The following is a 56,669-nucleotide window of genomic DNA, read 5'->3' as shown; positions in this document are numbered from 1 at the left end:
CTGAAGGACGAGCGCGGGCTCGCGGTGTTCAAGCGCCTCGCCGTCAAGGCCGACGTCGTGGTCGAGAATTTCCGGCCCGACGTGAAGAAGAAGCTCGGCATCGACTACGACAGCCTCGCCGCGATCAACCCGCGCATCGTCTATGGCAGCATCTCCGGCTTCGGCCAGGACGGCCCCTACCACAAGCGGCCGGGCTTCGATCAGATCGCGCAAGGCATGGGCGGGCTGATGTCGATCACCGGCGCGCCGGGCGAAGGCCCGATGCGGGTCGGCATCCCCGTCGCCGACCTCAGTGCCGGTCTGTTTTGCGCGATGGGCATCCTCACCGCCCTGCTCGAGCGCGAGGTCTCGGGCGAGGGCCAGTGGGTGCAGACCTCGCTGCTGCAGGCCCAGATCTTCATGCTCGACTTCCAGGCCGCGCGCTGGCTGATGGAGAAGGAGGTCGCCAAACAGGCCGGCAACAACCATCCGACCAGCATTCCGACCGGCGTGTTCAAGACCTCCGACGGCTACATCAACATTGCCACCACGGGCGGGCGGATCTGGGAGCGCTGCGCGCAAGCGATCGGCGCGCCCGAGCTCTACACTCATCCCGACTATGCGACGGCTCCCGCCCGCTCCAGGAATCGCGATGCGCTCAACGCCGAGATCGAGAAGCGCACCGCGACGAAGTCGACCGAGACGTGGGTCCGCGAACTCAACGAGGCCGGCGTGCCTTGCGGGCCGATCTACGCCATCGACCAGATGTTCGAGGACGCGCAGGTCAAGCATCTCGGCATTGCGCAGGACGTGCCGAACGATGAAGGCCGGCATATCCGCCTGGTCGGCCAGCCCGTGACGCTGTCGCGCACGCCGAGCAGGATGGTGGCGCGACCGCCGGAATTCGGCGAGCAGACCGACGAGGTGCTGAAAGAGTTCGGGTTCGGCGCGGACGAGATCGCAGGCTTGAGAGAAGCCCACATCGTCTGATTTGCTCGAGTGGTTGAGCTGTGAATATGACCCGCGGCCCGAAGCGCCCGGCCTATGTATGCCTTCGAGGGACTATGGAAACCCAGTTTAGTTCATCTACCGCAGACACGAAACAGTACATCTGGGCTAAACATTTACGGCGCTGTCTGACCCTCTCAAGCTCGATCGCCATGAGCGATCTACTCGCTGTGATCATGGTCGCATCGCTGCCATGGTCCACAACCATCACTTCTATCTTCAGCGCCCTTTTTGTTCTTAGTGTGTGTCCAAGGATACGGATCGAAGAACTTATCGACTTGGTACGCCGCTCCAGAAGCGGGTTTGCTGTGGGCCTGTTTGCGCTAGCGTTGCTAGGCACTTTGTGGGCGACCGACGTACCTTTGGCCGATCGGCTGCGGGGGGTAAATCCTACCCTAAAGTTCCTTATGATGCCTCTCTTACTATATCACTTCCGCAAGTCGTCGCGTACGGTATGGATACTATGGGCATTCCTCGGATCTTGTACTGCTCTCCTGGTTCTGTCTTGGGTCACAGTCCTCGTGCCAACTCTCACCCCGACTGCAAGTCTACAGCCTGGCGTTCCTGTAAAGAATTATATTGATCAAAGCCAATCGTTTGCTTTGTGCGCCGTTGTTTTGGCGTGGCCGATCCTTGAGTTGATCAGATCTCAAAGAGTCAGTCTGGCGATCCTTCTGCTGGCACTGTCGATCGCATTTCTTCTAAATCTATCTTTCGTTGTACTTGCCCGGACAGCTCTAGTGTATGTTCCTATAATGCTCTTCTTTTTTGCAGTTTTCTATCTACCACGCTCGATATTCTATGGAGCAATTGTCTGCTTTCTTTTCTTAGTTGGGTCCGCTTGGCTTGGCTCTTCTACACTTCGAGACAGGACGAACAGCATCCTGCTCGAATATTCAAAATACAGCGTAAGCAATGAGATAACGTCGGCCGGAATGCGGTTAGAGTTTTGGCGCAAGTCTCTCGCTTCTTTTCGAGAGGCTCCAGTTCTTGGACATGGCACAGGATCAGTGCAGATGGTGTTCGATCGCGCCGCTCAAGGCCAAACTGGACTTGCAGCACAATCCATCAGTAACCCGCACAATCAGACTCTTAGTGTCGCCGTACAATGGGGGCTTATCGGCTGTACAATGTTGTTCACAATGTGGCTTGGCCAGCTGGCCCTCTTTCGGGGGCCAGGATTTTATCCATGGCTTGGCTTCATCGTCATCGTACAAAACATAGTTAGCTCTTTGTTCAATTCGCATCTATTCGATTTTGTGCCAGGCTGGATATACGTTATTGGCGTTAGTCTCGCAGCAGGCATGATTTTGCAGCGAGCCGATAGGACCTTTCAGATCTGATAGGCGCCGATCGCGCAGGACACCACGATCATCGGCGCCACCGCCGCGAACGGCACGCGCAGGATCGAGGAAGATCTGCACCGTCGTCAGCGCCAGCACGAGAACGACGACACTGCCGAGATACATCGAAGCGATCAGGCCCCAGACGAAGTCCTCGTGCTCGACGAACAGCAGCGGCTCCGGATTGAGGCCCCATACATTGAGGCCGCCGAGCAGGATCGCCCCAGCCGAAAACGCTAAAGCCCGGCGCGAGGCCGGGCTTTGCTGCAGGTTGCCGCCTTATGATTTCAGTACTTCGCGACCACCGGGGCCGGGTTGAAAGCGTAGTTAAATCCAGCACGCAGCACGTGATCGTGGAAGCTGACATCCGCCTGGTTGGCTGTTCCCGCGAAGTAGGTCTTGCTGCCGAAATCCATGTAGAGATATTCGAGCTTGGCCGACCAATTGCGGGTGAACTTGCGTTCGACGCCGGCGCCCACCGTCCAGCCGACCCGGGTATCGGTGCTGCTCGTCCCCGCCCCGATCGGAAAGCTGAACGCGCCGAGCGGAGTCGTACCGCCGAGACCCGGTCCGAAGACTTGGATTCCAAGGGTGGTCGCGGACGAATATTTGAACTCGCCGACAGCGAGACCACCGGTCGCGTACCAGAGCGTCTGCGGATCCGACAGGACGCCGACGCGCCAGCGGAACGTCGCGAACCATTGCAGATCATAGGAGAGATTTGCGGTGAGCGTCGCAATGGAATTGAAATCGGTGCCGATTGGCAGGCCGATGATGTTCGAGCCGTAACGCGCGCTCGTGGTGGTCACCGTCCGCGACGACCGCTCGCCGGTCGCCTGAATGTCGCCCTCGAGGCCGACGACCCATTTCGGGTCGACCTGCCAGTTATAGCCCAGCTGTCCGCCGGCCAGCCAACCGTCGACATTCTGGCCGAACGAGCTGAATTGTGTGGCCGGGAATGGCAATGCGATCGGCGCCACAGTGGTCTCCGCCCTGCCCCAACTGTATCCGGCGTTCAATCCGGCGTAGAAGCCCGTCCAACTCCAGACCGGATCGACGACGGCCGCGGCCTTCACGTAGGGCTTCGAAGCCAGATCCGCGGCCAGTGCGCTGCTCGCGACCAGTGATGCCGCCAGAATTCCCATCACAACCTGCTTCATTGCAATGCCCCGTGAAAAGAAGAAAATCTACGGGAAGCATACGCAACAAGCCCGGCCCAGGCTGTCGCGCAACTGCAACATCTGGAAACAACCACAGGCGTCAGCGACCGGACGGTGACGACACGATCATGCTAAAGCAGTGATAGAATTCAACTTTTATCTGCGTCGCCCGTTTTGCCCCGCCGCCTTCCTGCCGATACGGCTGATCAGGCGGTCGATCACCGGCCAGAACAGCAGCAGAAGCGCCAAGGTCGTGATCGAGCCGACCAGGCCGTTCGACCAGAACACCTTCAACGTCCCGCCCGAGCCGATCATCGACAGGCGGAAGGCATCCTCGGCGCGGTTGCCGAGCACGAGCGCCAAGGTGAACGGGGCCAGCGGAATGCCGATCTTCTTGAAGACGTAGCCCACCACGCCGAAACCCAGCATCAGCCAGATGTCGAACATCGCGTTCTGGATGGCATAGGCGCCGATCGCGCAGGACACCACGATCATCGGCGCCACCGCCGCGAACGGCACGCGCAGGATCGAGGCGAAGATCGGCACCGTCGTCAGCACCAGCACGAGGCCGACGACGTTGCCGAGATACATCGAGGCTATCAGGCCCCAGACGAAGTCCTTGTGCTCGACGAACAGCAGCGGCCCCGGATTGAGGCCCCACACCATCAGGCCGCCGAGCAGGATCGCGGCCGTGCCCGAGCCGGGAATGCCGAGCGCCAGCATCGGCAGCAGCGCCGAGGTGCCGGAGGCATGTGCCGCCGTCTCCGGCGCGAACACGCCCTCGATGCGGCCCTTGCCGAAGCCCTCGGGCTCCTTGGCGAAACGTTTTGCCAGATTGTAGCCCATGAAGGAGGCCGCGATCGCACCGCCCGGGGTGATGCCGAGCCAGCAACCGATGAAAGAGGAGCGCAGCAGCGTCACCCAGTATTTCGGCAGATCCTTCCAGACGCCGAGCACGACGCGCAGCGAGATGCTAGCCGCATGCCCGCGCAGCGCAAGGCGCTCCTCCATCGTCAGCAGGATCTCGCTGATGCCGAACAGGCCGATGACGGCGACCAGGAAGTTGATGCCGCGCAAGAGCTCCGGCGAGCCGAAGGTCATGCGCAGACTGCCGGACACCGTATCCATGCCGATGCCGGCCAGCAGCAGGCCCAGCGACATCGAGATGACGGTCTTGTGCTTGGCTTCGCGCCCGAGGCCGACGAAGGAGCAGAAGGTGAGGAGATACACCGCAAAGAACTCGGGCGGGCCGAATTTCAGCGCAAAGGACGAGATCATCGGCGCGAGGAAGGTGATCAGGAGCACCGCGACCAGCGAGCCGATGAAGGAAGAGGTGAACGCCGCAGTCAGCGCCTCCGCCGCCCTGCCCTGCTGCGCCATCGGATAGCCGTCGAAAGTGGTCGCGACCGACCAGGCTTCGCCCGGGATGTTGAACAGGATCGAGGTGATGGCACCGCCGAACAACGCGCCCCAATAGATGCAGGACAGCATCACGATGGCCGAGGTCGGGTCCATCGTGAAGGTCAGCGGCAACAGGATCGCAACGCCGTTGGGGCCGCCGAGCCCGGGCAGCACGCCGACGAAGATGCCGAGCACCAGCCCGACCATCATGAGCACGAGCGTCTTCCACGTCAGCAGGACGGCAAAGCCGTGGAGCAGGAGACCGAGAGCTTCCATCGCGCGGGGGCTCCGCCTAGCGGCCGAGGGCCGCTTCGAGCGGTCCCTTCGGCATGATGACGTCGAAGGCGAGGTCGAAGGTGACGAACATGATGGCCGTGAACGCAAACGCGGTGAGCAGCGACTTCCACAGCGCGATCCGGCCGACGAGGCGCATGAAGCCCGCGATCAGGAGAAAGCTCGCGACATAGAGGCCAAGGAACTGCGTCGCCAGGCAGAACAGCAGCGTCGGCACGAACACCGCGAGCACGCGGCGGCCTTGCGCGCGCGTGACGAAGGTTGCGGGCGAGACGCGCCGCGCCAGCAGCGCGGCGATCAGACCGTAGAGGCTGCCGCCGGCGAGAATGACGCACAGATAGAACGGGAAATAGCCGGGCTCCGGCCCGGTCGCATCCCAGGACGCGCCGGTGCGCCAATTGTCGTAGCCGAGCGTGACCGCGAGCGCGAGCAGCAGCAGGCAGACGACGATCTCGATCGTGCCGGAAGAGACGACGGAGGGGGAATCGTCTTCGGGCGCGGTAGGATCCTCGACGACGATTTCGATATCGGTTTGGGACATGGGCTCAGATGCGAGGCTGGGGATTGTGCATCTCTTCCCGTGCTGACGGGGAGAGGCAGAGGCCGGATCCGCGGCCGTTCTCTAGAACGCCGAAGCGAAGCTCTGGCTATGGCAAAGCGCCGGGTGAGATGCTCTCTCCACGAGCTCAACTCGTCGAGAGAGCCCCTCACCCTGCCCTCTCCCCGTAAGAACAGGGCGAGAGGGAAGAGAGCTACTTCGCGACGAAGCCGGCTTCCGTCATCAGCTGCTTGTTCAGCGCATCGTCCTCTTCGAGGAACTGCACCATGTCCTTGCCGGAGAGGAAGATCGGCTTCAAGGCCTGCTTCTCCATGTAGTCCTTGTACTCCGCGGTCTGCGTCACCTTGTGGAACAGATCGACGTAGAACGCCTGCTGCTCCGGCGTGACCTTGCCGGGCAGGAACATCGCGCGCAGCATCAGATATTGCACGTCGACGCCCTCCTCCTTGCAGGTCGGGATGTCGGCCCAGGACTGGGTGTCGGTCACCTTGGTCGTGTAGGCAATGCGCTCCCTGTCGAACACGCAGAGCGGACGCACTTGGCCGGCGCGCCAGACCTCGAGATTTTCGGATGGGTTGTTGACGTTGGCTTCGGTGTGGTTGCCGACCAGCTGGGTCGCGGCCTCGCCGCCGGATTTGTAGGGCAGATAGGAGAATTTCGCGCCGGTCTTCTGCTCCAGGAACACGGTGAGCACGTGGTCCTCGCGCTTGGAGCCGGTGCCGCCCATCTTGAACGGCGCGCTCGCAGCCTTGGCGGCCGCGACGAAGTCCTTCAACGTCTTGGGGCCCGCGCTGTTGTCCCACAGCACGAACTGGTCGAGCGCCACCACGGAGACCGGCGTCAGCTCGCGCCAGTTGAACGGGATCTTCGCCGACAGCGGCAGCATGTAGATCAGCGAATAGGCGATCAGCACCTTGTTGGGATCGCCCTCGCTGGACTTCATGTACATCAGCGCTTCCGCGCCGGAGGCGCCGCCCTTGAGCGAGACCACCATCGGCTGCTTCATCAGATTGTTCTTCTGGATCGCGGCCTGCATCATCCGGGCCATCTGGTCGGAGGCGCCACCCGCGCCCGCCGCCACTACGATCTCCACCGGTTTCGTCGGCTCCCAGCCCGCAACAGCCGGCGCGCCACAAAGCGCGGTTGCAAGCGCGATTGCGGCCTTCATTCCATGTCCCACGTGCGTCTTCCCTATCTTCTTGTTTACATTGGAAATTCAGCGATGAACTCGGCCCATTGTGCTGGCGAATCCGGCCGAGTTCAAGCCATCCCGCATCATCCCGGCTATGACTTTGGAATAAGACAAGTCACGCGCTATACGAGCTGCAAGGGAGCTGGTCCTATCGGAGGCGAAGGTAGATTAATGATCTTCTTGGGCCTAAAGATCTTGGGCCCTCAGCCGTTCGGCCTTTCTGAGTTTGCGAAATGTACTTGAAGTGCTGAAGTGATGCCGCGCCTCCTCTACATCAATGAGAAATTTGGCCATGACGCAACGATCATCCTGGACAGCGGGGACGCCTGTTGGGTCTCTGTTGGCAGCAGGGGCGTCTTGGTACGCTCTCACAAGCACAGCTTCTGGGGTGGATTGTTGGGAAGCCTGCTTGGTCTGAAGCTCTATCAGGAGCGGGATGTCTACCGCGCACTCAGTGTGGCTCAAGCTCTCGCCGCGACGTTTCGGCCGGTTCCACAAATTCAATGCAGAGACGTGATCCTCAAGGCATTCTGCACAGCGGTCTGGCACAGCTCTTCACCCGCACGTGTTAAGGACGTTTTGAATGACCCGGGTCTGCTCGAAGGGTAACATTACTAGCCGCAAGCACGGCTCCTAACAGGCATTCTGTTTCGTCTGTGCTTGCAATTTCGTTTTCCAACTATATTCCTGAAAATATGAGTACCAGTAGAAAACTGAGTTTGAACCACGGCCACGAGCGGAAGAGAACGCGGTGGAAAGTGAAGTGGGGAGTTCCCGCCCGAGCCGCTGGCGGCACAGCCAGAGCAGCCGCGCTATCCGGTGACGAGCGACGCGAAATTGCGCGGAAGGCCGCCAAGGCCCGTTGGGCGAGACACTTGCCGCGGGCGACGCATGAAGGCGTCATCCGGTTTGGAGGCATCGAGATTGAGGTTGCCGTTCTCGATGACGGACAGCGCCTAGTGACTCAGAGTGGCTTCATGGTGGGCCTAGGTCGCATTCGCCCCCCCAAGGGACGTCAGTATTACAGGAGCGGCGCCAATCTCCCTGCTTTTTTGACAGTGCAGAACCTAAAGCCCTTTATCGGCGAAGAGTTGGTTATGATGGCTAACCAGATCGAATTTCGTACCAAGCAGGGCTTTAAGGCATTCGGGTACGCGGCGAACTTCCTGCCGGAGGTCTGCGATGTCTTTGCGCGCGCCCAACGAGCCGGAGTCCTAAAGGCCGTTCAGCGCAACGTTGCTCACCGCGCCGGAATTATCGCCGAGCGGCTTCAACGCTCATGCACTATGCGCCTCATAGATGAAGCTACCGGTTACCAAGAAAGTCGCGAGACGTAGACGGGCCGGGATGGTTGTCGGGCGCGAGGAATGAATCTCCGCCACATATTCCGGCTCTACAGCATCAATCTAGGACGAGGATTTGCCTGGTCAAAGACATTGCTTGATCCTGTTGGAGAACCGCTCAACTCGATTGCGAGCACAACAAACGACCAAAGCAGATCGGTTCATAAGCGAAAACCGTTTGCGCTGGTCCTGATGGGACGCCAGCCATGCTGCATTGCGGCGGTGATTTAGAGCGCATGCACCATGGCATGCAATTGGCTTGCGGTTCTCAGGTCACTCGTTGACGGATGTCGCCCAGCATCTTCGGCAATCGTTCGAGGAGTTGTACGCATGTGCTTCCTTCAAGGTGTCCTGGTGTTCCTGCTAGCCAGCATTGGTACAACCGTGTTCGCCAAGGGCGTGCCGCAGGATCCAAAACCTAGACCGCAATGCGTTGTGAAGGCCTCCGAACTACCGCCGGAAACACCAGAGGTCATGTGTCCAACTCGCAGCTCACCGGGCGGCTTTTGCGTCTGTCCCAGATTCACTAAGGACGGTGACGCAGACGGATATTTTGTTGGGACAGCAAGATAGGCAACCGCACCCCCTAAGCGGCGACGGTCTTCATTGGTGCTTGGAGGGCCCGAGGTGAAGATGCACTGCAAGCGGCTGTCTTAGCTGGAGGCCGTTCAGCCAGGCCACTACGCACCTCGAATGCGCTGGCCGCGCCTCGCCACGATCTCCAGTGACCCACAACCGGTATATTCACGCCTGCGCAACGTGCAGGCACGGGCATTGTTGAGATCGTGCTTGCCGGCGGCTGTCGGGGGGCGCTTTGGGTGGGACTGGATACGGAGGCGCTGCAGCGGGTATTGAAGATGCGCGCTACTTGCCCTTCCAGACCGGCGTCCGCTTGTTGAGGAAGGCATCCATGCCCTCGCGGAAATCCTCGCTCATATAGGCTTTCAGGATCAGGTCCTCGCCTTCCTCGCGCGAGAGCGTGCGGCGGATGCGGCGCACCGCTTCCTTGGTCGCTTCCAGCGTCAGCGGCGCGTGGCTGGCGACGAGCTTTGCAGTCTCGTCGGCACGGCGCTGCAGCGTCTCGACGTCAGGCACGACCTCGTTGAGCAGGCCGAGCGCCAGCGCCTCCGGCGCCTCGACCAGGCGCGCCTTGAAGATCATGTCCTTGGTGCGGGCGGGACCGACCAGCGCGACGACGCGGCTGATGTTGGACATCGACAGGCAGTTGCCGAGCGTGCGCGCAATCGGAAAGCCCATCCGCGTCGTCTCGGTGCCGATGCGAAGATCGCAGCAGGCCGCGATCCCCGCGCCGCCGCCGGTGCAGGCGCCGGCGATCGCCGCGATCACCGGCACGCGGCACTGCTCGAGCGTGCCGAGCACGCGATCGATGCGCGCCTCGTAGTCGAGCGCATCCTGCGCGGTCTTGAAGGCACGGAATTGCGAGATGTCCGTGCCGGAGGCGAACGCCTTGTCGCCCGCGCCGGTCAGGATCAGCGCCTTGATCGAACGGTCGACGTTGATCTCCTGGCATATCTCCGCCATGCGGTCATACATGGCGAAGGTCATGGCGTTGCGCGCCTGCGGGCGGTTGAAGGTGATCCGCGCGATGCCGTCCGTGACGGAGTAGAGCAGGTCTTCGTTGGCAGTCGTCGGTGCGTTCATCGCGCGCTCACTTTCTTCACTACAGTTCAGTCAGGCCGCCCCGGCAACCTGAGCCTTAGGCGACTTGAGCCTTGGTCATCGGCACCACGTCGCGTCCCTTCAGCACATCCATCGCCGCGAGCACGCCGCCGCTCCGGTGCGGGATCTTTGCGAGGTCGAGGCCCATCTCGACGCCTGCAAGCGTGCCCATCAGCATCAGATCGTTGAAGTGGCCGATATGACCGATGCGGAACACCTTGCCCTTGACCTTGTTCAGGCCGGTGCCGAGCGACATGTCGAAGTTTTCCAGCACGACCTTGCGGAAGGCGTCGGCATCAAAGCCCTCGGGCACGCGAACGCCGGTCAGCGCCGGAGAATGAGCGGCCGGGTCGGCACATTGCGTCTCCAGGCCCCAGACCTTGACCGCAGCCCGCGTCGCGGCGCTGTGGCGCTTGTGGCGGGTCCAGACGTTCTCCAGCCCCTCCTCCTCCAGCATCTTCACCGCCTCGCGCAGGCCGTAGAGCAGGTTCGTTGCGGGCGTGTAGGGGAAGGTGCCGAGCTTGTTGAAGCTGATGACCTCCTGCCAGTCCCAGTATGAGCGCATGCCGGGGTTGGCCTTGGCGGCCGCGAGCGCTTTCTCCGAGACCGCGTTGAAGCCGAGGCCCGGCGGCAGCATCAGGCCCTTCTGCGAGCCGGCGACCGAAACGTCGATGCCCCAGGCGTCGTGCTCATATTCCATCGAGCCGAGGCCGGAGATGGTGTCGACCATCAGCAGCGCCGGATGTTTGGTGCGGTCGAGGATCTTGCGCACCTCCAGCGGCGGCGTCACGCAGCCGGTCGAGGTCTCGTTGTGCACGACGCAGACCGCCTTGATGGCGTGCTGCTTGTCGGCGGCAAGACGCTTCTCGATCTCGGCAAGATCGGCGCCATGGCGCCAGTCGCTCGGGATGAAGTCGACATCGAGCTTGAACTTGTCGGCGATGCCGCGCCACAGCACGGCGAACTGGCCGGTCTCGCACATCAAGACCTTGTCGCCGGGCGCGAACACGTTGACCATCGCCGCTTCCCAGGCGCCGGTACCGGACGAGGGGAAGATGATCACGGGCTGCTTGGTGCGGAATACGCGCTGCATTGCGGCAAGCACGGCAAAACCGAGCTCGGCGAACTCCGGACCGCGATGGTCCAAAGTCGGCATATCCATCGCCCGCAGCACCCGATCGGGCACGTTGGTCGGTCCTGGAATCTGTAGGAAATGCCTTCCAGTATGCACGGTCATCGGCGTCCTTCCCGGTCTTGCCTTGGTTTGGTGGGCGCCGAATAGCACCATTTGACCGGCTTGTCCTCTCCTCCAAAGGGCCCCTCGGGCATAGCGGGCCGGCCTGCCCTCGGCCGCTCCGTCGCGACCGTCTTCGCGGGCCGACCTTTACGTGCCGACGATCTTCAGATGCGGCGCGGCATTGCCCTGAGGGCGCTGCTCCAGCAGCTTCATCGCGACGTCCACGCCGCCGGCGCGGTGCGGCACGCCGGCCACCGACAGGCCCATCTCGATGCCGGTGAGCGCGCCGAGCAGCGTCAGCGCGTTGCATTCGCCGAGATGGCCAATGCGGAAGACCTTTCCGGCGACCTTCGACAGGCCCGAGCCGAGCGACATGTTGTAATTGTCGAGCACGACTTTCCGGAACTGATCGGCATCATGGCCCGGAGGCATCAGCACGGCCGTGAGCACCGGCGAGAACTCCGAAGGCTCCTGGCACAGCACTTCGAGACCCCAATGGTTGACCGCGGCCCGCGTCGCTGCCGCCAAGCGCTGATGCCGCGCAAAAACATTGTCGAGCCCCTCCTCGAGCAGCATCGCGATCGCCTCGCGCAGGCCGTAGAGCAGATTGGTCGCGGGCGTATAGGGGAAGAAACCCTTGGCGTTGGGCTTGAGCATCTCCTCCCAGTCGAAATAGGAGCGCGGCATCTTGTTGGTCCTGGACGCAGCCAGCGCCTTGTCCGAGATCGCGTTGAAGCCGAGACCGGGCGGCAGCATGAAACCCTTCTGCGAGCAGCTGACGCTGACATCGACCTTCCACGCGTCGTGACGATAGTCGACCGAGCCGAGCGAGGAGATGGTGTCGACCATCAAGAGTGCCGGATGCGAGGCGCGGTCGATCGCGGCGCGGATCTCGGCGATGCGGCTGGTCGCGCCGGTCGAGGTCTCGTTGTGCACGACCATCACCGCCTTGATGGTGCGCGCGGCGTCTTCGGAGAGCCTGGCCTCAATCACCGTGGGATCGGCGCCGCGGCGCCAGTCGCCCGGGACGAAATCGACCTCGATGCCGAAGCGCCCCGCCATCTGCCGCCACATCGTGGCGAAGTGGCCGGTTTCGACCATCAGCACCTTGTCGCCCGGCGACAGCGTGTTGACGATCGCGGCTTCCCAGGCGCCGGTCCCCGACGAGGGGAAGATTACGACCGGCCCCCTGGTCTGGAAGATCTGCTGGCTGCCTTCGAGCACGGTGCGGCCGAGCTCGCCGAATTCGGCGCTGCGGTGGTCGATGACAGGCATGTCCATCGCGCGCAGGACGCGCTCGGGGACCGGGCTCGGGCCCGGAATCTGTAGGAAATGGCGTCCCTGAGGCATGCAAAGCTCCCTTTCGGCGGGTTATGGCCGGCTCTGCCGGCTATTTTGCATTCATTTTTTGTCCCTTCAATCGAAATCTGGTATTCGATTGCGAGCGTCGACGCGATCAACCGGGCAAACTACTGTGCTGCAAATGAAATCCACGATTCCCGACACCGGGGTTCCGATCACCCCGTCCCCCGGCAATGGCGATCGCCAGGAAAACCGTCACGAGGCCTCGCTGCATGGCGAGATCCTGCTGCGGCTGCGCGACTACGTGGTCGAAGGCAACATTCCCGGAGGCGCGCGCGTTCCCGAGCGGCAACTCTGCGAGATGCTCGGCATCTCCCGCACGCCGTTGCGCGAGGCGCTCAAGGTGCTCGCCGCCGAGGGCCTGATCGAGCTATTGCCCAACCGCGGCGCACGGGTGCGCCAGCTCAGCCAGCGCGACCTCGAAGAACTGTTCGACGTCATGGCAGGCCTGGAAAGCCTGGCGGGGCGCCTCGCCTGCGAAGCCATAACGGATGCGGAAATCACGGCGATCGAGCAGCTGCACTACGAGATGTACGGCCATTACCTGCATCGCGACATGCACGGCTATTTCCAGGCCAACCAGCGCATCCACGAGAGCATCGTCGATGCCGCGCGCAACGATACGCTGAAGATTGCCTACGCCAATTTCGCCGGCCGGATCCGACGCGTCCGCTACTCCGCCAATTTCGCCCGCAAGCGGCAGCGCTGGGCGGAAGCCATGCGCGAGCATGAGGCCATCCTGGATGCGCTACGCCGCCGCGCCGGCAGCGAGCTCAGCGACGTCCTGTTCCAGCATCTGCGCAACAAGCGCACGGCCGCGATCGAGCACCTGACCGAGCCCCAAGAGGGCGCGCCGGCATCGCCTTGAAGGCGCCCGGCTTGCCCATTTTGCATTCACAATATGGTCGATCAGGAACCACAATGAATATCCCAGCAAGGCTGAGCCTCGCCGGGCCAGTCCGGGATCAGGGATGACGAACGCCTCCTCGCTCGAACGGCGCCTGCGGTCGGAATTGACTGGCGACGTGCTGTTCGACGGCTTCAGCCGCGGCCGCTACGCCACCGACGCCTCGTTCTACCAGATCATGCCGGCTGGCGTGGTGGCCCCCAAGACCATGGACGAGGCCTTGCGGGCGCTGGCGATCGCGCGCGACGAGGGGCTGAAGGTCACCCCGCGCGGCGGCGGCACCTCGCAATGCGGCCAGACCGTCAATGACGGTCTCGTGGTCGATCTCTCCAAGCACCTCAACCGGATCCTGTCGCTTGATGTCGAAGGCCGCACCTGCGTGGTGGAGCCCGGCATCGTGCTGGACGACCTCAACCGCCAGCTCAAAAAGCACGGCCTGTGGTTTCCGGTCGACGTCTCCACGGCCTCCCGCGCCACCATCGGCGGCATGGCCGGCAACAATTCCTGTGGCGGCCGCTCGCTGCGCTACGGCACCATGCGGGACAACACGCTGTCGATGGAGGCATCGCTCGCCGACGGCACGCTGAGCCGTTTCGGTGAGGTCGCGCGCGATCTCTCCGACCTCGAGGCCGGCGACAGCACCCGCGCCCTGTTCCGCGACATGCTCGACCTTGGCACCCGCGAGGCCGACGAGATCGCCGCGCGCTTCCCAAAGGTGCAGCGGCGCGTCGGCGGCTATAATCTTGATGCGCTGGTGCCGCGCAATGCACCGAACAACATGGCGCATCTGTTGGTCGGCTCCGAAGGCACCCTCGCCTTCACCACCAAGGTCGAGCTGAAGCTTTGGCCCGTGATCCGCAACAAGGCGCTCGGCGTCTGCCATTTCGGCAGCTTCTACGAGGCGATGGATGCGGCCCAGCACCTCGTCAAGCTCAAGCCGATTGCGGTCGAGCTGGTCGACCGCACCATGATCGCGCTCGGCCGCGACATTGCGATGTTCGCACCCGTCATCTCCGCGGCGATCAAAGGCGATCCGGATGCCGTGCTGGTGGTCGAATTCGCCGAAGAGGACCAAGCCGACAACCTCGTGCGCCTCAAGCAGCTCGGTGAGCTGATGGCGGATCTCGGCTTTGGCTGGAACAACGACACGCGCAAATGGGGCGGCGTGGTCGAGATCACCGAGCCCGCGCTGCAGAGCGGCATCGCCGATTTCCGCGCGGCCGGCCTCAACGTGATGATGTCGATGAAGCAGGAGGGCAAGCCGGTCTCCTTCGTCGAAGACTGCGCGGTGCCGCTGCCGCACCTCGCCGACTACACCGCGCGGCTGAACGAAGTCTTCGCCAAGCACGGCACCAGCGGCACGATGTACGCGCACGCCTCCGAAGGCTGCCTGCATGTGCGCCCCGTTCTGAACCTGAAGCTGGAGAAGGACGTCAAGGCGATGCGCGCCATCGCCGAAGAGGCCTTCGCCCTGGTGCGCGAGTACAAGGGCTCGCATTCCGGCGAGCACGGCGACGGGCTGGTGCGCTCCGAATTCCACGAGGCCATGTTCGGCGAGCGCCTCGTCGCCGACTTCAGGGAGGTGAAGCAGCGCTTCGATCCTGCCGGCCTGCTCAATCCCGGCAAGATCGTCGATGCGCCCAGGATGGACGACCGCTCGCTGTTCCGCTTCAAGCCCGACTATCGGGTCGGCGAGCTGAAGACGAAGCTCGACTGGTCGGCTTATCCTGGCGCCGGCGGCGGTCTCCAGGGCGCGGTCGAGATGTGCAACAACAACGGCGCCTGCCGCAGACTCGAGGGCGGTGTGATGTGCCCGTCCTATCGCGCCACGCGCGACGAGAAGGACGTTACCCGCGGCCGCGCCAATACGCTGCGGCTTGCGATCTCCGGCCAGCTCGGCCCGGATGCGCTCTCTTCCGACGAGATGATGGAGACGCTCAAACTCTGCGTCTCCTGCAAGGCCTGCCGCCATGAATGCCCGACCGGCGTCGACATGGCCAAGATGAAGATCGAGGTGCTCGCGGCGCGCGCCGCCAGCCGCGGCCTGACGCTGCGCGACCGGCTGGTTGCATATCTGCCGCGCTATGCCGGCCTTGCTTCGCGCTTGGCACCGCTGGCTAATTTGCGCAACGGCAGCCCGCTGCTGCGAAAGCTGTTCGAGCGCTTCGCCGGCATCAGCGCGCGCCGGGCCCTCCCCGCCTTTCGCCGCGATGTGTTCGTGCCGCCGTCCGAAAGCGTCGGGCCTACGGACGGTCGCGAGGTCGTGCTGTTCACTGATACCTTCAACCGCATCTATGAGCGCGAGAATCTCGACGCCGCGCTGCGCGTGCTCACGGCCGGCGGCTATCGCGTGCATCTGCCAAAACTTGCGAGCGGCAACCGTCCGCTGTGCTGCGGCCGCACATTCCTGTCAGCCGGGCTCGTCGACGAAGCCAAGGTCGAGCTCGACCGGCTGGTCTCGGCTTTCGCGCCATACGCGGCGCGCGGCGTGCCGATCGTCGGCCTCGAGCCGAGCTGCCTCCTGACGCTGCGCGACGAGCTCGCTTCACTGCGCAAGGACGACGAAGCCAAGGCGGTGGGCGCCCACGCGCTGACCTTCGAGGAGTTTCTGGCGCGCGAGGCAGAGGCCGGAAGGCTGCAACTGCCGCTCGGCATCGTCGCGGACAAGGCCGTGGTGCACGGCCATTGCCATCAAAAATCCTTCGGCGCCTTCAAGCCTGTCGAGCAGGTGCTGAGCCTCATCCCAGGCCTTGAGGTTAAGACCATCGAGTCGAGCTGCTGCGGCATGGCCGGCGCCTTCGGCTATGGCGCGGACACGTATGATGCCTCGATCGAGATGGCCGAGCTGTCACTGCTGCCGGCCGTGCGGAAGGCTGACCGGAATACGCTCGTCGTCGCCGACGGCACCTCATGCCGGCACCAGATCCACGACGGCGCCCAGCGCGAAGCACTTCACGTCGCCCGCGTGCTGGCCATGAGCCTCGATCGCGCCAAATCCAACGCCACCTCTCCAGCTGCAAAGGAAACCAGCCATGGCTGATCTCACCCTCGACACCGCCCGAAAAATCCTCGAAGCCGCCTTCGCGAAAGCCGGCGAGCTCAAGCTGAAGCCGCTGGTCGTCACCATCCTGGACGCGCGCGGCGTGCTCAAGCTCGCGGCGGCGCAGGACGGAACCAGCCTGATGCGCGCCGAGATCGCGCATGGCAAGGCCTATGGCGCGCTCGCCATGGGCATGGGCTCGCGTGCTCTGTTCCAGCGCGCGCAGGAGCAGGCCTATTTCGTCGATGCCGTGAACACGATCGCGAAGGGCGCGCTGGTACCGGTCCCCGGCGGCGTGCTGATCATGGATGGCACCACCCTGCTCGGCGCGGTCGGCGTCTCCGGCGATACGTCCGACAATGACGAAGCCTGCGCGGTGGCGGGGATTCAGGCGGCGGGACTGAAGGCGAACGCGGGGTGAGATTGTCATTCCGGGGCGCGCCCCTTGGCGCGAGCCCGGAATCCATTTCTCCGCATCACTTGCTGCACGATGGATTCCGGGCTCGCGCTACGCGCGCCCCGGAATGACGGCGGAGGATGCGGCTACATTCTCGTTCGTGCCGCCCTGGGTCCCGGCTCTGCGCAGCGACGCCGACGCGTTGCGGCGCGTCCGGGATGCGAGAGCGGATCCCCTCACCTCCCCGTCCAGACCGGCTTCCGCTTCTCGCTGAACGCTTTCAACCCTTCCTTGGCGTCCTCGGTCATCGCGAGCAGTGCGATCTGGCTTTCGGTATAGGCGATGCTCTCGTCGAACGACATCGAGGCGATCGCGCGCATGGCGTATTTGCCGCGGCGGATCGCGGTCGGGGATTTGTCGACGATGCGGGCGATCAGCCAGTCAACCTTGGCATCTAACTCGGCGGCCGGCACGATGTAGTTGAGCAGGCCAGCGGCCTGCGCGGCCCTGGCGTCGAACGGCTCGCCCGTGAGCGCCCATTCGTTGACGAGACGGGGCGGAGCGATGCGCTGCAGCAGGCTCAGCACCTGCATCGGGAACACGCCGACCTTCACCTCCGGCAGGCCGAAGACGACGTGATCGGCCGCAACCGCCATGTCGGTCATGCACAGAAGGCCCATGCCGCCGGCCATGCAGACACCACTGAGGCGCGCAATCGCGGGCTTGGTGGCGTTCTGTGACAAACGTAACAGATCGGCATAGTCGACATTTGGTTTGGAATGATCCATCGCGAAAGCCGCGCCGGAATTCTGCAAGTCGGCGCCCGCGCAGAACGCCTTGTCGCCCGCGCCCGTCAGCACGATGACGCGGACGTCCTTGTCCTCATGCGCGTCGCGATAGGCTCTTGTGATCCCGGCGATGACCTCGCCGTTCAGCGCGTTGCGTTTCTCCGGCCGGTTGATGGTGATCCAGAACGCCTGCCCGCGCTTCTCGGTGATGACGGCTGTGGTGTCGGTCATGACATGCTCGCTCGCTTGGTCCCGTTTTGCAGCCATTTGCGGCAGGACCGGCGGCGCGCGCAAGGGCAATCTGCAGGGTCGCCTCACCATAGCGTGTGGGCGCAACTTCCGCTTCGCGATTGAACTGGGGCTTGCGCGCGCTATCCTGACCGGAGATTTGATCACCGATGAGCCATTTCATGCGCGCCGCATTGATGTTGTTGCTGGCAGGATTGGTCGTGCTGAGCGGCGGCGCCGCATGCCATGCGGCCGACGCCGCGAAGATCGCGCTGGTGATCGGCAACGCGAAATATCCCGACAATGAGTTCGTCCTGAGCGAGGTCGCCAACGATGCCCAGGACGTCGCTGAGGAATTGAAGCGCGGCGGCTTCGTCGTCGACAGGCAGAGCAATCTCACCGGGTATGCCATGCGGCAGGTGCTGGGCCGCTTCTACGACCGCATCGAGCGCGGCGCGGTGGCGCTGATCTTCTTCGACGGCTTTGCCATCCAGTCCAACCGTCAGACCTATCTGCTGCCGGTCGACGCCCAGATCTGGACCGAGCCGGACGTCTCGCGCGACGGCTTCAGCCTCGACACCATCCTCGCCGAGATGAACACGCGCGGTGCCGCCATCAAGATCGCGCTGATCGACGCCTCCCGCCGCAATCCGTTCGAGCGGCGCTTCCGCCGCCATTCGGCCGGTCTGGCGCCGGCGATCGCACCGAGCAATACGCTGGTGCTCTACTCCGCCGCGCTCGGCACGGTCACGGCGACCGGCAAGACCGATCGCAGCCTCTTTGTCGCCGAGCTGCTGCGCGAAATGCGCGCGCCGAACATCAGCGCCGAGCAGGCCCTGACCAACACCAAGAACGGCGTGGTTGCCGCCACCAACCGCGAACAGGTGCCCTGGCTGTCCTCCTCGCTGACGACGGAGTTCTCGTTCGAAGGCCCGGCGACGCGGCCGCGGGATGACGCGGCCAAGCCACAGGTGCAGACACCCGAGCCGCAAAAGCCGGTCTGCGAGGTACCGCAGGCGGAGCCCGCCCCGAATGCGGACGAGTTGGCACGAGATCCCGTCCTCGCCGATCTCAGCCGCAGGATCACCGTCAACGCCAACGATGTCACCTCGCGCTACAAACGCGGCCAGGTCTACGCGATCAAGCGCGCCTATGCGCTCGCGATACAGGATTTCGACGCGGTGCTCCGCCGCGCGCCCAAGGACGCGGAAGCCCTAAACAACCGCTGCTGGAGCCGGGCTGCGACGGGCGACCCGCAAGGCGCGCTCGCCGACTGCAATCTGGCGCTCCAGATCAACCCGGGCTTGAGCGATGCACTCGACAGCCGCGGGCTCGTCAACCTCAAGCTCGGGCGCAATGCCGAGGCGATCAAGGATTATACCGACGCGATCCAGCGCAACCCGCGCTCCTCGTCCTCGCTGTTCGGCCGCGGCATCGCTGCGCGCAGAAGCGGCGGCGACGGCGCCACCGATATCGCGCAGGCGAAGTCGATGAACCCGAACATTGCAAAGGAATTCGCGGGCTACGGCGTCACGGAGTGCACGCCTTGAGCTGAGGCCGCCTTCCTGATCCAGACTTTATTATCGTGGAACGCCGCGCCGCCGATCGGCGCGATCGTATCTGCGCCCGTCAACGTGTTGATGCCGCGGCCGCCGATATGGTTGCTGTTGGGATGAACGGATTCGGCGATCAGGACACCGCGCCGCACGCCCTCGAACAGCGTCGCGATCAGCGTGGTCTCGCCGCGGCCGTTGCCGAGCGTCACCGCATCGCCATCGGCGATGCCGAGCGCGGCGGCGTCGAGCGGGTGGATCATCACGCTGGCCCGGCCCTCACGCGCCTGCGAGGACGGCGTCTCGTTGAAAGTGGTGTTGAGGAAGCTGCGCGAGGGGCTGGTCGCAAGCCGGAACGGATGGGCCCGGTCGGCGTGCTCGATCACTGCCCAATGATCCGGCAGACCAGGCATCTTGTCGTAGTCGCCCATGGTGACGCCGAACGGCGGATGCGCCCAATCGGCTTTGAAATGGAACTTGCCGTCGGCGTGGGCGAAGCCGTCGAGATAATGCGAGGTGCGGAAATCCGGCTGCAGGTCGCGCCAGATGTCGGCTTCAAGGCCGGCGATGTCGCCGTGATTGCTCAGCCTCAAGGTCGCGTCGATCAATTCGCGCGGGCTCATCTCGAAGCCCGGATGCCTGGCGCCCAGCCGCGGCGCCAGCGCCTGCAACACCTCGTGGTTGGAGCGGCATTCGCCCGGCGGGTCGATCAGCTTCGGCCCGACCGAGATGTGCTGATGGCCGCCGCCATAATAGAGGTCGTCATGCTCCATGAACATGGTCGCCGGCAGCACGATGTCGGCCATCTGCGCCGTCTCGGTCATGAACTGCTCGTGCACCGCCACGAACAGATCCTCGCGCGCAAAGCCCTGCCGGACCAGCGCCTGCTCCGGCGCCACCGTCATCGGATTGGTGTTCTGGATCAGCAACGCCTTGACCGGGCCCTTGCCCTGCAGAGCTTCGGCATCGCCGGTGAGGATACGTCCGATCTGCGACTGGTCGAGCGCGCGGGTGGTCTTGTCGATCGCGTCGTGGCCTTCGATGATGGATTCGTTGAAGTGCCACAGCGCGTAATTGTTGAAGAAGGCGCCGCCGCCTTCATACTGCCAAGCGCCGGTCACCGCGGGAATGCACAGCGCCGCATGCATCTGCGTCGCGCCGTTGCGCGAGCGGGTGAAGCCATAGCCGAGACGGAAGAAGGTCCGCTTGGTCTCGCCGACGGCCTTGGCGAAAGCCTCGATCTCCGACACCGGAACGCCGCAAATCGCCGAGGCCCATTCCGGCGTGCGCGACTTCAGATGCGCCTCGAGCTCGGCGGGGCAATCGGTATACTTGTCCATGTAGGCGCGGTCGGCGTAGCCGTCGCGGAACAGGACATGCATGACGCCGCAGGCGAAGGCGCCGTCGGTGCCGGGCCGCAGGATGATCCTGATGTCGGCCTGCTTCATGGTCTCGTTGTCGTAGATGTCGACCGCCGCGATCTTCGCGCCGCGCTCCTTGCGGGCGCGCGAGGCGTGCGTCATCACGTTGACCTGAGTGTTGACGGGATTGGTGCCCCAGATCACGACGAGATCGGACAGCGCCATCTCGCGCGGGTCGACGCCGGCGATCTTGCCGGTGCCGATTGCAAAGCCGATGCGCGCAACATTGGCACAGATGGTCTGGTAGAAGCGCGAATATTTCTTCACATGCGTGAGACGGTTGAGCCCGTCGCGCATCACGAGCCCCATCGTCCCCGCGTAGTAATAGGGCCAGATCGATTCCGCACCGAAGTCGCGCTCGGCCGCATTGAATCGGTGCCCGATCTCGTCCAGCGCCTCGTCCCAGGAGATCCGCGCGAACTGACCTGAACCCTTGGGGCCGGTGCGGCGCAGCGGATAGATCAGCCGCTCGGGATGATGGATGCGCTCGGCATAGCGGGCGACCTTGGCGCAGACGACGCCGGCGGTGTAGGTCTGCTTCTTCGAACCGCGGACGCGGCCGATGCTGCGGCCTTCGACCACCTCGACATCGAGGGCGCAGGCCGAGGGGCAATCATGCGGACAGGTCGAATGGCGGATCTCGATCTTCGCGTTGATCTTGGCGTGCTGGTTCATGTCCCAGTTCGTAACACCAAAATACCGGCCAGCCGAGCGCATTTATCCGGCAAGCCCCATGCGATTTGCTCAAGCCGCGCGCGCCGGAGCTTCCTGCTGCGGTTGCGAAGGAGGCCTGCCAGTGAGCCGCGCGACGTGCAAGCGCAACCCGAGCTACATCCTTTGCTATTTGTGCAACTGGGTGAGACCGCTCGGCGGGCCGTCGACGGCGGTCCAGCCGCCGTCGACGAACAGCGTGCTGCCGCTGACATAGCTTGCGGCATCCGAGGCGAGATAGGCGACGGCGGTCGCGACCTCGTCGGCGCTGCTCCAGCGGTTGAACACGGTGTGGCCGGCGTAGAGATTGTAGATGTCGGGGCGCTGCTTGAAAGGGCCGGTCAGCGCGGTCTCGGCGATGCTCGGGGCGATCGCATTGACGCGCACGCCGGCGTGCCCGACCTCGGAGGCAAAGCCCTTCACCAGCAGGCCGATCGCCGCCTTGGTCGAGCCGTAGATGCCGAGGCCGGGCTCGATGGTCACCGCGCGAACCGAGGAGCAGGCGATGATGCTGCCGCCCTTCTGCGCGACCATGATGCGGCCGAAGGCCTGGAAGAAAAAGACCGTGCCCTTGACGTTGAGGTTGAGGACGCGGTCGAGATCCTCCTCGGTGTAGTCGAGGATGGTCTTGCGGATGTTGAGGCCGGGCGTCGTCACGGCGATGTCGAGCCGCGGAAACTTCTGCATCACGGTTTTCGCGAGTGCATTGACATCCGCGGCGCTTGCGGCGTCGCAGCCAGCTGCTTCCGCCCAGCCGCCCTTGTCGCGAATGCCGGCGGCAGTCGCCTCCGCTGCGTCGAGCGCGCGATCGGCGCAGACGACACGGGCGCCGAGATCCGCAAGCGCTTCGGCCGACGACTTGCCGATGCCGGACGCGGCGCCGAGCACGAGCGCGGTCTTGCCGGTGAGATCGAAGAGCTTGCGATAGTCCGTCACTGACAATGTCTCCCTGGTGCTGCTAGCCCTTGTAGCCCATCAGGAGGCGCGGCAGCCACAGCGAGAATGCAGGGACATAGGTCACGAACATCAGTGCTGCGATGAGCGCAGCATAGAACGGCAGGATGGTGCGCATCACCGCGCCGACCGAGATGCCGCCGATGGCGCAGCCGACGAATTGCGTCGTTCCGACCGGCGGCGTGTTGAGCCCGAGGGCGCAATTGATCAGCATCAGCATGCCGAACTGCACCGGGTCCATGCCCGCCTTCATCGCGATCGGCAGGAAGATCGGGGTGCAGATCAGGATCGTTGCCGCCATGTCCATGAACGTGCCGAGCACGAACAGGATGATATTGATGAGCAGGAAGATCACCCAGGGCTGCGTCGACAACTTGTTCATCATCGCGCCGGCGAGATCCGCCACCTCGTAAAGTCCCATCAGGTACTGGAACATGGTGGAGACGCCGATCAGCAGCAGCACCACGCCGGTCGTCTTCACCGCCTTGGCGGCGGCGCGCAGGAAGTTGCCCCAAGTCATGGTGCGATAGATGAAGAACGTCAGCAGGATCGAGTAGGTGACGGCGATGGCCGCCGATTCGGTTGCCGTGAAGACGCCGGACAGGATGCCGGCCAGGATGATGCCGACGATCAGAAGCCCCGGCAGCGCGGCCGCCAGCGAGCGGACCACCTCGGCCCAGCCCGGGAACTTGCCGGCGGGATAACCGCGCCTCACCGCGACCGCGTAGGCGGCAACCAGCATACAGACCATCAGCACCAGCGCCGGCAGGAGACCGGCGGCAATCAGCGCGCCGATCGAGACCTTGCCGCCGGCCGCCAGCGCATAGATGATCATGTTGTGGCTGGTCGGCATCAGGGCTCCGACCAGCGAGGCATGGGTGGTGACGTTGACGGCGTAGTCGGTGTCGTATCCCTCCTTCTTCATCATCGGGATCATCACCGCGCCCATCGCCGACACGTCGGCCACGGGTGAGCCGGAGACGCCGCCGAACAGCGTGCACGCGACCACGTTCGACATGCCGAGCCCGCCGCGGATGTGCCCGACGAGATTCTTGGCGAGTTGCACGATCTTGTCGGCCACGCCGCCATGCAGCATCAACTCACCGCTGAAGACGAAGAACGGAATGGCGAGGAAGGAGAAGATGTTCATCCCCGACATCATCTGCTGGAAGATGACGGCGACCGGCAGGCCTTCGTAGAGGATGGTGCAGATGGCCGACAGGCCGATCGCGAAGGCGACCGGTACGCCGAGGATCAGAAAGCCGAAGAAGGTGGCGCCGAGGATGATCAGTTCCATGAGGGGACGACCTCTTCGCCGCGCAGGAGAGCAATGATGTGCTCGATGGAAAACGAAACGATCAGGACGCCGGAGGCGAACAGCGGCACGTAGCGGATCACCTCGGGCAGGCCGAGATTGGGGATCTTCACGGTGCCGACCGACGCGCCGAGGATCCAGCCGTTATAGGCCATTGCGAGGCCGAACCCGGCGACCAGAACGTGGATCACGATCTCGATCTTCTCCCGCGCGTGATCGGGGAGCATGACCAGCAGGCTGTCCATGCCGATATGCCCGGCATCGCGTACGCCGACGGCGGCGCCGATCAGCGTGACGTAGAGGATCAGGACCAGCGCCAGGTTCTCCGTCCAGGTCGGGCTGGAGTTGAGCACGTAACGTCCGAACACCTGGTAGAAGACGATGGCGACGATGACGAGCAGGCCTGTCACCGACAGGTACATGCCAAGGCGCGCGATGGGGGCATTGACCCGCGACAGCAAGCCGGTGGACGGGCGTGTTGCTACGGCCCCCTGCTCGTGACTTGCGACGTGTGGGTCTGTCATCCCGCGCCTCCTTACGGGATCCGGTGCCGCCTGGCGGCGACGCCGGACCCGGTTCCCGAATTGTCTTACTTCGTGTCCTGGATGCGCTTGACGAGGCTCTGCAGCTTCTCGTTCCCGGCGAACTTCTGGTAGACCGGCTTCATTGCATCGACGAACTCCGCCTTGTTGCCGATCGTGACCACCTGAACGCCAGCGGCTTCGACGGTCTTGCGGGCGGCCTGCTCGCGCGCGTCCCAGAGCTTGCGCATGACGGGCACCGATTCCTTGGCTGCCTTGCGGACCATCGCCTGGTCCTCCTTGCTCAGCGCGTCCCAGACCTTTTTCGAGATCACGAGAACTTCGGGCGCGAGGGAGTGCTCGGTGATGTTGTAGAACTTGGCGGCTTCGAAGTGCCGGGAGGATTCGTAGGACGGCCAGTTGTTCTCGGCAGCGTCGACGAGGCCGGTCTTGAGCGCGGTGTAGACCTCGCCATAGGGCATCGGCGTCGGGTTGGCCCCCAAGCTCTGGATCATGCCGACCCACAGGTCGGATTGCTGGACGCGGATCTTCAGGCCCTTCAGATCGGCCAGCGATTTGACCGGTCCCTTGACGGTATAGACCGAGCGCGCGCCGCTGTCGTAATAGGCAAGGCCGACCAGGCCCGCGGGCTCCATGGCTGCCAGGATCTCATCGCCGATCGGACCATCGAGGACGGTGCGCATGTGCTGCGTGTCCCTGAAGACGAAGGGCAGACACAACGCGATAGTCTCGGGCACGAAATTGTTCAGCGGCGATGCGTTGATCCGCATCATGTCGAGCGCGCCGATCTTGAGTTGCTCGATCGTGTCCTTCTCCGAGCCCAGGGCGCCGTTCGGAAACACCTTCACGCCAAGCTTGCCGCCGCTCGCCGCCGCGAGCTGCTGGCCCATGAACTTGACCGCCTCGACGGTCGGATAATCGGCGGGGTGAACGTCGGCGGAGCGGAAATCGCGTGCAGTGGCCAGGGGTGCTGAGACCGCCAGTGCAACGGCTGTGATGATACCGGTGAGCGTCTTCATGTGGGCTTCCTCCTGGGTTGATTGAGATCGATTATATCGTTGTCGGCCCGGCTGCAGGCCGCCTTGGGTCGCTCCGCTTCAGGTGTGAAGTCAAGCGCCAATGTCGTCCCTAGGGCGGGCGGCATTCTCTGTCCAAGCCAAATCCGGCATCGATCGATGCAAGACTTGCATCAATCGATTCCTGGCGCAATTCGCCACTATGGTGGGTATGGCGGCCTGGCTCGACGTCGCTAGCCCGTGACTTGACGCCTCCAATCGAGGCCCCGCGCGGTCGCCAGCATCGACGGTTAGGCCGACGGCGTCACTCGCCGCCGAGGCCACTCTCGGCAAGCTCGCGCAGCGCGTCCGTATCGAGCACGACGATGGCGCCGTGCTCGAGGCGGACCCAGTTGCGGCCGGCCCAGGCGCGCAATTGCTTGTTGATGCTCTCGCGCGTCATCCCGACCATCTCGCTGATCTCTTGCTGCGTGATGGCGAGCGTGCCGCTGCCGGAATCCAGCTTGCGCTCTTCGGTGAGACCGAGCAGTGCACTGGCAAGCCGGCCCGGCAGATTCTGCAGGATCACCTGCTCGACCTGCTGACTGGTCCAGCGCAGACGCGCGCACAGCAGCTCGATGAACTTCATCGCCAGCGCCGGCTGGCTCTTCACGAACGGCAGGAAGTCCCGGCGATCGATGACGTAGAGCTCGCAATTGGTATTGGCGGTCGCATCCGCCGACCTGGGCGCGCCGTCGAGCACGGCGATCTCGCCGAAGATTTCTCCGGGGCCGATCAGATTGAGAATAGCGTTCCGCCCATCAGGCGATGAGGAGGAAATCTTGACTGTCCCCGCGATCACCGCGAACAGACTGTTGCCGGGATCGCCCTTGGCGGCGATCGTCGCGCCACGCTTGACGGTGGTGTGCTTGGCGTAGCGGCAGAGTTGATCGAGCGCTTCCGGCTCCAGATCCGCGAAGATCGGGTGCTTGCGCAGGACCGATAGTTTGTTGCCCGCCGGTTGTCGGGGATCGCCGGTCTTGTCCTGAGGCACGCCGCGGGGCTCCTAAGACTACGAGGCACTGAGTTCCTGCGTAGTCAACGTTACCAGGCATTTCAACCGGAAAGCACGCGCGCGATTTGAGGCAAATGCCACGAAAAGGCCCGTAACGAGGAAGTCAGCAGCCAAAAGCTGCGGCGATGCTTCCTTTTCGACGCAGAGTTGCGGATTACGCAAACCGCGATTGCGTCGAGACGCTGCCGAGGGCCAGCGCCCGCCCAGGCGAGCATCGACCCTGGCGCGCCGGACTCGGACCTAAACCTAGACTTGGACTTGGACTTGGACTTGGACTTGGACCTGGACCTGGACTTGGACCTGGACCTGGACCTGCAGAAGGCTTCAGTGCCTGGAATCCGGATCAAGCCGGCCCGCCCTGGTTTGCCGGTCAGCCCAGGCCAGAACTGCGGCGAACACCACAAAGATCGCGACGACGACAACGGTCACCAGCAACGCGTCAGCAGGCATCATCCCCTCCCGGATTTGTGTCCGGCAGTATTTTGCGGAGCATGGCCAGCGTCATTGATCGGGATCAAATTCTGCCGAAGACGCCGTGGACGGGAGGTCAGGCTGCGGCCATGGCCTCGACACGGGCCGGGTCGAGCATGCTGATGCCGCCGTGAATGATCTCGATCACGCCGAGACGCTCAAGCTTGGTAAAAGTGCGGCTGACGGTTTCGATGGTCAGGCCGAGATAATCGGCGATGTCCTGACGGCTCATCGGAAGCGCGACCATGTCGGACGGACCGTTGAGCGCGACCAGCCGCTCACGCCAGCCGAGCAGAAAGGTCGCGACCTTCTCGTCGGCCGAGCGGCGTCCGAGCAGAACCATGTGGTCGCGCGCCTGGCTCAACTCGCGAATGGCCAGCTCGTTGATGCGCCTGAGCAATTGCGGCCGGTCTTCGATGAAACGGCCGAAAGGCCCTTTTGGGAATTGGCACACTTTCACCACGCCGATCGAATCGGCCGAAAAATTGTGCCGGCCGGACAGATTCATCCCGAGGAAGTCACCGGGCAAGGCAAAGCCGACGATCTGCCGCCGGCCGTCAGGCAGCAGCTTGTACAGCCGCATGACGCCTTCGAGGACGTTGTAGAACGAGGTCGTGATGTCCTCCTCGGAAAACACGGTCTCGCCCGAAACGAAATGGACGCGGCGGCCGAGATGCTCGAACTCCCGGAGTTCGGCTGCATCGAGCGACGAGCAGACCGCCGCTCCACGCACGGCACAATCGTCGCAATGATGTCCGTTCGGCTCACTCGTGACCACGGAAGGCTTCATCCATCGCTCCCCACGCCGGCCGCTCCCGACGTTAGGCCGAGTCCACCGCGCGGCTGCATTTTACTGCACCGTGCCGCAGCCGATTGACCCAGATCAAATTTGGCTGGCATCCCGCTCTTATTCTGCGTCCACGGTTCGACGGGATGATTCCATGCTGCAAAGCGCACTGCGTCACGGCCTGATTGGGCTGCTTCTGATCACGCCTGCGCTCGCGGCCCCGGCCGCCGAACAACGCGGCAAGGCTTTCGCCCGAGCCAATTGCGCACGCTGTCACGCGATCGACCGCGCCTCCAAGAGCCCGCTGGAGATCGCGCCTCCGCTACGCACCCTGCATCGGCGCTATCCGATCAACAGCCTTGGCGAGGCGCTGGCCGAGGGGATCTCCACCGGACATGCCGACATGCCAGCCTTCGCGCTCAGCCCGGACCAGATCCACGACCTGCTGTCCTATCTGAAGACGCTGGAATAGTCGCCCCTTACACCGCCTGCACGGTCCATCCGATCAGCTCCTTGGCGATGCGCGCGAAGGCGGCATCGAAGGCGGCGACTGAAGCGGCCGGCTCGACCTTGTCGAGCTTTTCGCTGGCCTCGATGAGGCGCGATGCGATCACCTTGCCATTCTTGTCGACGATCCGAGCCGACAGTCCGATCTCGGCCCGCGCCTCCCCATCCGTCGCGATCCGAAAGCGCCGGATGTCGAGCAGGAGTTGGTAGTCCGCCGGCCCGAGATCCGTCGTGCGCAGCGGGGCGTGGGCGATGTCGTAGTTCTCGAAACTGTCGATCAGGCGCGCCTGCACCAGTTTCGGAATGCTGTCAGCCCAGAGGAAGTCCGCAAAGCCCGGCCTGTCGCCGCTAGGCGCGAACAGCATGCGCTGGGTCTGCAGCATCGCCACCGCCGTCGGCTCGGGAATGGCCAGTGAGGCCGATAGCGTCTTGCCGGCCGGCCCGAGATTCTGCGGCGTGCGCAGGTCGTAGGTGACCTTCTGCGCGGGCGTGCCGCCGCCGGTCATCTTGTCGAGGCCTGCCAGGATGCCGTCGATCTTGCCGGTGTTGCGCGCGAGCCCGTCGGAGAAGGTCTTGAAATTGGCAATGGTGTCCTTCAGCGGGCCGGAATTGTCCTGAAGCACCGTGTCGACCCGCCGCAGCGCATCGCGCGCCGCCTGCGTCATGCTCTGGCCAGCGCCGGCCTCCGCGATCAAGGTCGGCAGCTCGCCGGACTTGGCGACGATCACGCCCCCCTCCAATGTCACCACGGGAACGCCGGTCAGGCCCTGGAATTCGAGGCCGACCTTGGTGTCGGCACGCACCGGCGTCGCGGTGGCAACCGAGATCGTCGCATTGACGAAGCGCGGGTTATCAGGCGCGAGTCCGAGCTGGGTCACCTCTCCGACGCGAATGCCGTTGAACAGCACGCCGGCGCCGACCAGCAGGCCGGGCACCGGCCCCTGGAATTGCACGTGGTAGCTAGTGCGCGGCCCGATGCCGCCGGTGTTGTTCAGCCAATAGACGAAGCCGAACACTGCGACGATCGCGGCCAGCACGAAACTGCCGATCAGCACATAGGGAGCGCGGGTTTCCATCTCTCATCTCATCTCGTGTTGCAGCATCTGCGAGCGCTTGCCGTGGAAGTAAGCGCGCACCCAGGGATGCTCGGATTGCAGCAATTCGCGCATCGGGCCGATCGCCACGATCTTGCCGTCGGCGAGCGCGGCGACGCGGTCGCAGACCGTGGTCAGGCTCGCAAGGTCATGGGTCACCATGAACACGGTGAGCTCCAGGGTCTTTTGCAGCGTCTTGATCAGCGCGTCGAACTCGCCGGCGGCGATGGGGTCGAGGCCCGAGGTCGGCTCGTCCAGGAACAGGATCGGCGGATCGAGCGCGAGCGCGCGCGCCAGCGCCACGCGCTTGGTCATGCCGCCGGACAGCTCCGCCGGATATTTGTCGGCGTCCTCCGCACGCAGGCCGACCATCTCGAGCTTGGCGATCGCGATCTCGTCCATCAGCTCCTGCGACAGGACGAGATTTTCGCGCAAGGGAAACTGGACGTTCTGGCGCACCGTCAGCGAGGAGAACAGCGCGCCCTGCTGGAACAGGATGCCCCAGGCCATCGCTGCGCCGCGGCCGTGGCCGCCGGCGGGTTGTCCCATGACCTCGATGGTCCCGCTCCGGCGCGGGATGAGGCCGATGATGGTCCGCATCAAGACCGATTTGCCGCCGCCGGAGGCACCCACCAGCCCGAGGATCTCGCCGCGGCGGACGTCGAGCGACAGATGGTCGAGCACGGTTTGACGGCCGAAGCCGACCACGAGGTCACGGACGCGGATGGCGAACTCGTCTTGTGGTCCGTCCATCGTCACATTCCGATCGAGGCAAAGAACACGGCGAACAGGCCGTCGAGCACGATCACCAGGAAGATCGATTTCACCACCGACGTCGTGGTCTGCCGCCCCAGCGACTCCGCGCTGCCCTTGACGCGCAATCCCTCGCTGCAGGCCACGATCCCGATCACCAGCGCCATGAACGGCGCCTTCAGGATGCCCACTTCGAAATGTGCGACGGAAATGGCCTCGTGCAGGCGCGCGATGTAGATCGCCGGCCCCATGTCGCCATAGAACTGCGCGACCAGCCCGCCGCCATAGAGCGCGGCGATCGATCCGATGAAGGTGAGGATGGGCAGCGCAACGACCAGGGCCGCAACGCGCGGCAGGATCAGGACGTCGACCGGATCGAGCCCCATGGTCGAGAGCGCGTCGATCTCCTCGCGCATCTTCATCGAGCCGAGCTCGGCCGTGTAGGCGCTCCCCGACCGTCCCGCGACCATGATGGCGACGATCAGCACGCCGAGCTCGCGCAGCACCAGGATGCCGACCATGTCGACCGTGTATGATTCCGCGCCGAATCTACGGAAGTGGAAGAAGCCCTGCTGCGCGATGATGGCGCCGATCAGGAAGGTGATCAGCGTGACGATGGGGATCGCCTGCCATCCGATGCGGTAGAGCTGATACACCAGAGAGGTCAGCCGCAGCGAACGCGGCCGGCGCAGCACGCCGATGACGGCCATGAACAACGCGCCGAGCATCTGGAGGAAGATCGTGATGTCCTCCCGCGCCCCGACCGTGGACTTGCCGAGATCACCCAGCCGCGCCAGAACCGGATTGGGCGCGGCCGCCGGAGCCGGCGTGCGGCGGTTGACCTGGCGCACCTCGTCCATCAGCCCGCTGAAATGATCGGCGACGCCGACGAATTCGGCTGGCCTGCCTGACGAGGCGGCCCTGCGCGACAGCTTCTCCAGGACCCAGGCGCCGAGCGTATCGAGCGCGCTGATCCCCGACATGTCCAAGGATACGGCGCGCGAACGATCGACGTCGGCCCCGACCGAGCGGGACAAGGTCTCGAGCGTCACCACGTTCGCGGCGGTCCAGGGCCCCTCGGGGCGCAATTTCAGCACGTCGCCGGACGGCGTCGCGTGCAGCAGCGGTTCGTGGTTCACGCTTTCCACCTCATCGGGACAATCGGTCCCCATTCAGCCGGCATTTCTAGGCCAGCATGTGGCGGCCGGATTGACCTGTCTCAAGACCCCGAACGGGCTCCGCCTCTTGACGCAAATCAAGCGCGATCGCACAGGCTGGTCTTAGGCTCCTTTGAATTTAATGAGGACACCAAATCCATGTTCGACAGTGACAGGATGAGCGAGGAATTGCGCACGCTGAAGGTCGACGTCACGCACTTGTTGAGCACCGCCGGCGAGGAGATGTTCGAGAGCTCGAAAGCTCGCACTGATGCGCTCGCCGATCAGATCAGGGCCGCACTCGCCGAGCTCGGCGAGACCGTCGAACAGGAGGGGGAGACGCTCCAGGGCCTCGTTGCGGAGCGTCCGATCACATCGCTCGCCTCTGCCTTCGCGCTGGGCGTGGTTGTCGGCTTCATGCTGAGGAGACACTAGGTGAATACCGAGAATGTCGTCAAACATCTGCGCGTGCTGTGGCGCACCGACAGGATCATCGCCGACATCAGGCTGCGCCATTTGCTGATCGGCCTCGGCCTGCGTGCCTTCGCGGCGCTGATCGCCGCGTTCGGGCTGCTGATGCTGGAGCTGTCGGCCTATTTCGCACTGGTGCAGCTCTGGAGCGCGATTACCGCGGCTGCCATCCTCGGCGCCGTCAATTTCGTCATCGCGGCCGCTCTCTTCCTGATCGCCGGCCGCGCTCCGTCGGGGCGTGACATCGAACTCGCCAACGAAATTCACGACACCTCCATCGAAGCCCTCCAGCTCGAGGCCCGTGCGCTCCAGGCCCAGGTGTCGGGCGCGGTGCATCATCCGCTCAGCACGATCGTGCCGGTGCTGCTGCCGCTGATCGCGGTCATCATCAAGACTCTGCGGGCGACGACCAGGACGTCCGATGATGCAAATTCGGCCGAGGCGCGCTCGTAAAGCGCGATGCGATTAGGATGAATCATCGCGCTTTAGGTTGTTGTTTGAGCATGATCTTTTCGGAAAACCGCTACACACTTTTCCGGATCATGCTCTAGCTGACGCGATCAGAGCTTGAGCCTGACGTCGCAGATTTCAGGCTCGGCCGGGTCCGGCTTGACCTCGAAGCCGAGCTGCCGGCACATGTCGAGCATCACTGTGTTCTCCTGCAGCACGTCGCCCGATATGGTCTTCAATCCTTCCGACCGCGCGTAGTCGATGATCAGCTGCATGAGGGCCCAGCCGAGTCCCCTGCCCTTGAGGTCGGACCGCAGCAGGATCGCGTATTCGCCGGTCTCGTAGATCGAGTCGGAATGGAGCCGGACCACGCCGACCATTTCGCCGCTGGCCTCCTCAAATGCGATGAAGGCCATCGCGCGCGCATAGTCGAGCTGGGTCAGGCGTGCGATGAACTCGTGGGTGAACTCCTTCATCGGGGCGAAGAAGCGCAGGCGAAGGTCGTGCGCCGTGACGTGACGCAGGAATTCGTGGATGGTCGGCTCGTCCTCGGGGCGCATGGGCCGCACGAAGATGCGCCAGTCCTCCTTGAGCTTGAGGCGTCGCTCCCATTGCGACGGATAAGCGCGAACGGCGAAATTGGCCGGGCCGGAGCCGGCGAACTTCCGCTGTGGCGGCCCGACCGCGACGCGGGCATCCACCGCGGTCACGCCGGTTTCGTCGGCCAGCAGCGGGTTGATGTCGAATTCGCGGATCTCGGGAATGTCGGCCGCCATCTGCGCCAGCTTGACCAGCACCATGGCGACGGCGTCGTGCTTCACCGCCGGCACGTCCCGATAGGCCTTCAGCAGCCGCGACACGCGCGTGCGGTCGATCAGATCGCGGGCCAGTTGCAGATCGAGCGGCGGCAGCGCCAGCGCCTTGTCGTTGATGATCTCCACCGCCGTGCCGCCGCGGCCGAAAACCACCACCGTGCCGAAGGTCGGATCGTCGGCAAGTCCGAGGATCAGCTCGCGCGCCTTTGCCTTGACGACCATGGCCTGGACGATGACGCCGCCGATGCGCGCCTCGGGCCGCAGCTTTCGCGCTCGCGCAAGAATGTCCGTCGCCGCCGCACGGACGGCCTCCGGCGACGTCAGATTGAGCACGACGCCGCCGACGTCGGATTTGTGGGTGATGTCGCGCGACATGATCTTCAGCACGACGGTGCCGCCTTGCGCGAAGATGTCCTTTGCATAGGCTACCGCCTGCTCGACATCGGCTGCCGCACAGGTCGGCACCATCGCGATATCGTAGGCTTCGAGCAGGTGCTTGATCTCGACGGGTTCGAGCCACTGGCGGCCATCCGCGATCGCGGCGGTGACGATCTCTCTCGCCCCCCTCGCATCCGGAACGAACGTGTCGGGCATCGCGGGAGGCACCTGGGTCAGCTCCTCCACCACCTCGCGGTGCCGGACCAGATGCATGAAGCCGCGCACGGCGTCGTCCTCGGTCGGATAGTTCGGCACGCCGGCGCTGGAGAGTGCCTGGATGATGTGCTGATCGGCCCCGACCCAGGCCGCCAGCACGGGCTTTGCCCATCGGCGGTGCTGCTCGCGATACTTGGCCACGAGCTCCGTCACGGTCTTGGCGATCTCGGCGGCCGATGCGATCGCGGTCTGCACGTTGAGGACGAGGACTGCGTCGTTGTCGCGATCGGCCAGCAGTTCCTCCAGCGCCGCTGCGTAACGCGCAGCGTCGGCGTCGCCCACGATGTCGACGGGGTTTGCACCGGACCAGGTCGGCGGCAGCGCCGCATCAAGCTTCCTGCGCGCGTCAGTCGAGATGGTTGCCGGAATACCGCCGAGCTCGACCAATCGATCGACGGCGAGGACGCCGATGCCACCACCGTTGGTCAGGATGGCGAGACGCTTTCCGGTCGGCGATTCGACGCGGCCGAGTGTCTCGGCACAGTCGAACAGCTCGCGCAGGTCGGACACCCGCAGCACGCCCGCGCGGCGGAACGCCGCGTCATAGACGGCGTCGGCACCGGCGAGCGCCCCGGTATGCGTGGCAGCGGCCTTCGCACCCTGCGCCATGCGGCCGGACTTCACCACGACGACGGGCTTCACCCGCGCGGCGGCGCGCGCCGCCGACATGAACTTGCGCGCGTCCTTGATCGCCTCGATGTAGAGCAGGATCGCGCGGGTCTTGTGATCCATCGCGAAATGGTCGAGCAAATCGGCAATGTCGACGTCGATCTGATCGCCGATCGAGACGATGCCGGAGAAGCCGACGCCGCGCTGCGCGGCCCAATCCACCATGCCGGCGGCAATGGCGCCCGATTGCGAGATCAGCGCGAGGTTGCCGGCCCCCGGCATGTGCGCGGCGAAACTGGCATTCAGGCTGACGCCGGGCATCATGATGCCGAGGCAGTTCGGCCCGATCAGCCGCATGCCGTGTTTGCGGGCGGCAGCGCTGGTCGCCTCGTGCAGCGATCCCGGTCCCTGGCCGAGACCGGCCGAGACGATCAGCGCACCCGCAGATCCGCGACGGCCGGCCTGCTCGACGATGCCTGGAATCTCGCCCGCGGGCGCGGTGACGACGACAAGCTCGGGCACGAAGTCCAGCCTGTCCAGGCTCTTCACCGCGGCGAGGCCGCCGATCTCGGCGTGGCGCGGATTGACGAGGCCAAACCGCCCCTTGAATCCCGCTTTCCGAATGTTTTCCAGGACCGCGCGTCCAACGGACGCCGGACGCGCGCTGGCGCCGACGAGCGCAACCGAGCGCGGCGACAGCAGGTTGTTCAGACGATAAGTCGACATGAAAACAAATGCGCCGCGCCAGCGGCGGTTCCGATGATTGGACGATCCGGCTGGAAGAAGACGCCTAGTGCGAGATCATAACCCAGCATGGTGGCTGGCCAATGACGGTCTTTGTCACACCGCCCCACACGATCTCGTTCAGGCGAGAATGATGATAGGCGCCCATCACGATGGCATCGATGCCATGGGAATTCGCCCAGCTTCCCAATACTTTGCCGGTCGAGCGGCCGCCCCCCTTCGTGGTTTCGAACGAGGCAAAGACGCCGTGTTCCCGCAAATGGTCGACGAGTGCCGTTCCGGATCGGACGACCGCGTCCGTCTCGTCCTCCGCCACGGTCAGCACACGAACCGAACTGGCAGCCTGAAGAACAGGCAACGCATCGCCGACCGCACGCGCGGCCCGTGCAGAATGATCCCAGGCAATCACGACGTTCTCGAACTCGGGCCTGAGCTCGTCGGCGCGATGTTCGGGACAGAGCAGAAGCGGCCGGCCGGATTCGAACAACAACGCCTCCACGATGGTCTCCGTTCGACTGTCATGCGGTTTCACGGGAACCAGCGCGAGGTCGCTGAAGCGGGCGTGCTCGGCCAGGATCGCTCCGATCTGATCCGCAGGCACCTTGCCCGACCGGCCCTGGGCGCGGACGTTGGCGCAGCAAGCCGCATCGGTAATGCATTCAGCAGCTGCTGCATGTCGCTCGCCTCGAGGCTGGCCTGCGCGAATTCGCGATCGTCAGGCAGCATCACCTTCGGTCGCTCGAAAACATCTTCCTCGAGCGCGAGCGCGGTGATCCTGGCGCCGAGATCGGCGGCGACAGAAACGCATTTCTCGATCGCAACCAGGGCTGGCCCGCGCGGCTGGCCGACAAGGGGCAGAAACACATCCTTGATGGGCATCGGAATTCTCCTGAGCCACCATGATAGGCGGGCTGTCGTCGAGACCCTTGATCCGCGTCAAGACCGGGGGAAACTCCGTCCGATCAGCCCGGGAAACAGGCGTTGACTGACGTCAAGGACTGGCCACTCGGCCGTTCTATGGATACTTCAGTCGGAGCGGTTCGCCCCGGAGACAGACATGCGTGCGATGGTGTTGCCGACCCCACGAGCGCGGCTCCGGATGGAGGAGCGGCCCGACCCGATTCCGGGCGAGGGTCAGATCCGGGTGAAGATCAGCGCCTGCGGTGTATGCCGGACCGATCTTCATCTCGTCGATGCCGAGCTGCCCGGCATCCGCTATCCGATCGTGCCTGGCCACGAGATCGTCGGCCGGGTCGACCTCATCGGCGCGAATGTGACGACACATGCGCCTGGTGACCGGGTCGGCATTCCCTGGCTCGGCTTCACCTGCGGAAAATGCCGCTTCTGCCGCGAGGGTATGGAAAACCTCTGTGATGCACCGCTGTTCACCGGCTACACGCGCGACGGCGGCTACGCGACCCACACCATCGCCGACGCACGTTACGCTTTTCCGCTCGGCGAGTCCGGCAGCGACGTGGAGATTGCGCCCCTGCTGTGCGCGGGGTTGATCGGCTGGCGCTCGCTGGTCCTGGCCGGCCCCGCCGAGAGGCTCGGTCTCTATGGCTTCGGCGCGGCCGGCCACATCATTGCGCAAGTCGCGGCTTGGCAGGGACGCTCCGTCCATGCATTCACGCGGGCCGGCGATGCCGCTGCACAAGATCTTGCCCGCCGTCTCGGCGCTGTCTGGGCGGGGTCATCGGACCAGGTGCCCGACGAGCCGCTCGACGCCGCGATCATCTACGCGCCAACCGGCGAGCTGGTCCCGGCGGCGTTGCGCGCCGTGCGCAAAGGCGGTCGCGTCGTCTGCGCCGGCATCCACATGACCGACATTCCAAGCTTTCCGTATGATTTGCTGTGGCAGGAACGGCAGCTGGTCTCGGTCGCCAATCTGACCCGGCAGGATGGCCTCGATTTTCTCAAGGTCGCGCCGCAAGCCGGCGTGCGGACCGAGACGACGGCGTTTCCGCTCGATCAGGCCAATGAGGTCCTGACCATGCTGCGGAATGGCCAGATCCTCGGCGCGGCCGTGCTGACGCCCTGATGGTGCTTGCCATGTCCGCTTCGATGAAGGATGACACGGCGGCTCAGGAGCGCATCTTTCGGATGCTGACCGACCATCCCGGCGTGATGCGCATCGACACGCATGCCGCCTCGGTGTTCCTGGACGCAAAGCGTGCGCTGAAGATCAAGCGCGCCGTCCGGTTTCCCTTCCTCGACTATTCGACGCTCGAAAAGCGCAAGGCGGCCTGCGAGGAGGAGATCCGGATCAACCGGCCCCTGGCGCCGCAGATCTATCGTGGTGTCGTGGCGATCACGGAAGAGGCGGATGGATCGGTGAAGGTCGAGGGCGCCGGCCGGCCGATCGAGTATGCGGTCGACATGTCGCGCTTCGACGAAAGCAGGACGTTGGATCATCTGGCCGAGGCCGGCCCGCTGGACGCGAAGCTTGCCTCCGCCGCCGCCGACGCCATCGCGGCGTCGCACGCGGCGTCGCACGCGGCGGCGACACGCGCCGACGGAAAAGCATGGGTCTCCTCCATCCCGGCCCTGATCGACGGCAACACCAATGGTCTGCGGGCCGGCGGCCATTTCAGCGCAGACGAGATCGAGCAACTCGCCAACGCTTCGCATGCGGCCTGTCTGCGTATTCGTCCCCTGCTCGCAGAGCGCAGCCGCCGGGGCTTCGTGCGCCGCTGCCATGGCGATCTGCATCTGGCAAACATCGTTATGATCGATGATCGACCCGTGCTGTTCGACGCGATCGAGTTTGATGCGCAGATGGCGACGGTCGACGTGCTCTACGATCTCGCATTCACGCTGGTGGACCTGTTGCAGCACCACCAGCCGAGCGCGGCAAACATGGTGCTGAACCGCTATCTCGCCGCGACGCCGGCCGACAATCTCGATGCGCTCTCGACCCTGCCGCTGTTCATGTCCATCCGGGCGGCGATCCGCGCCCAGGTGGCGCTGGCGCGACTGAAACCGCCGCACTCCGACGATCCCGGCATCGTCGACCAGGCACGGCGTTATTTCGACCTCGCCGGGACGCTGATCCGTCCTCCTGCTCCGCGTCTGATTGCGGTCGGCGGACTGTCCGGCACCGGAAAGACCGCCCTGGCGCACGCGCTCGCGCCGGTCGTGGCACCGGAGCCGGGCGCCGTCGTGCTGCGCAGCGATCTCGTGCGCAAGCAGATGTTCGGGGTCGAGGACACCCATCGCCTGCCACCTTCAGCCTATACGCCGGAGGTCACGGCCCGCGTCTACGACACGCTGGTGCAACAGGCCCGGCGGGTGCTGGCGCAGGGCCATTCGGCGATCGTCGACGGCGTATTCGCGCGCGAGGACGAACGCGATGCGATCGCGGCGCTGGCGCGCGAGTGCAACGTGACGTTGAACGGGCTGTTCCTCGTCGCAGACCTTGCAACCCGGCAAGCGCGCATCGGCAACCGCCGGGGAGACGCATCGGACGCCACGCCGGAGGTTGCCGCGCTGCAAGAGCACTATAATATCGGCCATGTCGGCTGGGCGACCATCGATGCATCCGGGACACAAGAGCAGACGCTTCAGAACTGCCGGAACGTCATCGCTGAGGGGCAAACAAGGCAATCAGACTGATGCGGGCAAGGAAGTCGCGACCCACCACGCGCTCGACGGCAAATACGCATGCCAAGCCGGCAACGCGGCGCAATGTCCTGCCCGCCCGCCTCAGCCCCGGCATGGCCTGCGACACGGCCTTCCGCATCATCGCCCGCCGACACCTCGGCGCGGTGATCGCTCAGCACGACGGCACCTGCCGCGGCGATCCGGATGCGCTGCACCAGATCCGGATCGCACTGACGCATCTGCGGACTGCCATCCGCTTCTTCTCGCCGATGGTCGACGATAACGTGAGACCGGAAGTCTGGGCCGAACTGAAATGGCTGAACAGTCAGCTCGGCATGGTGCGGGACCTCGACGTGGCCATCGAGCGGATCGTCGCAGAGAGTAGCGACGAGCTCGCCGTGGTCGCCGAGCTTCAGCGCTGGGACGAGAAACGCGCGGAGAGCCATCGGCTGCTGGCGCGTGCGCTGCAATCGGCGCGGTATCGCCGCCTGGTCGAGCAAACCTCAACGTGGATCGAAAGCGGCCCCTGGTCGACCCGCCGCAGCAAGGAAGCGATCCGGTTGCGCCGCTGCACCCTCGCCGACCATGCGACGGAGCGGCTGACCGAGTGGGAGACGACGCTGCTCAAGAAGGCCCGTAAGCTGAAGAAGCTCGATGTCGAGAGACGTCACAAGCTGCGGCTCCTCAACAAGCGGATGACCTACTCGGTCGAATCGCTTGCGGATCTGTTCGCCGATGGGGTGGCGACGAAACAGAAGTCCATCCTCAAGCAATTGCGCAAGGCACAACGCTCGCTCGGTCAATTGAACGACGATGCGCGCGGACAAGCACTGGCGGCTTCGTTGAATGGCGCCGGCATCGATGCCAGCAATCGCTTCCTCAACCGCAAACGCGAGAAGAAGTTGTTGCGGAAGGCGTCAACGGCCTATCGCAAATTGGACAAGGCCAAACCGTTCCGCTCCTCGGATCTCACGCCGAGATCGGAGCCGGAGGCTTAGGTGTGGACGTAGTCCCCCGGCGCATCCGGCAGGCCGAGGGCGTCGCCAAGTCCGATCTGCGGCGGATCGCAGGGCGCGCCGGAACGTGCCGCCAGCCAAGTGGTCCATTCCGGCCACCATGAGCCCTCGACGCGCGGGGCCAGCTTCAGCCATTCATCCGCACCGATATAGGGCGCATCGGCAGCCTTGGTCAGCACCTGATAAAAGTGGCCCTCCTCCTGCGGAGGCGCCACGACACCGGCATTGTGACCGCCGCTGGTCAACAGGAACGTTACGTCGGCATCGACCTGATAATGGATCTTGTAGACGGATCGCCAGGGCGCCACGTGATCGGCGAGCGTGCCGACCACGAACATCGGGGTATGAATGTCGGACAGGGAGACGCTCCGGCATTCGACCCGATAGCGACCTTCCGCCAGATCGTCGTTCAGGAACAGCTTGCGCAGATACTCCGAGTGCATGCGATAGGGTAGCCGCGTGGCGTCGGCATTCCAGGCCATCAGGTCGCTCGGTGGCGAGCCGTCGCCCATCAGATAATCACGCGAGAGCCGCGACCAGATCAGCTCGTTGGAGCGCAGGAGCTGGAACGCGCCCGCCATCTGTGTCGTGTCGAGATAGCCGCGCTGCCACATCATGTCTTCGAGAAAGGCAACCTGGCTCTCGTTGATGAACAGCGTTAATTCGCCGGCCTCGGTGAAATCGGTTTGCGCCGCGAGAAGCGTGACGGTGCCGAGGCGGCTATCGCCGTCCCGCGCCATGGCCGCCGCGGCTATCGACAGCAACGTCCCGCCAAGGCAATAGCCGAGCGCATGGATCTTCCGGCCCGGCACGATCTGCCCGATCATGTCCAGCGCGGCCATCACGCCCAGCTTGCGGTAGTCGTCGAAGGCAACATCCCGATCGTTCGCATCCGGATTGCGCCAGGAGATCGCGAAGACGGTGAAGCCCTGAGCGGTCAGGTATTTGACCAGGGAATTCTGCGGCGACAGATCGAGGATGTAGTACTTCATGATCCAGGCCGGCACGATCAGAATCGGCTCCGGCCGCACCTGCGCAGTCGTCGGATGGTACTGGATCAGCTCGATCAGGCTGTTGCGGTAGACGACCTTGCCGGGCGAGGCCGCCACCGTCTTGCCAACGACGAACTGATCCTCGCCGGCCAGCTTCGAGCCGGAGAGCAGGCGCATCAGGTCGCTGCACCAGTTCTGCCAGCCGAACACGAAGTTCTCCCCGCCGCTCTGGAACGCTTTTTCCAGCACCTGCGGATTGGTGGCGGCGAAGTTCGAGGGCGCCAGCATGTCGAGCATCTGGCGCATCGAGAACTCGACGATGCCCTCATTTGCGTGCGACACGCCGCGTATGCCGGTCGTGGCATCGTGCCACCAGCGCTCGGTGAGCAGAAACGCCTGCGCAAGCAGATTGAACGGCGCGGCTTCCCATTGCCGGTCCTTGAAGCGGCGATCCCGCGCCTGCGGCCGAATGACGGACCATGGTTCTTTGGATGTCGCGTGAGCGGCAGCTTCCAGGAAGCGGCCTGAGTCGCGGAAGATACTGCGGAAGAGCTCCATCTGGTGCTGAGGCGCCGCCGCAAGATGCGCGCCCCAGTCGAGCCAGGCGAGCGACAAGGCAACAGGCGAGATTCCGCCCGTGAACCGCGCCAGCATGGCATGAAACGCGCGATCGAGTGGATACGAATCCGTTGTTTGCGGGCAAGTGCAGTCAGCCGGCGTGCCTGCGACCCTTTCGGAAATCCCGGCAGCCGGCCTGATAGCGGGAGCTTGCAGCGGCGCTTCGGCCCGCGGGAAGATCTTCACGACGCTCATGGCTCATTGTTCCTGCGGGCTTCTGTTCTACGCCTGCGGCAGGATATGGCGACGCTTCCGGTGCGCGTTGAGCTGCATCAAATCGCGACACGGATCAAAATCGGTTCAATCCGGACAAGCTTTGTCCGCTTGACCTGGGTCAAACCGCACCCCGATGGACTCACTAGGCTTTGTCCATTGAGATTGACATGCCAGCGGAGTTTGTCCATGCGCGCCCACCAGATCATGACCCGGTCGGTCATCTCGGTCACCCCCGACACCAGCATCGTCGAGGCGGCCAACATCATGCTGAAGCGACATGTGAGCGGCCTCACGGTGGTCGACGCTACCGGCAAGTTGGTCGGCGTGGTGTCGGAAGGAGATTTCATCCGCCGCAGCGAGATCGGCACCGGGCGCAAGCGCGGGCGCTGGCTGCGGTTCATCCTCGGTCCGGGCAAATCCGCCAGCGACTTCGTTCACGAACACGGCCGCAAGGTCTCGGAAGTGATGACCGACCTGCCCGTGACCATCACCGAGGATATGGCGCTTGCGGAGATCGTCGATCTCATGGAGCGGAACAACGTCAAGCGGCTGCCGGTGGTGCGCGGCGACAAGGTCGTCGGAATCGTGTCCCGCGCCAACCTGTTACAGGCCGTGGCCGGGCTCGCCCGCGAAGTGCCGGATCCGACCGCGGACGACGACCACATTCGCAGCCGCATCATCGACACCATGGAGAAGAACGACTGGTGCCCGTTCGGGCTGAACGTCATCGTGCGCGACGGTATCGTTCATTTCAGCGGCGTCATCACCGAAGAGCGCGCTCGGCAAGCCGCGATCGTCGCCGCGGAGAACGTCGAGGGCGTAAAGAAGGTGCACGATCATCTCTGCTGGGTCGACACCATATCCGGCGTCTACCTCAACTCGCCCGAAGACGACGAGCTCGCCAAAGCGAGCTGATCGCCGCGGAGTTCAGCTCGGAATGACGGCGGTGGCTTCGATCTCGACGCGCGCCGCCTTCTCGACGAGGCGGACGACCTGAACCAAGGCCATCGCTGGATAGTGCGTTCCGAAGACGTCGCGGTAGATCCTGCCGAGCTCCTTCAGATTGGCCAGGTACTCGTCCATGTCGACGACGTACCAGGTCAGGCGCACGAGGTGCTCGGGCCGGGCACCGGCCTCGGCCAGGATCGCTGCGATGTTGTCCAGGGTCTGGCGCACCTGCGCGACGAAGCCGTCGGCGAGACGCTCCTCGGCGTCCCAGCCGATCACCCCGCCGGTGACGACGATGCGTCCTTCGGCAGCCATGCCGTTGGCATAGCCCTTCGGCAGCGGCCAGCCTGACGGCTGCAGGATCTGCGCCTTGGTGCGCGTTCCATCCTCGGCTGCGGTCGGCAGGACCGCGAGTTGCGGGCATTTCGGCGTCGTCACAGACAATTCTCTATCCTTCTCTCATTCCGCGGCGACGCCTGAGGACGTCACTGCAGCCTGCGCCAGCTGCCGCAGGGCAAAGCGCTTCAGCTTGCCGGTCTCGGTCTTCGGCAATTGCGCGACGAACTCGATGGCGCGCGGATATTTATACGGCGCGATCTCGCGTTTGACGTGCTCTTGCAACTCGGCCACCAGCTGAGCGTCAGGGGTCACGCCGGGCGCGGCAACGACATAGGCTTTGACGATCATGCCCCGCGCCTCGTCGGGCGCACCGACCACACCGCACTCGGCGACCGCCGGATGCGTGAGCAGTGCCGCTTCGACGTCAGTTCCTGCGATGTTGTAGCCAGCCGACACGATCATGTCGTCGGAGCGCGACTGGTACCAGAAATAGCCGTCGCTATCCATTAAATAGGTGTCGCCGGTGATGTTCCAGCCGTTCTGGACGTATTTCCGCTGCCGCTCGTCGGCCAGATAGCGGCAGCCGGTCGGCCCGCGCACGGCGAGAAAGCCCATCGTTCCGGGCGGCACGTCGCGGCCCTCGTCATCGACGATCTTGGCTTCATAGCCCGGCACGGGCTTGCCGGTGGCGCCGGGGCGGATCTCGTCCTCGGTCGCGCTGATGAAGATGTGCAGCATCTCGGTCGAGCCGATGCCGTCCATCAGCTTGATCCCGGTCGTCTTGAGCCAGGCATCGAATGTCGGCTTGGGAAGGGTCTCGCCCGCGGAGACGCATTTGCGGAGCGAAGAAATGTCGCGGCCTGCGAGCTTGCCAAGCATGGCGCGGTATGCGGTCGGCGCCGTGAAGCAGACCGTGGTCTTGTACTGCTCGATCGCATTCAGAATGTCGTCCGGCGTCGTCTTCTCCAGCACAACGAAGGAGGCGCCGATATGCATCGGAAACAGCACGCCGCCGAAGCCGAAGGTGAAGGCGAGCGGCGCCGAGCCGATGAAGCGATCGTTTTGCTCGGCGCGCAGAATGTTGCGCGCATAGCCGTCACAGACCGCGAGCATGTCGCGATGGAAATGCATGGTGCCCTTGGGATCGCCGGTCGTGCCCGAGGTGAAGGCGATCAGGCAGATGTCGTCGGCGGCGGTATCGACCGCCTCGAACTCCGGACTGGCATCGGCGATCAACGCTTCCAGCGAATCCGCCGCGCCATTGCCCCAATAGACGACCCGCTCGAGACCGGGCGCAGCAGCTTTCGCCTTCTCCATCTCCTCGGCGAGCTTTCCGTCGCACAGCGCCAGCGTGATCTCCGCCTTCTGGATCGGATAGGACAGCTCCTTGGCGCGCAGCAGCGGCATCGTCGCCACGCAGATTCCACCGGCCTTGATCACCGCGAGATAGGTCGCAACCATCATCGGATTGTTGGCCGAGCGCAGCAGCACACGCCCGCCGCTGACGAGGCCGAGCTTGCCAACCAGCACATTGGCGATGCGGTTCACCAGCGCCTGCAGCTCGCGATAGGTGTAGCTGACGGCCGGGCTGATGACGCAAGGGGCATCGCCATGGCCCTGCTCGACCCAGCGATCGAGGAAATAGCTGACGCAGTTCAGTCGCGGCGGATAGTTCAGCTCCGGCCGCGTGAAGATGAATTCGGGCCAGAGCTCGCGCGGCGGCAGATGTTGCCGCGCGAACGCATCGACATGGGCCGTCGCGGCGCTGCCGTCAGACGAGCCCGTCCCTTGAATCTTGGCGGCGTTGGCCATCGCACGCTCCTTTCAGCATGGATTGCACCCGGCAGCGCGATCTGGAAAACATTTTAGGCTTAAAACAATTCGGCGCAATAGGGGATTTTGGGCATCCCGTGCTTTTTCATGCGGCAAAGGGTGTCGGGCTGTCGCGCCCGTAGGCTACGGCCGGCGGCGGGCGGCCGATTTCTGCGCGGACGCCTTGGTCTTGGCGAGGAGGCGCATCAATTCGCGCACGTCCTTCGGGGAGAGATCGGCGAACAGATCGGCGATCCAGGTCTCGTGCTCGGCGGCCATCCTGCGGAACTCGGCACGCCCGAGCTTGGTCAGCCGGATCACCTGGACGCGGCGATCGGTGTCTGAGGTCCGCCGGTCGAGATGGCCTGATTCCACCAGGCGCTCCACGAGCCCGGTCACATTGCCGTTCGAGACCATCATGCGCTTGGAGACATCTGACAGGGTCATGCCGTCAGGCGCCTTGTCGAGCTGTGCCATCAGGTCAAAGCGCGGCAACGTGACGTCGAACCGCTGCCGCAGCCGGCCGCGCACCTCGCCCTCGATCAGCGTCGTGCACGTCAAGAGCCGCAGCCACAGCCGAAGCTCTTCGGCGTGGTCCTCCGGTGTTTCGACAACCTTGGTCTCGGAATCGAGCATGTCGATGCAGTCACTCACGGCCGGCCATGGCGCGGGCACGGATTCCCCAACGTTTTGAGCTTCAAATAAATCCGCGTCGGCCGCAAGTCCAAAGCTGCAACAATCGACCGCACGCCAGTTTCTTTAGGCTTCAAATAATTGGCGCGCAGCTTGCATGCATCGCTGCTCGCAGGATGCGACGCCCCGCGCTCGGCTTGCCGCGGCCGCCGTCATCGGCATAAGCTTTGGATTGGAGTACGTGGCTTGCAGCGCAAGCCAATCGTCACGAGGGACAGATCATGAAGACGAAAATGACCTTGGCCGCAGCTGCGATGCTACTCGGCACCGTGGTGACCCCTGCCCTCGCCCAGGAAAAAATCAAGCTGGGTGTGATCGTGACCCTATCGGGGCCCGCCGCAGCGCTGGGCCAGCAGGTTCGCGACGGCTTCGCGCTCGCCGTGAAGGATCTCGGCAGCAAGATGGGTGGCCGCGATGTCGAGGTCGTCGTCGTCGACGATGAGCTGAAGCCGGATGCTGCGGTGACCAAGGTGAAGGGCCTTCTGGAGCGTGAGAAGGTCGACTTCGTGGTCGGGCCGATCTTCTCCAACATCCTGCAGGCCATCCACCGGCCCATCACGGAGTCGAAAACCTTCCTGATCAGCCCCAATGCCGGTCCCTCGACCTTCGCCGGCAAGGATTGCAACCCGTTCTTCTATGTGACCTCGTATCAGAACGATCAGGTGCACGAGATCCTCGGCAAGGTCGCGCAGGATCGCGGCTACAAGCGGATGTACCTGATGGTGCCGAACTATCAGGCGGGCAAGGATTCGGTGGCTGGCTTCAAGCTGGACTACAAGGGCGAGATCGTCGAAGAGTCCTACATGCCGCTGAACACGTTGGATTTCCAGCCGGAGCTCTCCAAGATTTCCTCGCAGAAGCCCGATGCACTGTTCACGTTCATGCCGGGCGGCCTCGGCGTCAATCTCGTCAAGCAGTACCGGCAGGCCGGGCTCGCCGATACTATTCCGGTGCTCTCGGCCTTCACGGTCGATGAATCGACCCTGCCGGCACAGCAGGATGCGGCGGTGGGCATGTTCGGTGGCGCGAACTGGGCGCCCAATCTCGACAATCCCCAGAACAAGAAGTTCGTTGCCGCCTATGAGGCCGCCTACAACAGCGTTCCCGGCACCTACGCCTTCCAGGCCTATGATGCCGCGATGCTGATCGACAGCGCAGTGAAGGCCGTGAAGGGCAATCTCTCCAACAAGGAGGCCGTTGGCGCCGCGTTGAAGAAGGCCGACTTCACCTCGCTGCGCGGGGCCTTCAAGTTCAACAACAACAATTATCCGATCCAGGATTTCTACCTGACCAAGGTCGCCAAGCGTCCGGACGGCAAGTTCCAGACCGAGATCGTGCAGAAGGTGTTCGAGAATTACGGCGACCGCTATGCCAAGGACTGCAAGGCGGCGAACTGAGCATGATCCGGACCCGAAGGGCCGCACTAGCGCAAAGTACGCAGCGGTTTTCCGATGAAGATCATGCTCTAACAATAGCCACGCAGCGCGTTACGGGAGGACTGCAATGAAGAGCGAAATCACCGGCATCACGCGGGCCAATGAGGGAATCCAGGGTATTTCCTGGAACATCCTTGGCCAGACCTACGTGCCGAAGAGCTACGCCGAGAACAGCTTCTCCTGGCACGCGACGCTGCCGCCGGGCACCTTCGTGCCGCCGCACATTCACCCCGACCAGGATGAGTATCTCTACATGCTGGAGGGCAAGCTCGATTTCATGCTGGGCAATTCGGAGGCGCAGGCCAGTGCAGGCGACCTGATCCGCCTCGGCATGGGCGTGCCGCACGGCATCTTCAACAAGTCGGAGCAGACCGCCAAGGTGCTGTTCTGGGTCTCGCCGAGCCGCAAGCTGTTCGACCTGTTCTGGGGTCTCCACAACATGAAGGAGCAGAAGCCCGAGGACGTCGTGGCGATGGCCGCCGAGTTCAACATCCACTTCCTGCCGCCGCCGCCCGGCGGCTAGAGCATGATCCGGAAAAGTGCGTAGCGGTTTTCCGAAAAGATCATGCTCACACAAGAACCCTAAAGCGCGATGACGATTCGTCCCAATCGCATCACGCTTTAGGCGCGCTTCAGGCGCGCACCGCCGCGAGTCCGGGCACCGCGGCGAAACCTGCCTTGGTGGCATAGCCGCGCACGATGGCCTCGCGCTGGGAATAGCTTAGGACGTTGTCGACATTGTCGAAGCCGTCGGGCGCGAGCTGCTCGACGGCGTCGATAACGCCCTCCGGCCCGCCGCGCCGGTTGGAGCGGACGATTTCGGCCGTCATCGGCAGACGCTTCTTCTCGTATTCGAGCAAGGCCTGACGCGGGTGTTCGGCGCGCACCAGCACATCCGCAAGACAGCGCGCGTCGAGAATGGCCTGCGAGGCGCCGTTCGACCCCACCGGATACATCGGATGCGCGGCATCGCCGAGCAGCGTGACCCTGCCCGATGACCAATAGGGCAAGGGATCGCGATCGCAGGTCGGATATTCGTAGAATTCGGGCGTTGCCGAGATCAGGCTCTTCACGTCGATATAGGGCACCGAGAAGCGCGCCACGTGCGGCATCAGCTCCTCGCGGCGGCCCGGCCGCGACCAGTCTTCCTTCCGCGGCGGCGGCGCGTTGCCCTCGCCCACTTTTACCAGCACCGCCCAATTGGTCAGGCGGCTCGCCGGGCTCGATCCTTCCGCGATGGGATAGATCACCACCTTGGCATTGAGACCGCCGGCCACGATCATCGATTTTCCGGTGAGGAACAGCGGCCAGTCGCGGGCACCGCGCCACAGCATGAGGCCATTCCAGCACGGCGGCCCTTCGTTCGGAAACAGCGTCTCGCGGACGCGCGAGTGAATGCCGTCGGCGCCGATCAGGATATCGCCGCGCGCGGTGTGGACATGGGCGCCGGCGCGATCGAAGAAGTAAGCGGTGACGCCGCCCTCGTCCTGCGAGAAGGCGCCGAGCCGGCAGCCGGTGTGGATCGCCTCGCGGCCCAACCGCTGCTCGACGGCACGATGGATGACGCCCTGAAGCCGGCCGCGATGGATCGAGAATTGCGGCACATCGTGGCCGGCGTCGATGCCGCGAGCTTCGCGCCAGACCTCCTGGCCATGGCGGTTGAGATAATAGAGCTGATCGGTGCGGATCGCGACCTCGTCGAGCTTCTGCAGCAGGCCGAGGCCGGCCAACTCCCGCATCGCGTGCGGCAGCGTGTTGATGCCGACGCCGAGCTCGCGAATGGTGTCGGCCTGCTCGAAGATCTCGCAATCCAGGCCGCGCGAGCGGAACATCAAAGCCGTCGTGAGACCACCGATACCGCCACCGACGATAATCGCCTTCATCGCCCTAACTCCACTCGAACCGCAGGCAATGGGTTAAGGTCGCACGGGCGGTCACTCCGCCGCAAGCGGCTTTGTCGCGTCCGCCTTGAGCTCGGCCCAGGCTTGGGCTTAGTCTTAATTCTCAGCTCCTGGAGATCCTGCCGGTCGCGCACGCTGTCGCGGAACCCGAATACATGCGCATCGGCGACATCATCGCGCGATTGGCGAGCTTCATCTCACGCAGGCGGCAATGAAATTATTTTAAACCTAAAATAATCCCCCGCAAGTCCCCCTTGCTGGATTGGCTGCAGATAATTACGACCGGCTCAGTCGCCCCTGAAGACCGGTTTGACCTTGCTGGCGAAAGCCTCGAAGGCGCGCTCGAAATCCGCCGTTGTCATGCACAGGGCTTGAGCCACGGCCTCTGCCTCGATCGCCTCCTCGACGGACATCGCCCATTCCATAGCCAGCATCCGCTTGGTCATGGTGTTGGCGAAGGTCGGGCCTTCCGCGACCTGCTTGGCCAGAACCTGCGCCTGGGGCAGCACCTGCTCCGGGGTGACGATACGGCTGAAGAAGCCCCAGCGCTCGCCCTCTTCCGCCGTCATGAACCGGCCGGTGTAGAGCAGCTCGGAGGCGCGGGACTGCCCGATGATGCGCGGCAGGATGGCGCAAGCACCCATGTCGCAACCGGCCAACCCCACCTTGTTGAACAGGAACGCCACCTTGGCCCCGCTCGCCGCAAGGCGCATGTCGGATGCCATGGCAATGATCGCCCCGGCGCCGGCGCAGATACCTTCGACCGCGGCCACGATCGGCTGCGGACAGGCCCGCATCGCCTTGACGAGGTCGCCGGTCATGCGCGTGAATGCGGTCAGACCCTTGGTGTCCATCTTCACCAGCGGGCCGATGATCTCGAACACGTCGCCGCCGGACGAGAAATTGCCGCCGGCACCCGTCACGACGATGGACTTGACCGCGTCGTCGAAGGCGCAGGCGCGGAAGAAGTCGGTCAGTTCCCGATAGCTCTCGAACGTCAGCGGATTCTTTCGTTCGGGACGGTTGAGCGTGACCGTCGCAACGCCGTCGACCGCGGCGAGCAGGAAATGCTGCGGTGAGTAATCCGCAAGCGGCACGGTAACGGGATTGGCTGGTCTGCTCATGGGATCTCCTTGGCTTTCTTTTTCCGCGCCTGCCAGGCAGGCTAGACTTCGCCACCGGCCACTGCGATCGCCTGTCCGGTGATCGCGCTCGCGCCCTCGCCGCACAGCCAGAGAACCGCGTCTGCGACCTCCTGGGGCGTGACCAGGCGCCCTTGCGGATTGTGCTTCGCAAGCTCGGCGATCGCCTGCTCCCGCGTTCGGCCGGTCTTCTTCATGATGTTGTCGATGCTGCCGGCAACGAGATCGGTGTCGGTGAAGCCGGGACACACCGCATTCACGGTGACGTTGCTTCCAGCCATCTCGAGGGCAAGGGAACGCACGAGGCCGATGACGGCGTGCTTGGCCGCTGCATACGCGCTGACATAGGCGTAGCCCTTGAGGCCTGCGGTGGACGCTACCGCGACGATGCGCCCGTAGGGACGATCCTTCATGCCCGGCAGCACGGCCTGGACGGCATGCACGACGCCCATGAAATTGACATCCATCATCCGGCTGAAGAGCGCACTGTCCGATTTCGCGAACGGCGCCGATTCAGCGCTGCCCGCGTTGGCAATCAGGATGTCGATCGGCTTGCGCGCACTTGCCCCGGCGATCGCGGCTTTCAGAGACGCTTCGTTCGAGACATCAGCGACAGCCGCAAAGTGCGCGGCGCCTGCATTGACCGCCTCGTCGAGAACCGCCGCGCTCCGGCCAAGCACGGTCACGGTCGCACCGGCGCCGACGAGAGCGGACGCGATCGCTCGGCCGATGCCGCGCCCGCCACCGGTGACCAGCGTGTGCGGCGAATGCGGCAATCCGGACATGCGCTGGCTCCCTCGGATCTCGTGACTAGTGTTCGATATATTTTAACCTTCAAGTTTTTGCAACGGAAGCGGCGCGTGGGCGGCGAATGATGCGGCACGAGCAACGGCCCGAAAATTGCTTTAAGTATAAAATTATCGCTTTCCATCTCCGAAAGGCCTGTTAGCATCGAGGGGCCGAGCAGAAGGATGTCGCGTGTCGCAGCCTGTGCCAATGATAACAAGGGACGGACGCTTCGCCTATGAAGCCGCGGGCGATCCGGACGCGATACCGCTGATCTTCCTGCACGGCATCGGCGGCGCGGCGCGGGCCTGGCGGCGGCAGCTTGCGACATTTGGCGACCGCTTCCGCGCGATCGCATGGGACATGCCCGGTTATGGAGGATCGGCGCCGCTTGCGAGCGTCAGTATCGCTGCCCTGGCGGAGGCGCTCCAGCAGTTCATCGAGCAACTCGGCGTCAGCAGACCTGTTCTGGTCGGCCATTCCATCGGCGGCATGATCGTTCAGAAGTGGCTGGTTCAATCCCCCAAGCTGGCACGCGCAGTCGTGCTGGCGCAGACCAGCCCTGCGTTCGGAAAGGCGGACGGCGACTGGCAGAAATCATTCATCGCAGCGCGACTGGGACCGCTCGATCGCGGCGAGACGATGAAGTCGCTGGCCCCTTCCCTGGTGAAGGAGCTCGTCGGCGACGATCCCGATCCGAATGGGATGGAGGTCGCCCGCGAATGCATGGGGAGCGTGCCCGAAGCGAGCTATCGTGCCATGATGCTGGCCCTCATCGGCTTCGACCAGCGCAGCACGCTCGGAAATATCTCTGTTCCCACGCTGTTGCTGTCCGGCTCAAAAGACAACAACGCGCCCGCGCCGATGATGGCAAAGACGGCGGCCTATATCCCGGGGGCCGAATATGTCGAGCTGCCTGGCGTCGGCCATCTCGCCAATCTCGAACGCCCCGACGCCTTCGACGAAGCTCTCGGCCGGTTCCTGAACTCGCTCGCGACCAAAGCTTAAGGTAACTGCGCGATGACCATGCAAGTCAGCAAGACGATTGGCACGACCGACAAGGTCGCGCTGGATGTGCCGATCTTCGATCCGGTCGCATTCCGCTTGAACGACGAGCAGGCCGGCATCATCACCCGCGCGAGAGAGATTGGCCAGACCGTGTTTGCCGGTCGCGCCGCCACTTACGATCGCGAGGCGACTTTCCCGACTGAAAATTACTGCGATTTGCATCGCGTCGGCCTGCTCGGCATTGCCGTGCCAAAGAAGCACGGCGGCCTAGGCGCGAATTACCAGACCTATGCCCTGGCGGCGGCCGAGATCGGCCGCTATTGCGGCGCCACCGCGCTGACCTGGAACATGCATGTCTGCTCGACCCTGTGGTCGGGTCCGCTCGCCGACGATCTGGACATGGACGCGGACACCCGTGCCGAGCACGAGCGGCGGCGCGCGGTGCACTACAAGCGCATCGTCGAGGATGGAGCGATCTACTCGCAGCCCTTTTCCGAAGGTGGAGCTGCCGCTGCCGGCGGGGTCGCATTCGGCACTGAAGCAAGGCCGGTTAAAGGGGGCTGGATCGTCAACGGCAAGAAGATCTTTGCCTCGCTTTCGGGCCACGCCGACTATTACGGCGTGCTTTGCACCGAGATGGAGCAAGGCGAGAAGGCGTCGCGCCGCAACACGCTTTACCTGGCGATATCAGCCAAATCAGAAGGCGTCTCGGTCGTCGGTGAATGGGATCCGCTGGGCATGCGCGGCACGGTTTCGCGGACGCTGCTGTTCAAGGATGTGTTCGTTCCGGAAGATTCGGCGCTGATGCCGCGCGGCGTGTATTTCCAGGCAGCTCAGCGCTGGCCGCACATGTTCCTGACGCTGTCGCCGACCTATATGGGCCTGGCGCAAGCCGCCTACGACTTCACCGTGCGTTACTTGCGCGGCGAGGTCCCGGGCATGCCGTCGGTCAAGCGGCGGATGTACCCGACCAAGCAGATCGCGGTGGCGCAGATGCAGATCAGGCTGGAGCAGATCAAGACAATCTGGTTCCAGGCCGTGACCGAGGCGCGCGCCAATCCGAGCAAGGAGCAGGTGCTGCGCGCCTACGCCGCGCAATATTCGGTGATGGAGGGCGCCAATGAGCTCGCCGCGCTCGCGATCCGCACCTGCGGCGGCCAGGCCATGCTCAGATCGCTGCCGCTGGAGCGGATCTATCGGGACAGCCGCTGCGGCTCGCTGATGCTGCCCTGGACCGCTGAGCTCTGCCTCGACCGGATCGGGCGCGAAGCGCTGTACGAGGCCGGTGAAACGGACGACTGACCGTGGACCTCTGTAGCCTGATCGACCGCAACGCGGCGTTCGCGCCAGACAAGACGGCCATTGCCTTCGAAGGGACGCGGTTGAGTTATGCGGCATTCGCCGCACGGATCGAACGGACCGCGACTGCCTTGAAGGGGGAGCTCGGCGTCGGCCGCGGCGATCGCGTCGCGATTCTAAGCCTGAACCGGCCGGATTATCTGGTTCTGCTTTACGCCTGTGCACGGCTCGGCGCGATGCTGGTGCCGCTGAACTGGCGACTGGCCGTCGCCGAGCAGCTGTTCATTCTCAGTGATGCCGGCGCCAAGGTCCTGGTCCTCGAGCAGGCGTTTTCCGGAGTGCTTGCCGAGCTGGGGCAGACCGCGGCAGGGACATCCGTCGTCGGCCTCGACTTCACGCCGCCTCGCGGCACGACATTCGAAGATTTGCTGGCCCGCGGTGACGGCACGAGCCGAAATCCACATACCGACCTCTCCAGCCCGCTGCTCATCGTCTACACGTCGGGCACGACGGGACGGCCAAAGGGCGCGGTGCTGCGCCAGGAGGCGCTGTTCTGGAACGGTGTCATGAGCCAGCACATGCACAACATGACGTCCGACGACCACGTGCTGACCGTGCTGCCGTTCTTCCACGTCGGTGGCCTCAACATCCAGACTACGCCCGCGCTCCAATTGGGCGCGACGGTCACGGTGCATGCGCGCTTCACGCCGGACGCCACGCTTGCGGCTATCGAACGGGAACGGCCGACACTCACGGTGATGGTTCCTGCGATCCTTCAGGCGGTGAGCGAGCATGCTGCCTGGGCGACCGCTGATCTTTCCTCACTCAAGGCCGTCGCCACCGGCTCGACCATCGTACCGCCGCACCTGATCGAGCGCTTCGTCGCGCGCGACGTCCCGGTGCTTCAGGTCTATGGCTCGACCGAAACCTGCCCGATCGCCGTCTACACGCGGCTTGGCGGCGATCCTTCGCGCGCGGGATCGACCGGCCTTGCCGGCCTGTGCTGCGAGGCAAAGGTGATCGACCAGGCCGGCGAAGAACTGCCCGCGGGCACGCCAGGCGAAATCGCGGTGCGCGGTCCCAACGTGTTCTCCGAATATTGGGGAAACGACGCCGCAACGCGCGAGGCGCTGCAGGATGGCTGGTATCGCACCGGTGATATCGGCCTGTGCGATGCCGACGGCTATTTCTGGGTCCGCGACCGAAAGAAGAACATGATCATTTCAGGCGGAGAAAACGTCTACCCGGCCGAGGTCGAGCGCGTCCTGCTCGAACACCCCGACGTCAGCGAATGCGCCGTGATCGGCCGGCCGGACCCGCGCTGGGACGAGGTGCCGGTCGCCTATGTCATTGCGAGATCCGGCTGCCGGCTCGAGGCGGACGAATTGAGGGCGCATCTTCAGGCGCAACTCGCGCGCTACAAAATTCCGCGCGAGATCGTCTTCGTCACCAACCTGCCGCGGACGGCGCTGGGCAAGGTCCAGCATTTCCTGCTGAAGCAGCTTGATGCGCAGTCACGGGCGCAAGGAGAAGCATCTTGAAGATCGCAGTTCTGGGTGGGGGAAACGGCTCTTTCGCGGCCGCGGGCGATTTTGCGCTGTCGGGACATGAGGTGCGGCTCTGGCGCCGCGATGCCGATCAAGTCGCGACGCATCGCGCCGCCGGCTCGCGCATCCTGGTCAAGGATCACACCGGCCGTCATGACGTGAAGCTAGCGCTGGTCACGACCGACATGGCGGACGCCGTCGATGGCACGGAGTTGATCCTGTGCCCGGCTCCGGCCTTCGCTCAAGCAGATATCGCTCGCCTGCTCGCGCCGCATTTGCGGGACGGTCAGGTCGTCTTTCTGCCGCCAGCGACGTTCGGCTCGATGATCTTCGCCCAGGCGGCCCGAGATGCCGGCAACAATGCCAAGGCCAGCTTTGCCGAAACTGGCACACTCCCATGGCTGACCCGCAAGCACGGACCGTTCGAGGTCGCGATCACCATCCGCGCCAAGCGGCTCCCGGTCGGCGTGTTCCCGCTCGAGCAGGCGCCCCACGCCCTCGCAGTGATCGGGCGCGCTTTCCCAGACGCGATCGAGACATGCGGAGACGCGCTGTCGGGCGCCCTGATGAACGCAGGTCCGATCATTCACCCGCCGTTGATCGTGATGAACGCAGGGCCGATCGAACATTTCGAGCGCTGGGACATTCACAAGGAAGGTACGCAAGCCGCGATCCGCCGGGTCACTGACGCGCTCGACGCAGAACGCATCGCAGTGCGCGAGGCACTCGGCTACGGCGCGCCACATTTCCCGCTGGCTCATCACTACGCGAGGGAAGGCGAGATCTGGATGTATGGCCGCGGCTCGCACGACCGACTGACCGATTCCGGTGATTGGCGCGAGCGGATCGTGCTGACAGAGCACCGTTACATGCGCGAGGATCTGCGGCTTGGGCTGTCGCTGCTGGTGTCCGTCGCGGGCCTCGCTGGCGTGGACACACCGCTGGCCAAAGCGTTTCTGTCAATCGGCGGCGCGGTCTGCGGCGAAGATTTTGCGCGAAGTGGCCGAACGCTCCAGACGCTGGGACTCGGCGAGCTCAGCAAGGCTGAATTGCAGACGCTGCTCCGCAATGGATTCTGATCAATGACCAGTCGCATCAATATCGCCTGTCTCGGCGCTGGCCGCATGGGCCGGGGCATTGCCGTTGCCTTCGCGTATGCAGGGCACAGGGTCACAATGATCGATATTAAAGCGCGTTCCGCGGAGGACTTCACCAAGCTGGAAACGGACGCGCTTGGCGAAGTCAGGAAGACCTTCGCCAGCCTGTCAAAACTGGGGCTGCTGACCGACGCGGATGTCGATCCGCTGATCGCGCGGGTCTCGGTGGTGCCGGCGAGCCGGAGCGGCGCAGCGTTGGCCGAGGCCGGAATGGTCTTCGAAGGCGTTCCTGAGGTGGTCGAGCTCAAGCGCGAGGTGCTGGGGGCGGCGTCAAAGCAGGTCGGCCCTGAAACGATCATCGCGTCGACGACCTCGACCATCCTCGTCGACGATCTCTCGGGCGCGATCGTGAACCCGCGCCGCTTTCTCAATGTGCACTGGCTCAACCCGGCCTATCTCATCCCGCTGGTCGAGGTTTCGCCCGGCAAGGCGACGGACCCGGCCGTCATCGACGAGGTCAAGACGCTGCTCGAAGGCATCGGGAAGGTGCCGGTGGTCTGCGCCGCCACACCGGGTTTCATCGTCCCGCGCATCCAAGCGCTGGCAATGAACGAGGCCGCGCGCATGGTCGAGGAAGGCGTCGCCAGCGCTGAAGAGATCGACAAGGCGATCCGTTACGGCTTCGGCTTCCGCTATGCCGTGCTCGGGCTGCTCGAATTCATCGATTGGGGCGGCGGCGATATCCTATATTACGCCAGCCGTTACCTCGAAGGCGCGCTTGGTAGCGACCGCTATCGCGCGCCGGAGGTCATTTCCCGCAACATGCATGAAGGCCGGATCGGCCTGCGCACGGGCGCCGGCTTCCTGGATTACTCCGGGATGGACGTCGATGCTTATCGCGTGAAGCGGTTGCAGGCCATGGTCGACCTGCTCCGGCACTTCGACCTCGCCCGGCCGCCCGTGCTCGATCGCGGCTACCCGAAGACGTCCTGAAGCACGCCTTCGCGGACGACCGCAACGCCGTCGAGCTCGATCGTCGTTCCCATCATCGGCAGGTCGAAATGTCCGGCCGTGTAGCGCCCTGCAAATTCATTCGCACCGGTCGAGAACAGGAAATTGCCGGAAACGGCCCGAATCTCTGTGCCGTTGGTGTCGCGCTGGTCATACATGGATAGTGCCTCATAGCGCGCACCGGGATTCATGCCGAAGCCGACATGCGA

50 protein-coding genes and 2 pseudogenes (2 of these 52 only partly in view) are annotated in these 56,669 nt (G+C 64.1%); 22 read left to right on the top strand and 30 right to left on the bottom strand.

Features of this window, described 5'->3' with window-relative positions:
- Window positions 1-969 carry the 3' portion of a CoA transferase gene (locus I6F21_RS06270; RefSeq protein WP_225182917.1) on the top strand. 225 nt of this gene lie to the left of the window's left edge, so only the last 969 of its 1,194 coding nucleotides appear in the window; the start codon falls outside the window, past its left edge; it ends in the stop codon at window positions 967-969.
- A 74-nt stretch (window positions 970-1,043) separates the two neighbouring features.
- Complete coding sequence (locus tag I6F21_RS06265) at window positions 1,044-2,330, top strand: O-antigen ligase family protein (RefSeq protein ID WP_249787459.1); 1,287 nt, start codon at window positions 1,044-1,046, stop codon at window positions 2,328-2,330.
- Here the strand turns inward: I6F21_RS06265 and I6F21_RS06260 are convergent.
- The 5 genes and pseudogenes from I6F21_RS06260 to I6F21_RS06240 form a co-directional block, all read right to left on the bottom strand.
- Window positions 2,330-2,552, bottom strand: a pseudogene (locus I6F21_RS06260) (tripartite tricarboxylate transporter permease); the annotation flags it as partial. The gene I6F21_RS06265 and the pseudogene I6F21_RS06260 sit on opposite strands and share 1 nt — an antisense overlap.
- 65 nt (window positions 2,553-2,617) lie before the next feature.
- A complete protein-coding gene (locus tag I6F21_RS06255; RefSeq protein WP_225182916.1) occupies window positions 2,618-3,490 on the bottom strand; it encodes an outer membrane beta-barrel protein in 873 nt (290 codons plus the stop codon).
- Window positions 3,491-3,646: 156 nt separating this feature from the next.
- Window positions 3,647-5,167, bottom strand: coding sequence for a tripartite tricarboxylate transporter permease (locus tag I6F21_RS06250; protein WP_225182915.1), 1,521 nt, complete (start codon window positions 5,165-5,167; stop codon window positions 3,647-3,649).
- A 16-nt stretch (window positions 5,168-5,183) separates the two neighbouring features.
- The gene (locus tag I6F21_RS06245) at window positions 5,184-5,726 is read right to left on the bottom strand and encodes a tripartite tricarboxylate transporter TctB family protein (protein ID WP_109143038.1); all 543 of its coding nucleotides are present in this window, start codon (window positions 5,724-5,726) and stop codon (window positions 5,184-5,186) included.
- A 211-nt stretch (window positions 5,727-5,937) separates the two neighbouring features.
- Complete coding sequence (locus tag I6F21_RS06240) at window positions 5,938-6,912, bottom strand: tripartite tricarboxylate transporter substrate-binding protein (RefSeq protein WP_192893135.1); 975 nt, start codon at window positions 6,910-6,912, stop codon at window positions 5,938-5,940.
- A 279-nt stretch (window positions 6,913-7,191) separates the two neighbouring features.
- On the opposite strand from I6F21_RS06240, the gene I6F21_RS06235 reads away from it, so the two are divergent.
- Together I6F21_RS06235 and I6F21_RS06230 are read left to right on the top strand one after the other, a co-directional pair.
- Entirely contained in the window at window positions 7,192-7,545 is a 354-nt protein-coding gene (locus tag I6F21_RS06235; protein WP_109143036.1) for a hypothetical protein, read from the top strand.
- A 266-nt stretch (window positions 7,546-7,811) separates the two neighbouring features.
- Window positions 7,812-8,273, top strand: coding sequence for a hypothetical protein (locus tag I6F21_RS06230; protein WP_225130432.1), 462 nt, complete (start codon window positions 7,812-7,814; stop codon window positions 8,271-8,273).
- Between the two features lie 870 nt (window positions 8,274-9,143).
- On the opposite strand, the gene I6F21_RS06225 is transcribed toward I6F21_RS06230, so the two are convergent.
- From I6F21_RS06225 to I6F21_RS06215, 3 genes are all read right to left on the bottom strand, one after another.
- The gene (locus tag I6F21_RS06225) at window positions 9,144-9,941 is read right to left on the bottom strand and encodes an enoyl-CoA hydratase/isomerase family protein (RefSeq protein WP_225182914.1); all 798 of its coding nucleotides are present in this window, start codon (window positions 9,939-9,941) and stop codon (window positions 9,144-9,146) included.
- Window positions 9,942-9,996: 55 nt separating this feature from the next.
- Window positions 9,997-11,196 carry an aminotransferase class V-fold PLP-dependent enzyme gene (locus tag I6F21_RS06220; protein ID WP_225130428.1) on the bottom strand — a complete coding sequence of 400 codons (1,200 nt, stop codon included), beginning with the start codon at window positions 11,194-11,196 and terminating at the stop codon, window positions 9,997-9,999.
- 147 nt (window positions 11,197-11,343) lie between these two features.
- Window positions 11,344-12,546 (bottom strand): alanine--glyoxylate aminotransferase family protein, encoded by a 1,203-nt coding sequence (locus tag I6F21_RS06215; RefSeq protein ID WP_225142940.1) that lies wholly within the window; start codon window positions 12,544-12,546, stop codon window positions 11,344-11,346.
- A gap of 133 nt (window positions 12,547-12,679) precedes the next feature.
- Here I6F21_RS06215 and I6F21_RS06210 point away from each other — a divergent pair, with 133 nt between their 5' ends.
- The 3 genes from I6F21_RS06210 (at window position 12,680) to I6F21_RS06200 (ending at window position 16,926) form a co-directional block, all read left to right on the top strand.
- Window positions 12,680-13,426 carry a GntR family transcriptional regulator gene (locus I6F21_RS06210; protein WP_225182913.1) on the top strand — a complete coding sequence of 249 codons (747 nt, stop codon included), beginning with the start codon at window positions 12,680-12,682 and terminating at the stop codon, window positions 13,424-13,426.
- 103 nt (window positions 13,427-13,529) lie between these two features.
- The gene (locus I6F21_RS06205) at window positions 13,530-16,505 is read left to right on the top strand and encodes an FAD-binding and (Fe-S)-binding domain-containing protein (RefSeq protein ID WP_225182912.1); all 2,976 of its coding nucleotides are present in this window, start codon (window positions 13,530-13,532) and stop codon (window positions 16,503-16,505) included.
- Window positions 16,498-16,926 (top strand): heme-binding protein, encoded by a 429-nt coding sequence (locus I6F21_RS06200; protein WP_109143030.1) that lies wholly within the window; start codon window positions 16,498-16,500, stop codon window positions 16,924-16,926. Before I6F21_RS06205 ends, I6F21_RS06200 begins: the two co-directional genes overlap by 8 nt.
- A 212-nt stretch (window positions 16,927-17,138) precedes the next feature.
- On the opposite strand, the gene I6F21_RS06195 is transcribed toward I6F21_RS06200, so the two are convergent.
- The gene (locus I6F21_RS06195) at window positions 17,139-17,921 is read right to left on the bottom strand and encodes an enoyl-CoA hydratase/isomerase family protein (protein ID WP_036007523.1); all 783 of its coding nucleotides are present in this window, start codon (window positions 17,919-17,921) and stop codon (window positions 17,139-17,141) included.
- A 167-nt stretch (window positions 17,922-18,088) separates the two neighbouring features.
- Between I6F21_RS06195 and I6F21_RS06190 the strand changes: the two genes are divergently transcribed.
- Window positions 18,089-19,468 carry a caspase family protein gene (locus tag I6F21_RS06190; protein ID WP_225182911.1) on the top strand — a complete coding sequence of 460 codons (1,380 nt, stop codon included), beginning with the start codon at window positions 18,089-18,091 and terminating at the stop codon, window positions 19,466-19,468.
- Here I6F21_RS06190 and I6F21_RS06185 read toward each other — a convergent pair.
- From I6F21_RS06185 to I6F21_RS06155, 8 genes are all read right to left on the bottom strand, one after another.
- Complete coding sequence (locus I6F21_RS06185) at window positions 19,441-21,567, bottom strand: molybdopterin oxidoreductase family protein (protein WP_225130412.1); 2,127 nt, start codon at window positions 21,565-21,567, stop codon at window positions 19,441-19,443. The two genes, I6F21_RS06190 and I6F21_RS06185, sit on opposite strands and share 28 nt — an antisense overlap.
- 165 nt (window positions 21,568-21,732) lie before the next feature.
- Complete coding sequence (locus I6F21_RS06180; protein ID WP_225182910.1) at window positions 21,733-22,539, bottom strand: SDR family oxidoreductase; 807 nt, start codon at window positions 22,537-22,539, stop codon at window positions 21,733-21,735.
- Between the two features lie 22 nt (window positions 22,540-22,561).
- Complete coding sequence (locus tag I6F21_RS06175; RefSeq protein ID WP_036043893.1) at window positions 22,562-23,854, bottom strand: TRAP transporter large permease; 1,293 nt, start codon at window positions 23,852-23,854, stop codon at window positions 22,562-22,564.
- Complete coding sequence (locus tag I6F21_RS06170; RefSeq protein WP_036029012.1) at window positions 23,845-24,396, bottom strand: TRAP transporter small permease; 552 nt, start codon at window positions 24,394-24,396, stop codon at window positions 23,845-23,847. The genes I6F21_RS06175 and I6F21_RS06170 overlap by 10 nt, the downstream gene beginning before the upstream one ends.
- A 65-nt stretch (window positions 24,397-24,461) precedes the next feature.
- Window positions 24,462-25,433 carry a TRAP transporter substrate-binding protein gene (locus tag I6F21_RS06165; RefSeq protein ID WP_036043896.1) on the bottom strand — a complete coding sequence of 324 codons (972 nt, stop codon included), beginning with the start codon at window positions 25,431-25,433 and terminating at the stop codon, window positions 24,462-24,464.
- A 301-nt stretch (window positions 25,434-25,734) separates the two neighbouring features.
- Window positions 25,735-26,463, bottom strand: a complete 729-nt coding sequence (locus I6F21_RS06160; RefSeq protein WP_036007486.1) for a Crp/Fnr family transcriptional regulator — start codon at window positions 26,461-26,463, stop codon at window positions 25,735-25,737.
- Between the two features lie 345 nt (window positions 26,464-26,808).
- Window positions 26,809-26,937: a hypothetical protein gene (locus I6F21_RS38780; protein ID WP_275970700.1), complete on the bottom strand. Its 129-nt coding sequence runs from the start codon at window positions 26,935-26,937 to the stop codon at window positions 26,809-26,811.
- Between the two features lie 94 nt (window positions 26,938-27,031).
- The gene (locus I6F21_RS06155) at window positions 27,032-27,745 is read right to left on the bottom strand and encodes a helix-turn-helix domain-containing protein (protein WP_225182909.1); all 714 of its coding nucleotides are present in this window, start codon (window positions 27,743-27,745) and stop codon (window positions 27,032-27,034) included.
- 151 nt (window positions 27,746-27,896) lie between these two features.
- Between I6F21_RS06155 and I6F21_RS06150 the strand changes: the two genes are divergently transcribed.
- Window positions 27,897-28,214, top strand: coding sequence for a cytochrome c (locus I6F21_RS06150; protein WP_225182908.1), 318 nt, complete (start codon window positions 27,897-27,899; stop codon window positions 28,212-28,214).
- Window positions 28,215-28,221: 7 nt separating this feature from the next.
- Here I6F21_RS06150 and I6F21_RS06145 read toward each other — a convergent pair whose 3' ends face one another.
- From I6F21_RS06145 to I6F21_RS06135, 3 genes are read right to left on the bottom strand one after another with little or no spacing between them, the layout of a single operon-like run.
- Complete coding sequence (locus tag I6F21_RS06145; protein WP_109143025.1) at window positions 28,222-29,325, bottom strand: MlaD family protein; 1,104 nt, start codon at window positions 29,323-29,325, stop codon at window positions 28,222-28,224.
- 3 nt (window positions 29,326-29,328) lie between these two features.
- Window positions 29,329-30,096 carry an ABC transporter ATP-binding protein gene (locus I6F21_RS06140; RefSeq protein ID WP_036007500.1) on the bottom strand — a complete coding sequence of 256 codons (768 nt, stop codon included), beginning with the start codon at window positions 30,094-30,096 and terminating at the stop codon, window positions 29,329-29,331.
- A gap of 2 nt (window positions 30,097-30,098) precedes the next feature.
- Window positions 30,099-31,235 (bottom strand): ABC transporter permease, encoded by a 1,137-nt coding sequence (locus tag I6F21_RS06135; RefSeq protein WP_225133150.1) that lies wholly within the window; start codon window positions 31,233-31,235, stop codon window positions 30,099-30,101.
- 177 nt (window positions 31,236-31,412) lie between these two features.
- Here I6F21_RS06135 and I6F21_RS06130 point away from each other — a divergent pair, with 177 nt between their 5' ends.
- Both I6F21_RS06130 and I6F21_RS06125 read left to right on the top strand, forming a co-directional pair.
- Window positions 31,413-31,688 carry a hypothetical protein gene (locus tag I6F21_RS06130; RefSeq protein ID WP_225142918.1) on the top strand — a complete coding sequence of 92 codons (276 nt, stop codon included), beginning with the start codon at window positions 31,413-31,415 and terminating at the stop codon, window positions 31,686-31,688.
- Complete coding sequence (locus I6F21_RS06125; protein ID WP_225182907.1) at window positions 31,689-32,177, top strand: phage holin family protein; 489 nt, start codon at window positions 31,689-31,691, stop codon at window positions 32,175-32,177.
- A 107-nt stretch (window positions 32,178-32,284) separates the two neighbouring features.
- On the opposite strand, the gene I6F21_RS06120 is transcribed toward I6F21_RS06125, so the two are convergent.
- Together I6F21_RS06120 and I6F21_RS38980 are read right to left on the bottom strand one after the other, a co-directional pair.
- On the bottom strand, window positions 32,285-34,978 hold the full coding sequence (locus tag I6F21_RS06120) for a bifunctional acetate--CoA ligase family protein/GNAT family N-acetyltransferase (protein WP_225142914.1): 2,694 nt from the start codon (window positions 34,976-34,978) through the stop codon (window positions 32,285-32,287).
- A gap of 64 nt (window positions 34,979-35,042) precedes the next feature.
- Window positions 35,043-35,875: pseudogene (locus tag I6F21_RS38980) on the bottom strand (universal stress protein).
- 178 nt (window positions 35,876-36,053) lie between these two features.
- Between I6F21_RS38980 and I6F21_RS06105 the strand changes: the two are divergent.
- From I6F21_RS06105 to I6F21_RS06095, 3 genes are read left to right on the top strand one after another with little or no spacing between them, the layout of a single operon-like run.
- Window positions 36,054-37,037 (top strand): zinc-dependent alcohol dehydrogenase family protein, encoded by a 984-nt coding sequence (locus I6F21_RS06105; RefSeq protein ID WP_225182904.1) that lies wholly within the window; start codon window positions 36,054-36,056, stop codon window positions 37,035-37,037.
- Between the two features lie 23 nt (window positions 37,038-37,060).
- Complete coding sequence (locus I6F21_RS06100) at window positions 37,061-38,611, top strand: bifunctional aminoglycoside phosphotransferase/ATP-binding protein (protein ID WP_225182992.1); 1,551 nt, start codon at window positions 37,061-37,063, stop codon at window positions 38,609-38,611.
- Window positions 38,611-39,597: a CHAD domain-containing protein gene (locus I6F21_RS06095; RefSeq protein ID WP_225182903.1), complete on the top strand. Its 987-nt coding sequence runs from the start codon at window positions 38,611-38,613 to the stop codon at window positions 39,595-39,597. Before I6F21_RS06100 ends, I6F21_RS06095 begins: the two co-directional genes overlap by 1 nt.
- Here I6F21_RS06095 and I6F21_RS06090 read toward each other — a convergent pair.
- Window positions 39,594-41,420 carry an alpha/beta fold hydrolase gene (locus tag I6F21_RS06090; RefSeq protein ID WP_225182902.1) on the bottom strand — a complete coding sequence of 609 codons (1,827 nt, stop codon included), beginning with the start codon at window positions 41,418-41,420 and terminating at the stop codon, window positions 39,594-39,596. The two genes, I6F21_RS06095 and I6F21_RS06090, sit on opposite strands and share 4 nt — an antisense overlap.
- Before the next feature lie 207 nt (window positions 41,421-41,627).
- Between I6F21_RS06090 and I6F21_RS06085 the strand changes: the two genes are divergently transcribed.
- Window positions 41,628-42,356, top strand: coding sequence for a CBS domain-containing protein (locus tag I6F21_RS06085; RefSeq protein ID WP_225182901.1), 729 nt, complete (start codon window positions 41,628-41,630; stop codon window positions 42,354-42,356).
- A 12-nt stretch (window positions 42,357-42,368) separates the two neighbouring features.
- Here I6F21_RS06085 and I6F21_RS06080 read toward each other — a convergent pair whose 3' ends face one another.
- From I6F21_RS06080 to I6F21_RS06070, 3 genes are all read right to left on the bottom strand, one after another.
- On the bottom strand, window positions 42,369-42,833 hold the full coding sequence (locus tag I6F21_RS06080) for a RidA family protein (RefSeq protein WP_193374967.1): 465 nt from the start codon (window positions 42,831-42,833) through the stop codon (window positions 42,369-42,371).
- Between the two features lie 15 nt (window positions 42,834-42,848).
- Window positions 42,849-44,540, bottom strand: a complete 1,692-nt coding sequence (locus I6F21_RS06075; RefSeq protein ID WP_225182900.1) for a benzoate-CoA ligase family protein — start codon at window positions 44,538-44,540, stop codon at window positions 42,849-42,851.
- Between the two features lie 144 nt (window positions 44,541-44,684).
- Entirely contained in the window at window positions 44,685-45,176 is a 492-nt protein-coding gene (locus I6F21_RS06070; RefSeq protein WP_036007554.1) for a MarR family transcriptional regulator, read from the bottom strand.
- A gap of 278 nt (window positions 45,177-45,454) precedes the next feature.
- Here I6F21_RS06070 and I6F21_RS06065 point away from each other — a divergent pair, with 278 nt between their 5' ends.
- Entirely contained in the window at window positions 45,455-46,630 is a 1,176-nt protein-coding gene (locus I6F21_RS06065) for an ABC transporter substrate-binding protein (protein WP_057028670.1), read from the top strand.
- A gap of 106 nt (window positions 46,631-46,736) precedes the next feature.
- The gene (locus I6F21_RS06060; RefSeq protein ID WP_036007559.1) at window positions 46,737-47,192 is read left to right on the top strand and encodes a cupin domain-containing protein; all 456 of its coding nucleotides are present in this window, start codon (window positions 46,737-46,739) and stop codon (window positions 47,190-47,192) included.
- 109 nt (window positions 47,193-47,301) lie between these two features.
- Here I6F21_RS06060 and I6F21_RS06055 read toward each other — a convergent pair whose 3' ends face one another.
- The 3 genes from I6F21_RS06055 to I6F21_RS06045 all read right to left on the bottom strand — a co-directional run bounded on the left by I6F21_RS06055 (window position 47,302) and on the right by I6F21_RS06045 (window position 50,497).
- Entirely contained in the window at window positions 47,302-48,552 is a 1,251-nt protein-coding gene (locus I6F21_RS06055) for a flavin-dependent oxidoreductase (RefSeq protein ID WP_109143013.1), read from the bottom strand.
- Between the two features lie 305 nt (window positions 48,553-48,857).
- Window positions 48,858-49,694: an enoyl-CoA hydratase family protein gene (locus tag I6F21_RS06050; RefSeq protein ID WP_036028952.1), complete on the bottom strand. Its 837-nt coding sequence runs from the start codon at window positions 49,692-49,694 to the stop codon at window positions 48,858-48,860.
- 41 nt (window positions 49,695-49,735) lie between these two features.
- On the bottom strand, window positions 49,736-50,497 hold the full coding sequence (locus I6F21_RS06045; RefSeq protein ID WP_225182899.1) for an SDR family oxidoreductase: 762 nt from the start codon (window positions 50,495-50,497) through the stop codon (window positions 49,736-49,738).
- 211 nt (window positions 50,498-50,708) lie between these two features.
- Here I6F21_RS06045 and I6F21_RS06040 point away from each other — a divergent pair, with 211 nt between their 5' ends.
- Genes I6F21_RS06040 through I6F21_RS06020 form a run of 5 tightly spaced genes read left to right on the top strand, consistent with a single transcriptional unit; the run spans window position 50,709 to window position 56,442 of the window.
- A complete protein-coding gene (locus tag I6F21_RS06040) occupies window positions 50,709-51,506 on the top strand; it encodes an alpha/beta fold hydrolase (RefSeq protein WP_225182898.1) in 798 nt (265 codons plus the stop codon).
- Window positions 51,507-51,518: 12 nt separating this feature from the next.
- On the top strand, window positions 51,519-52,808 hold the full coding sequence (locus tag I6F21_RS06035; RefSeq protein ID WP_225182897.1) for an acyl-CoA dehydrogenase family protein: 1,290 nt from the start codon (window positions 51,519-51,521) through the stop codon (window positions 52,806-52,808).
- A gap of 2 nt (window positions 52,809-52,810) precedes the next feature.
- Window positions 52,811-54,346 carry a long-chain fatty acid--CoA ligase gene (locus tag I6F21_RS06030; RefSeq protein WP_225182896.1) on the top strand — a complete coding sequence of 512 codons (1,536 nt, stop codon included), beginning with the start codon at window positions 52,811-52,813 and terminating at the stop codon, window positions 54,344-54,346.
- Window positions 54,343-55,431, top strand: coding sequence for an NAD/NADP-dependent octopine/nopaline dehydrogenase family protein (locus I6F21_RS06025; protein ID WP_225182895.1), 1,089 nt, complete (start codon window positions 54,343-54,345; stop codon window positions 55,429-55,431). The genes I6F21_RS06030 and I6F21_RS06025 overlap by 4 nt, the downstream gene beginning before the upstream one ends.
- 3 nt (window positions 55,432-55,434) lie before the next feature.
- The gene (locus tag I6F21_RS06020; protein ID WP_157285604.1) at window positions 55,435-56,442 is read left to right on the top strand and encodes a 3-hydroxybutyryl-CoA dehydrogenase; all 1,008 of its coding nucleotides are present in this window, start codon (window positions 55,435-55,437) and stop codon (window positions 56,440-56,442) included.
- Here I6F21_RS06020 and I6F21_RS06015 read toward each other — a convergent pair.
- Window positions 56,424-56,669 carry the 3' end of a peptidase M29 gene (locus I6F21_RS06015; protein WP_036028939.1) on the bottom strand. The gene runs 801 nt beyond the window's last position, so 246 of the gene's 1,047 nt are visible here — the last part of the coding sequence; its start codon lies off the right edge, out of view; the stop codon is at window positions 56,424-56,426. The genes I6F21_RS06020 and I6F21_RS06015 overlap by 19 nt on opposite strands.

The organism is Bradyrhizobium sp. NBAIM03 (genome assembly GCF_020194055.1).
Classification (GTDB): Bacteria; Pseudomonadota; Alphaproteobacteria; order Rhizobiales; family Xanthobacteraceae; genus Bradyrhizobium; species Bradyrhizobium yuanmingense.
Note: the sequence above shows the minus strand (reverse complement) of the source record. Positions and strands in the feature narration are given on the sequence as shown.

Excerpts from the sequence above, each read along its gene's own strand:
- I6F21_RS06265 (WP_249787459.1), top strand. The coding sequence starts at position 1,044 with ATGGAAACCCAGTTTAGTTCATCTACCGCAGACACGAAACAGTACATC.
- I6F21_RS06255 (WP_225182916.1), bottom strand. The coding sequence starts at position 3,490 with ATGAAGCAGGTTGTGATGGGAATTCTGGCGGCATCACTGGTCGCGAGC.
- I6F21_RS06250 (WP_225182915.1), bottom strand. The coding sequence starts at position 5,167 with ATGGAAGCTCTCGGTCTCCTGCTCCACGGCTTTGCCGTCCTGCTGACG.
- I6F21_RS06245 (WP_109143038.1), bottom strand. The coding sequence starts at position 5,726 with ATGTCCCAAACCGATATCGAAATCGTCGTCGAGGATCCTACCGCGCCC.
- I6F21_RS06240 (WP_192893135.1), bottom strand. The coding sequence starts at position 6,912 with ATGAAGGCCGCAATCGCGCTTGCAACCGCGCTTTGTGGCGCGCCGGCT.
- I6F21_RS06235 (WP_109143036.1), top strand. The coding sequence starts at position 7,192 with ATGCCGCGCCTCCTCTACATCAATGAGAAATTTGGCCATGACGCAACG.
- I6F21_RS06225 (WP_225182914.1), bottom strand. The coding sequence starts at position 9,941 with ATGAACGCACCGACGACTGCCAACGAAGACCTGCTCTACTCCGTCACG.
- I6F21_RS06220 (WP_225130428.1), bottom strand. The coding sequence starts at position 11,196 with ATGACCGTGCATACTGGAAGGCATTTCCTACAGATTCCAGGACCGACC.
- I6F21_RS06215 (WP_225142940.1), bottom strand. The coding sequence starts at position 12,546 with ATGCCTCAGGGACGCCATTTCCTACAGATTCCGGGCCCGAGCCCGGTC.
- I6F21_RS06210 (WP_225182913.1), top strand. The coding sequence starts at position 12,680 with ATGAAATCCACGATTCCCGACACCGGGGTTCCGATCACCCCGTCCCCC.
- I6F21_RS06205 (WP_225182912.1), top strand. The coding sequence starts at position 13,530 with ATGACGAACGCCTCCTCGCTCGAACGGCGCCTGCGGTCGGAATTGACT.
- I6F21_RS06200 (WP_109143030.1), top strand. The coding sequence starts at position 16,498 with ATGGCTGATCTCACCCTCGACACCGCCCGAAAAATCCTCGAAGCCGCC.
- I6F21_RS06195 (WP_036007523.1), bottom strand. The coding sequence starts at position 17,921 with ATGACCGACACCACAGCCGTCATCACCGAGAAGCGCGGGCAGGCGTTC.
- I6F21_RS06190 (WP_225182911.1), top strand. The coding sequence starts at position 18,089 with ATGAGCCATTTCATGCGCGCCGCATTGATGTTGTTGCTGGCAGGATTG.
- I6F21_RS06185 (WP_225130412.1), bottom strand. The coding sequence starts at position 21,567 with ATGAACCAGCACGCCAAGATCAACGCGAAGATCGAGATCCGCCATTCG.
- I6F21_RS06175 (WP_036043893.1), bottom strand. The coding sequence starts at position 23,854 with ATGGAACTGATCATCCTCGGCGCCACCTTCTTCGGCTTTCTGATCCTC.
- I6F21_RS06170 (WP_036029012.1), bottom strand. The coding sequence starts at position 24,396 with ATGACAGACCCACACGTCGCAAGTCACGAGCAGGGGGCCGTAGCAACA.
- I6F21_RS06165 (WP_036043896.1), bottom strand. The coding sequence starts at position 25,433 with ATGAAGACGCTCACCGGTATCATCACAGCCGTTGCACTGGCGGTCTCA.
- I6F21_RS38780 (WP_275970700.1), bottom strand. The coding sequence starts at position 26,937 with ATGATGCCTGCTGACGCGTTGCTGGTGACCGTTGTCGTCGTCGCGATC.
- I6F21_RS06155 (WP_225182909.1), bottom strand. The coding sequence starts at position 27,745 with ATGAAGCCTTCCGTGGTCACGAGTGAGCCGAACGGACATCATTGCGAC.
- I6F21_RS06150 (WP_225182908.1), top strand. The coding sequence starts at position 27,897 with ATGCTGCAAAGCGCACTGCGTCACGGCCTGATTGGGCTGCTTCTGATC.
- I6F21_RS06145 (WP_109143025.1), bottom strand. The coding sequence starts at position 29,325 with ATGGAAACCCGCGCTCCCTATGTGCTGATCGGCAGTTTCGTGCTGGCC.
- I6F21_RS06140 (WP_036007500.1), bottom strand. The coding sequence starts at position 30,096 with ATGGACGGACCACAAGACGAGTTCGCCATCCGCGTCCGTGACCTCGTG.
- I6F21_RS06130 (WP_225142918.1), top strand. The coding sequence starts at position 31,413 with ATGTTCGACAGTGACAGGATGAGCGAGGAATTGCGCACGCTGAAGGTC.
- I6F21_RS06120 (WP_225142914.1), bottom strand. The coding sequence starts at position 34,978 with ATGTCGACTTATCGTCTGAACAACCTGCTGTCGCCGCGCTCGGTTGCG.
- I6F21_RS06105 (WP_225182904.1), top strand. The coding sequence starts at position 36,054 with ATGCGTGCGATGGTGTTGCCGACCCCACGAGCGCGGCTCCGGATGGAG.
- I6F21_RS06100 (WP_225182992.1), top strand. The coding sequence starts at position 37,061 with ATGAAGGATGACACGGCGGCTCAGGAGCGCATCTTTCGGATGCTGACC.
- I6F21_RS06095 (WP_225182903.1), top strand. The coding sequence starts at position 38,611 with ATGCGGGCAAGGAAGTCGCGACCCACCACGCGCTCGACGGCAAATACG.
- I6F21_RS06090 (WP_225182902.1), bottom strand. The coding sequence starts at position 41,420 with ATGAGCGTCGTGAAGATCTTCCCGCGGGCCGAAGCGCCGCTGCAAGCT.
- I6F21_RS06085 (WP_225182901.1), top strand. The coding sequence starts at position 41,628 with ATGCGCGCCCACCAGATCATGACCCGGTCGGTCATCTCGGTCACCCCC.
- I6F21_RS06075 (WP_225182900.1), bottom strand. The coding sequence starts at position 44,540 with ATGGCCAACGCCGCCAAGATTCAAGGGACGGGCTCGTCTGACGGCAGC.
- I6F21_RS06070 (WP_036007554.1), bottom strand. The coding sequence starts at position 45,176 with ATGCTCGATTCCGAGACCAAGGTTGTCGAAACACCGGAGGACCACGCC.
- I6F21_RS06065 (WP_057028670.1), top strand. The coding sequence starts at position 45,455 with ATGAAGACGAAAATGACCTTGGCCGCAGCTGCGATGCTACTCGGCACC.
- I6F21_RS06060 (WP_036007559.1), top strand. The coding sequence starts at position 46,737 with ATGAAGAGCGAAATCACCGGCATCACGCGGGCCAATGAGGGAATCCAG.
- I6F21_RS06055 (WP_109143013.1), bottom strand. The coding sequence starts at position 48,552 with ATGAAGGCGATTATCGTCGGTGGCGGTATCGGTGGTCTCACGACGGCT.
- I6F21_RS06050 (WP_036028952.1), bottom strand. The coding sequence starts at position 49,694 with ATGAGCAGACCAGCCAATCCCGTTACCGTGCCGCTTGCGGATTACTCA.
- I6F21_RS06045 (WP_225182899.1), bottom strand. The coding sequence starts at position 50,497 with ATGTCCGGATTGCCGCATTCGCCGCACACGCTGGTCACCGGTGGCGGG.
- I6F21_RS06040 (WP_225182898.1), top strand. The coding sequence starts at position 50,709 with ATGATAACAAGGGACGGACGCTTCGCCTATGAAGCCGCGGGCGATCCG.
- I6F21_RS06035 (WP_225182897.1), top strand. The coding sequence starts at position 51,519 with ATGACCATGCAAGTCAGCAAGACGATTGGCACGACCGACAAGGTCGCG.
- I6F21_RS06020 (WP_157285604.1), top strand. The coding sequence starts at position 55,435 with ATGACCAGTCGCATCAATATCGCCTGTCTCGGCGCTGGCCGCATGGGC.